Here is a 56,579-nt window from a genome sequence, read left to right as displayed (position 1 = left end):
TATGCCGTGGTGTGTGCGTAAGTGTCCGTATTGTGATTTTAATTCGCATGCTGTACCCGATGGAAAATTGTCTTTAGGTTTAGAACAGGAATATCTACAGGCATTGGTTGAAGACTTTAAAACGCAAATTGAATTTGCCCAAGGGCGAGAAATTCATAGTGTATTTATTGGTGGAGGGACGCCGTCACTGATTTCAGCCCAAGGGTATCAATGGTTATTCTCACAGTTAAAAGCATTACTGCCGTTTGAACTGGATTGTGAAATTACGTTAGAAGCGAATCCGGGAACAGTTGAGCATGATCCTTTTGCAGGCTATCTAGCGGCAGGTATTAACCGACTATCAATCGGTGTGCAGAGTTTTAATACTGAACATTTAAAAAAATTGGGTCGTATTCATTCCAATGATGATGCTGTTTTCGCGATTCGAAATGCAAGAGAAGCCGGATTTCAACGTGTGAATGTTGATTTGATGCATGGATTACCAGAACAGACCTTGGAACAGGCGTTATACGACTTAAAACTGGCTGTTGAAAACGGTGCGACACATATTTCATGGTATCAATTGACCATTGAACCCAATACGGTTTTTTTTCGCACTCAACCGGTCTTACCTGTGGATGATGTTCTTGAGGAAATTCAGGAACAGGGGGAACAATATTTAAAAGAACAGGGTTTTATCAATTATGAAGTATCAGCCTGGCGCAAAGAACAACCATCAACGCATAACTTAAATTACTGGCAGTTCGGAGATTATCTAGCCATTGGTGCAGGTGCACATGGTAAGGTGACCCAGACCGATGGTGTATATCGTTTTCAAAAGACCCGTTTGCCCAAAGACTATTTAGCAAAAGTGCCTGCTGAACATTTGCAGTTTAAACGTATTGAAGATGTGGAGATGCCTTTTGAATTTATGATGAATGCTTTGCGTTTGAATGAGGGGGTGAATGCTCAACTTTATTCAGAGCGTACAGGCTTGAATCTTGCGGATTTAAATGAGCGAATCCGCCCATTAAAACAACGTCATTTAATGGTCAATGATGCAGCACGCTTGTCCTGTACAGCACAAGGACATATATTTTTAAATTCTGTTTTAGAGGCATTTTTATAAATATGCGGGTTGATTAAAATAAACAGCATGAGATATCCAGTTTTGTTATGATGTGGCTGAAAATAAATATTTTAAATCTTCGGGTCATAACAATGAATAAATATCTCATCATTCTGTTTTCTGCCTTGACAATTATCCCAATTGCTCACGCGAAAAATGCGGTTCCCCAGTTTAGTGATTATCCTGTGAAATCAGTATATAAGGGCAAGACAGCTCAACTGGATATTTCTGATCCGAGTGCCAATATGTTTCGTACCCGACTTCGAGATGCATTAAAAGAAAAACCGGATTTTGCCGGGGAATATGTCACAACCATGTGGGGATGTGGTGCAAGTTGTAGAATGTATTCTTTCGTCAATAAGCGTACAGGGCAACTTTTAGCTGATGGTTTTGGGGGAGAGGCACGCACAGAAGATGTCGTAGCAACACGTGTGAATAGTCGTTTGTTGGTCACGCAAGAAGAACATATGGATCAAAACTACGAGGTTGATCAGGTCACTACTCGTTTTTATGTGCTCGAAAAAAACCGCTTGAAGCTGATAAAAACCATGGTTCGACCGGCAGTTAAAACTCAGCAGTAAAATCAACAGACTTTTATTCAATTAATTTCAATAACCATCGCTTGCTTGAAAAAATCTGGCTATTGCTATTATCAGGATTGTTTGAGTAGGTCTTTAATAATTGAAAATGCAGGGGAAACAAGTTTTCTGCTGGTATAAAATAAATAAAATGGCGGATGGGTAATTGCATATTCAGGCAGAATTTCATTGAGCTTGCCCTGATTGATATAAGGCATTGCAAGATTTTGAGGAATATAAGAAATTCCATAGCCGCATAAAGTTGCTTCTAAAATTTGATCGACATTGGTAAATATCAATTGACCTTCACCTTTGAAGCTTATGGATTGTCCGTTTTCCACAAAAGTCCATGATAAAAGTGAATGATCTGTCAATATTCGAACATGAAGGCAAATATGTTGTTTTAGATTGTGAATTGACACAGGTCTGCCATATTTTGAAATATAATCTGGTGAAGCGACTAGGCACATTTTGATACTGGAACTGATTGGAATTGCCACCATATCTTTTTCGATTAAATTGCCCAGCCGAACACCTGCATCATAACCTTCTTTAGCAATATCAATACGTCTATTCTCGGAGATTAACTCGATTTGAATGTCTGGATAATCTTTGAGTGCATTTTGAAGTTTTGGCCATAGATGATATTTGATGGCATAGTCATCAGCAGAGATTTTGACTTTTCCAATAGGTTTGTTGTGCATTGAACTGAGCAACTCTAAACCTAAATTGATTTCTTCTATATTTTTTCCCACCAAGTCAAATAAGCGTTGACCAGCATCAGTTACAGTCAAACTTCGAGTGGTACGATTAAACAGTTTTAATCCAATCTGTTCTTCTAAATGACAAATACTTTGACTGACCGCAGACTGTGTAACCCCCAGCTGAGCTGCTGTTTTAGTGAAATTTTTATTGTGAATGACCGCAGTAAATGTGCAGAGATCATTTAAGTTTATTTTCATTATTCATAAGAAATACTAATGGCTTCAATCTGATTATAGCATCTAATCAGGGTAACATACCTTTGTTAAGATGATTCTCATTGAAACCAAGGATAAATGAGGTCCTACAATGAAAAATGTAAAAATCAAAGCACCTTATTGGGAAATTGCTGCAAATATATATTTCCCAGAAAATTTTAATCCAGCACAAACATACCCTGCAATTATCAGTGGACACCCGATCGGAAGTTGCAAAGAACAAACGTCCGGTCAGGTGTATGGAGAGGCAATAGCAAAAGCCGGATTCATTGTGATCGCCTTCGATGCCAGTTTTCAAGGTGAAAGCGGAGGGGAACCGCGTTCAATTGAGAATCCTGCATTACGTGTTGAAGATTTTCGACTGGTTACAGATTATTTGGTGACCTTGGAGTATGTCGATGAAAATAGAATCGGTGTTTTAGGAATTTGCGGCGGAGGTGGCTATGCTTTGAATGTCGCAATGACTGAAAAACGTATTAAGGCCGTTGCGACTGTAGATGCGGTGAATTTCGGTCGTTTATCTCGAGAAGGCTTCAGTCAATGGAATCCACTCGAAAAGTTAGAAATGATTGCCAAGCAACGCACAGCAGAAGCACGTGGTGGAGCCAAACGGGTGGATAGTTTATTGCCTAATTCTGTCGCCGAAGCAGAATCTGCAGGTTTAACGGATATTGATGTGTTGGAAGCAACCGAATATTACAAGACACAACGCGGTCAACATCCTCATGGAGAGTCTAAAGCTTTATTTTCGCATTCAGCAGTTTCAATAGGTTGGGATGCCTTCCATTTGGCTGAGGTATTGTTGACACAACCGCTTTTATTGATTACAGGTGATAAAGTGGGAGGGTTTGGAGCATACCGTGACAGTTTAGAAATTTATGGTCGTGCAGCGTCTAAACAAAAAGAGTTGCTGATTGTTGAAGGGTGGTCTCATTATGATCTGTATGACAAACCAGAACCTGTGGCGCAGGCATTGGCAAAATTGATTCCTTTCTATCAGACACATCTTTAACTGAAATACTGAGAAAATACACTGAGAACAGTCAGCTTCATCAAACACAATGCTGAGGATGCGATCATTGCTGCAAATATTCATTATCCTGAAAAAGTTAATGAAAACGATCAATATCCAACAATCGTCATTGTTCATTCTTGAGGTGCTGTAAAAAAACTACAGTTGCATACGCTTCAGAGCTTGCACAGCAGGGATTTGTAAGCATTTTAAAGAGCAGAAGTATTTTTTACTCATTCTTTGCAGGCTATTGCAGGTAGTCAATGGATGCTAGAGGATTTGGTAAATCGTGCTGCGAGTGCAGTTGAAGCAACACATCAATTCTTTAACGCTCATTGAGCGTGATTCGCGATAAAAAAGAGCGCCTGGGCGCTCTTTTTTATCAGTCTATCTGTGATTGGTTGTTACAGCATCTCAGTAATCAAAACTAAAATGTTCCGCTTCAAGTGACATCATGGTCTTAGATGGATTGACCATCGACTCAGCATGACCTTGTGCGCGCGGTAACAATTGTTCGAAGTAGAAATCAGCAACTTTGATTTTTGCTTTATAGAACTCTGGAACTTCAGCACCATTTCCTGACGCCAGTTTTTCAGAAGCGACGGCTGCTTGTTGAGCCCAGTAATAAGCCATCATTGCATAGCCGGAGAACATCAAGAAATCTACAGAAGCAGAAGATACGATGTCACGGTCTTTACGCGCTGCAAGCATGATGCGTACAGTTAAAGCATTCCACTGCGCACAGATTTTGGTTAAATCCCATGCAAAGCGACGCATGTATTTGTTACGTGCATGTTGACCACAGAATTTTAAGATCTCGGCAGTGTATTCACGAACGACTTTACCTTTAGAAGAAAGTAGAACTTTACGACCGATCAGATCAAGTGCCTGTACGCCAGTTGTACCCTCATATAGAGTTGAAATGCGTGCATCACGTGCAATTTGTTCCATGCCATGTTCTTTGATATAGCCATGACCACCAAAAACCTGCATCCCGTGATTTGCAGCTTCCAAGCCCATTTCTGTTAAGAAACCTTTGAGAATCGGGGTATAGAAACCAAGTTTATCGTCATATTCATCAAATTTCGCTTGATCGCCTTGAGCCAAAGCATCAGTCATTTTATCAGCAAGTTGAGCGGCATGATAAATCATTGAACGACCACCCTCAGCAATTGCCTTTTGGGTCAACAGCATACGACGAACATCCGCATGGTGGATAATGGCATCTGCAACTTTCTCTGGATCTTTTTTACCTGATAGCGCACGCATAGACATACGATCTTTGGCATAAGGCAGCGCACCTTGGAACGCTAACTCAGCATGTGCAAGACCTTGAACCGCAGTACCGATACGTGCAGTGTTCATAAAGGTAAACATGGCATGTAAGCCTTTGTTGACTTCACCAATCAGATAGCCTGTTGCTGCATCAAAGTTCAACACAGCTGTTGCTGAAGCACGAATCCCCATTTTGTGTTCGATTGAACCACATGTCACAGGGTTGCGCTCACCCACACCGCCATCAGCAGTTGGGATAAATTTAGGGACGATAAATAATGAAATGCCTTTGGTACCTGCAGGCGCATCCGGTAGGCGAGCCAATACGATATGAATGATATTTTCAGTTAAATCATGTTCACCCGCAGAAATGAAAATTTTTGTACCGGTGATGGCATAGGTACCATCTTCTTTAGGCTCGGCTTTGGTTTTAACTTGTCCTAAGTCGGTACCACATTGAGGTTCAGTCAAACACATTGTACCTGACCAGGTTCCGGCAGTAAGATGTGGCATGTAGGTTGCTTTCTGCTCATCTGTACCAAACTGCATAATGGTGTTCATACAGCCCATGCTTAAACCCGGGTACATGGTGAATGACCAGTTTGCAGTTCCCATCATTTCTGATTTGATCAGATTTAAAGACATCGGTAGACCTTGACCACCAAATTCTTCTGGATAGGACAAACCCTGCCAACCACCTTGAACGAATTGATCATAAGCTTCTTTAAAGCCTTTTGGTGTTGTTACTTCACCATCTTTAAAATGACAGCCTTCTTCATCACCTGATTGGTTCAGTGGAGAAAGTACATTTTCACAAAAATCTGCTGCACCTTCCAAAATCATATCAATGGTGTCTGCATCGGCATTTTCGCCAATAGACAGCGTTTTATAGTGCGCTGAATAGTCAAAAACTTCGTTAATTAAAAAACGAATATCACGGAGCGGCGCTTTATATGCTGGCATGTATTTAATCCTAATTTAAAAATAGTTTTGGATCTTCAATCGATAGTTTCATTATTCATAATCATATGAGAAATACATTGATAAGACTCCCTAAAAGAATTGTCAGAAATGCGAATTTGGTAGAAAAAGTACATGCTAATCTGTTGCTTTTTTGGTAGCATTAAACAGTTTTTTTTTGTAGTTTCATTGCTATTTTTAGTGTCTTTATAATATTCAAGTGAGTAAATCTCTCATGCATTTAAAAAAATTAACATTGTGTCTTTTGGGTTTGAGTTTGTCGGCATGTTCCACACATGTGATTAAAAGTAATGCTTTAAATGCAGATCAAGACACTCCTCAACGTGCAATTCAAGGATTTAATGCGCTGTATGAATATCCTAATTTTGATTATCGTGGACAATTCCAAGTTCATTTAGATCGTTCACAGAAAGATCAAAATACAAAGAATACGGATTCCAAACAACTAGATCCTGCAATTGAAAAAAAGGTCAATCAGTATTTAAAAGATCAAAAGATCAAACTGACGGATACACAGAAAAAAGAACTTTATCAAGCGATTGCGAAACAGGATTCAAATTACATCAGTCGTTTTGTCGGCATGGGGGCTGATGTTGTCCAAAATATTGTCAATGATCTGCAAGTTCAATATGACGGAACCGTGAATTATCGTCAAAAAATGGCATCGTTCAATTTAGAAACCCGATACAAAAAGCCAAACTTATCTGTGGAAATGCGCATTCCTACAGTTTTGGATATGAATGATTATAAATTCTATACGCATATTTTTTCGATCATGCCTTATTTGGCCAATTCTCAGGATCAGGATAAATATGCATATTATGATTTTTCAAAATATAAAGACGATATTCGCAAGGTAAATGGCAAGGCGTTGGTTGAGTTGTTGAAACAATCGGGAGCAACTTCATATTTAATCGCTTCACCTCGTCAAATTGAAAATCTTGCAGTGAGTTCGGCGGAAAAACAGGCAGGCATCGTTGAAAAAATTCGTTTAAATACGACCATTGAAGAAATGTTTTTACAAGGACAACTGTATTCGACAGTGAACCGCCAATATCTGATGAATTCTGTACTGGGATTGAGTCAGTCCAATATGGAAAAAATCTTAGGATCTGATCGAGAAGTTCAGACAGGCGATGAGGCTTATCAGGCAGCACAAGAAGCAATGAAAGCTGCTGAGGAAGCAGCATCTGGAATTACATCAAGTGATGATAGCGCCAGTGATGCATCCAGTGCAATGTATCAACTTTACAATGCCGTCAATCGTAAGTCGCATGAAGACTTGGAGGAAGAGGTGGATGAAGGGGATGCAACACAAGCAGCCTATGATGCAGAACAAGCCGCGAGTGCGGCTGTTGAAGACAATGACGATTATGCTACAGCTGCTCAAGATCAAGAGCGTGATTCTGAATATGACGATGTTGAGGCTGCAGCAGACAGCAATACAACAAAAATCTTAACTGAGCAGCAATGTGAAGATTTGACCAAAGCCAAAGCAAATCCTCGGTTTGGTGATGTGGAATATTGTCAATATCATTATGAAATAGACGTCTTGAAAGGCGAGCAACAGAAAGAATCTTCATCAGAGAGTGCGTTAAGAGAAAAAAATAAGACAACATTGGTCAGCACATTCAATGGTTATGCTAAAGATCAGTTGGTAGATGCACAGCAATTCAAACAGTTGTGGAATCAACATCTCTCTGAGATTGAAAGCAGTTTACCGGCTCCAAGCAAGCGTAATCCACTGATCGTCGATTTGTCATTGGACAATAAAGGACGAGCAGTTAAAGCAGATTATGATATGGGCTTGGATTTAGACACCTTAAATCGTAAGTTAAACATTAAAATGGCGATGCAATTCCTCAATTATGGCAATGCAAGCAAAATTGACCAGAGTGTTCTCAAGCAGGCGAAACCTTTTAAAGAGATCTTTAAAGGCAGCATCATGGAACAAGCGGTGGGTGGCATATCGGGTTCAGAGCGCAGTGATGAGCAAAAATATCTAAGTTTAGATGAGCGTTTAGCGCTGTTGGCTGAACAAGTATTTGCGCAAACGGGATCTTATGAAAAAACCTATAAAGCAGTATTTATTGCAAAATTGACTGCGCAAAAACCTGAATTGATCAAACAGTATTCTGCCCAAGACTTACAAGAGATTGCTGCGATTTATGCATATGCTTATTCAGATGAAGAAATCTACAATCCGAAAGGTCAGGCTTTAAAACACATTCAAGCCCTACAGAAAAAGCATCACTTAGAAGACGATCATCAGTACGATGATGAACTTGGAAATGATGTCGATGAGATTGTTGCTAAGATCTGGAAAGCCAAACAGAGTACTTTAGAGGTGCAGGGCTTAGTTAAAAAATATAAAACGACTGAAGCTGTGTTTGCGCAATATTACATGCAGAAGTTTGAAGCCGAAAATGAGATTGAAAAGTCTCAGCGTGGAGAATTTGTAAAAACAGCAAAAGTTTTAGCAAAGTCGTATGTTGCATTTAAAAATAATAAGTTTAGTGATCAAGTCGTATCAACATTGAATGCTGATTCTACAGAATTTATTGATTATGACTTATTCAAGCAAGCTTATCAGGCATTGAGTGATGCTAAGTTAAAGTAATTGCCCGTTGTATGATGCTAAAAAAGAACCTCAATAGAGGTTCTTTTTTTGACGACCAGATAAATATTCTGCACATCTGTCGCCATCTAGAGAAAATCTTTTAGATTGGGGCGAACGCCATTCCAGATATAAAATGCTTCTATAGCTTGTCCAACCAGCATGCCGAAACCCTCTGAGGTTGGAACTTGACGTGCTTTGGCTTGTTCTATAAAGCTGGATGCTTTGCCATATGCCATTTCATATGCATGGTCAAATGTTAATGTTGCAGGGAGTATAAGGGGATCACCACTTAGACTTGCTGAGGTAGCATTGATGACAATATCAAACTTCCCCTGTAATGCTGTTAGGTTACAGGCCATCAGCTGTGCTTCAGGCACGCTGTCTGCCAAGTCGGCAACCAATTGCTCGGCACGAGCAAGTGTACGGTTGGCGATCACGATTTTTTTTACCCCTGCTTTCACCAAGGGATAGATGACACCTCGAGTTGCACCACCCGCACCAATAATCAGTAAATCTGTGTCTGTTAATTTCCAATCCAAAGCTTTAATGGCGTCAACCAGACCTTGACCATCGGTATTGTCTCCATGTAACTCGCCATTTTCCATCCATAAAGTATTTACAGCTTTGGCGATTTTGGCGCGCTCAGTGAGCTGCGTGCACAAGGCGAAGGCCTGTTCTTTAAAAGGAACGGTCACATTCATTCCTACACCATTTTGGGAAAAGAACTCATGCACACTGTTCTCAAAACCATCCAGTGGAGCAAGACGTTTGCTGTAATTCAGATCAATACCTGTTTGCTTTGCAAAAGCATGATGTAATTCAGGAGAACGAGAATGTTCAATCGGATTTCCAATGACTGCGAATTGTTTGCTCATGTCCAATGTCCAAGTATTGAGAATATTGATTTTTAAGGCGTGGCAACAATATACGGGAAAATGTTGAAGACAACAAAAAGTATCTTGGTGTACTTTTGGATTAAATATTTATCTTCTGATTTTTGATGTTTAAGAAAAAAGAAATTATTTTTTGAATTATGGGTTACATACTGATTCTAAAAAATCGAGGAAAATCATTGCAAAAACCACAACGAAACCAATCGATAAAACAACACTGGAGGTAATTGAAATGCTATCTGATAAATCATTGGTAGAGATGATGGTGGTTGAAACTGAGCACACCAGTAAAAACAGAATGCCTACTGAAAGTGTAAGTTTATGATTTTCTAATAAATTCCTCATATCAACCTCTCGCGTTAACTGCTATAATCTTCTGATATTCAATATAAATTTATCGGAAAAATTAAGGAAATTTTAAGTCTGCTATAGTAGCCGAGTTTAAGGTTAATTTAAATTAAAAAAGTTGCGTTATTGTGAATAATTCTCATCTCAATTGTGAGTAAATCTTTCAGCGCTTGTTTTGGGGCAATATAAAAAAAGCTACCTCATGTCACAGGGTAGCTTTTTAAAATGATTTTTGATTGTTTTAGATCATTTGAGTACAGATAACCAATCATGAGGTTTTAGATAATAATCGGTTAATTGTTTTTCTGGGCTCTGTTCATCCCATTCAGGGCGGTACGACCATGCTGCAAGCGGTGGCATACTGACCAAAATAGATTCAATCCGTCCGCCCGTTTGTAAACCAAATAGTGTACCTCGGTCATAGACGAGGTTGTACTCCACATAACGACCACGACGATACAATTGGAAATCCCGTTGGGCTTCAGTGTAGGGTTTATTCTGATTGCGTTGGAAAATAGGTAAGATGGCATTTAAATAACCGTTACCCACGGCTTGCATATATTCAAAGCATTTTTCAAAATCCCATTGATTCAAATCATCAAAAAACAGACCACCAATACCACGCTGTTCATCTCGATGTTTTAAATAGAAATAATCATCACACCATTTTTTATGCTCTGCATAGACCTCTTCTCCAAAGGGTTTGCATAAATCAAAAGCGGTTTGATGCCAACTGAACACGTCTTCTTGATTGGGATAGAACGGGGTAAGATCGAAACCGCCCCCAAACCACCAAATTGGCTCTTGACCTTCGGGTTCAGCAACAAATAAGCGAACATTGGCATGAGAGGTCGGAACATTTGGATTTTTCGGATGAATGACCAGCGACACCCCTAAAGCCTGAGCTTTAGCACCTGCAATAGCGGGATGGCGCTCAGTTGCAGAAGCGGGAAGTTTTGAAATATTGATATGTGAGAACATCACACCCCCTTTTTCAATCACTGTCCCGTTTTGTAAAACGCGGGAACGTCCACCGCCTCCCTCAGGTCGTTGCCAGTCATCCACTTCAAACTTTGCAGTCCCTTGACCTAATTGTTCTTGTTGTTCTAAAGCTGAACAAATTCGCGCTTGTAAATCGACAAGAAACGTACGAACACGTTGAATATCAGCAGAGGTTGGGTTTTGCATGACGATCCTCAAATGCGCACAAAAAGATTTTATACATCAAAGCATAAAACCATTAAAAAAGAAAACCATTGGAAAATGAAGGTGTTTTTTTGAATACTTTTGCTACGGATTCAGCACATAAGCGTGTTCGTGGCGATTTAAAGTCTTTTACAAAAAATCCCGAGCAATTCGCTAGGTTGAAATCCATGTTTAAGCTCAGCACAATGGATTGAAGATAAAGGCATGGGTGTGCATTTATTGGTTTGTGAATCTTAATCCGGTACTGAGCAGTGAATATGAGTTGTTCTTTAATTCAGAAATACAATGTGGCAGGTCCACGTTATACCAGTTATCCAACAGTTCCGTATTGGGATGAAAGCTCTTTTTCGATGCAGCAATGGAAGCAAACGTTAAAACGCTCCTTTGATGAGTCTAATCAAAGTGAGGGCATCAGTTTATACATCCATTTACCTTTCTGTGAAAGTCTATGTACGTTCTGTGGATGTCATAAGAAAGTGACCAAGCGGCATGAAGTGGAACAACCCTATATCCAAGCGGTTTTAAAAGAATGGGACGTGTATTGTCAATTACTACAAGACAGACCCAAGATTAAAGAAATTCACTTGGGGGGCGGTACACCGACGTTTTTTTCAGTTGAGCACTTACAACAACTTATTCAAGGCATCCTAGTCAAAGCAGATATTGCCGAAGGGCATGAGTTTAGCTTTGAGGGACATCCCAATAATACGACCCGTGCGCATTTGCAAGCATTGTATGATCTCGGATTCCGTCGAGTGAGTTATGGTGTGCAGGATTATAATGATACTGTTCAAAAAGCCATTCATCGTATTCAACCTTTTGAACATGTTGCCAATGTCACGAAATGGGCACGTGAGATTGGCTATAGTTCAATTTCACATGATCTGGTTTTTGGTTTGCCTTTTCAAAATCTAACAGATGTGTTGAAAACCATTGATTTAACCAACAGTCTCATGCCAGACCGTTTGGCTTTTTATAGTTATGCACATGTTCCTTGGATCAAGGGCAATGGACAACGTGGTTTCAAAGACCATAATGTACCGAAAGATGAGGTGAAGCGAACGTTGTATGAAGTGGGGAAAAAGCAACTTTTGGCGCATGGTTATCATGAAATTGGCATGGATCACTTCGCATTAGCGAAAGATGGGATGTATCAATCTTTTCAGGCCGGAACACTGCATCGTAACTTTATGGGCTATACTTCCTCAAAAACGAAGGTCATGATCGGTCTTGGAGTCTCTTCGATCAGCGACAGTTGGTATAGCTTTGCACAAAATGAAAAAGATATAGCGGCATATTATGCATGTTTAGAGCGTGATGAAATTCCTGTCGTGAAAGGTCATGTACTGAGTGCTGAAGATTTGAAGATCCGTCGGCATATTTTAAATTTAATGTGTACTTTTCAGACTTCATGGGCTGAGCCGTTTATGGATTTTGCAGAACGCACCCAGGTTGTTGAGCAGCTTATCGAAATGCAACAGGACGGTTTGTTGGCGATCGAAACAGATCGGATTGTAATTACTGAATCAGGCAAGCCCTTTGTTCGTAATATTTGTATGGCTTTTGATTTGCATTTAAAACGAAGAAAACCTGAAACACAGATTTTCTCGATGACGATTTGATAGAAGCTGAATAGTGTTTTTTAATCATGCCAAATCATTTGTATGAGCGCTATCTGGAGCTGAGATGGTGTGTTGATATTGGAAGAGGTACAGCACATACCTCCGACCAATAAAAAAAGTATTTTTTAACACTGCATTGAGAAATCAGCCAAAACATACTTGAAAAGAATCAGTGATTAAAAGTCATCTTTCTCATACATATGAGACATACGATCATGTTTGGTTTTTAAATAATCTTCATTGAATTTATTTAAACCCACGGTTAAAGGAACACGGTCGACAACATCTATGCCCAAATCCGTTAGGGCTTTTAATTTTAACGGATTATTGGTGATTAACTTGACTTGTTTAACCTGCAGATGATCCAGCATGATGCTGCACATGTCATATTGACGCGCATCAGCAGGGAGGTTCAACAATAAATTGGCGTCTACAGTATCATGACCTTGGTCCTGTAAAGCATATGCTCGAATTTTATTGGTTAAACCAATCCCGCGACCTTCTTGGCGTAGATATAAAATTACACCTTGACCTGCTTCATTCATCATTTTCATGGTGTTGTGTAACTGTGGACCGCAGTCGCATTTCAATGAGCCAAAGGCATCGCCAGTTAAACATTCTGAGTGAATGCGAACTAAAACAGGATTTGTGGGAGCGATTTCTAAACCCTTAGAAAGAGCAACATGCTCTTCACCTGTCAGCGGATCTTGAAATACAGAAATTTTAAAATCACCATATGCGGTGGGTAATTTTGAAGTGGCAACAAACTCTATTGACACAGAATCTTCCATCTATTTGTTTAGAAATTAGCTAAAGTATAGCGTAATGCTTGGACATTGGTAGAATTGAAAAGCATGTTTTTATAGATAACTTTGCGATAAAAAATTCTTTTTTGTATAAAGCACACGATAATAGTTGATATATAGATAGATTATTCATGATAATTGACACCAAGAGCACACTTGCTGACTTGGAAGTTTCCAATGACGCATCATTATAAATGTGGCTGATCGAATGTGATATGATTTGTTTTCACAATCATGCTAACCCGTGTACCTAGCTTAGATTTGCCAGGCTTTAGAAGGCTTTGCCACATATGTTGTATACCGAAATACCTAATCAACGTCCTGTTACGCCATTGTTGGATGAAGTAGACCATCCTCAACAATTACGTCAGCTTGAGCAAAGCCAATTGGTGCAGGTCGCGGACGAATTGCGTCAATTCATTTTGTATGCTGCTGGACAAAGTGGCGGGCATTTTGGGGCAAACCTTGGCGTTATTGAACTGACTGTCGCTTTACATTATTGCTTTGAGACACCCAGAGATCGTTTGGTGTGGGATGTGGGGCATCAAGCATATCCACACAAAGCACTGACAGGTCGTCGTGAACAGTTAACCACGATCCGTTCCAAAAATGGTTTGGCGGCTTTTCCTGCACGAGAAGAATCCGAATTTGATACCTTTGGTGTTGGTCATTCTTCAACAGCAATTTCAGCAGGTTTGGGAATGGCGTTAGCACGTCGTTACCAAAAAGACCCTTGTGAGGTTGTGGCTATTGTGGGTGATGGTGCGATGACGGCTGGTATGGCTTTTGAAGCCATGAACGATGCTGTTGCGCATAATGCTGATTTGATTGTGGTGCTGAATGACAATGATATGTCCATTTCGTGTAGCACAGGCGGTTTTGCAAAGCATTTAGCTGCAATTTGGGAACAAGGGCAATTCATCAATATTGATGAAGAGGGACAAGCTTTTGTCCAAGACTGTCCAGCGTGGGACTACAATTCTCGTTTACACCAGTCAGCAACAGATGCAGCTGATAATTTGTTTAAAGCGATTGGCTTTGATTATTTTGGTCCATTTGATGGTCACGATGTTGAGCAGCTGGTACAAGTATTCAATGCATTGAAAAAGCGTAAAGGTCCACGTTTGATCCATGTATATACGGTAAAAGGTAAAGGGTTTGCGCCTGCCGAAGCTGATCAAATCAAATATCATGCCATCGGTAAAATTCACGCTTTACCCGCTAAAAGCTCAGCACCGAAATATTCAGATGTATTTGGGCAGTGGTTATGTGATGAAGCCCTGCAAGATCAACGATTATTGGCCATTACACCTGCGATGTGTGAAGGTTCGGGGATGGTACAGTTTGCCAAACAATTTCCTGAACGTTACTTTGATGTCGCGATTGCAGAGCAACATGCAGTCACTTTAGCCGCAGGTATGGCTTGTGAAGGCTTAAAACCTGTGGTTGCAATTTATTCGACCTTTTTGCAACGTGGTTATGACCAATTGATTCATGATGTTGCTTTACAAAATCTGGATGTAACCTTCGGTATCGATCGTGCTGGATTGGTTGGAGAAGATGGACCTACGCATGCTGGCGCTTATGATTATGCTTATATGCGTACAGTACCGAATATGGTGATCATGGCACCAAAAGACGAAAATGAATGCCGTCAGATGTTGCATACCGCCTATTTATATCCAGGTCCAACGGCTGTCCGCTATCCACGTGGAAATGGCTTAGGGGTTGAGATTCAGCAGCAATTGACTGAACTTGAGATTGGTAAAGCCGAATTATTGTTAGAACTCAATGCTGAACATGAGGAATGTATCAGTATCCTGGCATTTGGTAGCCGTGTTCGACCTGCGTTAGAGGCAGCAAAACAACTGGCACAGCAATTGGATATTGCAATTCGTGTTGTGAACATGCGCTTTGTGAAGCCATTGGATGAGCAGATTATCCGCGACTTGGCAGACAAAACCAGTTTGTTTGTTACCGTGGAAGAACATGCCGTTATGGCGGGTGCAGGTAGTGCTGTAAACGAATTCCTAGCGCAGGCTCAAATCATTAAACCGATTTTAAACCTGGGTTTACCTGATGAGTTTCTGGCTCAAGCAACTCATACTGAAATGCTTCAAGACTGTGGGCTGGATACCAATGGTATTCAAAACTCAATCCAGCAGGCTTGGTTGAAACTTGTTCAGCATGTCTAAACTGCTGTAAAAACTCAACATGTAAAATTTTAGAAACAAAATTTCCCAAAAAGCGCAGATATTTGTTAAAATGCCTGCGCTTTTATGCATTATTCTTTATCAGTATCTTCAAATTTGTAGTGGGTGTTCAATGGAACCTATGGTGGTGATGGCTGCGCGTGCGGCTCAATTAGTTGGTCAAGAGCTTTTAAAAGCGCATCAAAATCGTCATAAACTCGATCTACAAGTCGAAGAAAAAGGGATTGATGGGCCAGTGACTCGTGTAGACCGTTACATTGAGCAACTTACCATTGATACACTTCGTAAAAGTTATAAAAATCACAGCTTCCTTGGTGAAGAGTTTGGTCTGCAAGAAGGTAAAGGTCACGATGCCGATTGGTGTTGGGTGATTGATCCACTTGATGGCACTTTAAACTTTATCAACGGTTTTCCACATTTCTGTGTATCTATTGCAGTTCAACATAAAGGTGTGACTCAACACGGGGTGATTTATGACCCTGTGAAAGATGAGTTATTCTCAGCAAGCCGTGGTCGCGGTGCCATGTTGAACCAACGCCGTATTCGCGTCAATGTGAAAGACAGCCTTGAAAATACTTTTGTTGGCGTAGGACATGCTTATCGTGCAAAACGTAACGGTGAAATTGTTTCTTATGCAAAAAACCATTTTGAATCTTTGTTAAATGTGACAAATGCTGGCGCACAATATCGTCGTGCAGGTTCTGCTGCACTCGATTTGGCTTATGTTGCTGCTGGCCGTTTAGATGCTTATTTTGAACTTGGTTTAAAGCCTTGGGATATTGCGGCAGGTGAATTGATTGTGAAAGAAGCGGGCGGTACAGTTGTTGATGCTCGCGGTGGTTCAGACTCAATGGAAAATGGTCAAGTGATTGCTTGTTCTATGAAAATGTTAAAGCCATTGATGCAACAAGTTGTTCCAGCATGGGGTGAAGCTGCGAAATAATTTTTAATTATTGGTGTAGATTGAGTTTTAAAAAGCCTTCATGTGAATGAAGGCTTTTTTATGTTATTTTTTTTAACTCAAGTTAAAGTCAAAAAAAGGACTGCTTTTCCTTTTTTATTTAGTTCTGCATAGGTATTGATAGGGTTATGATATGTTGTAATTGAAGAAGAAATATTGGGTTTACAGCTTTTATTGAGAGAACAAAGAAAAATATATTACTCCTAACAGGTGTTGAGACAATCTAAACCGTATGAAAACAATTTATCAAAATGAAAAATTCAGTATAGAAACACATCATCAAATTCCCAACAATGATATAACTCAGCAAAACATGGATTTTTGGATTAAAACAGAAGCTAAAAGTTATTGGGGGAGTGCAGCAACGATTGCAAATATCCAATATTTAATGCAAAGATATAGTCAAACAGGTGAGAATGCTTCTGGTGCATTTTATTGGCAAACAAATACAATTATTATTTATCAATTCACTGTTGATAGTTTGGTTGCTAGTGTTAAAAGTCTGATTGAGGATAGTCGCGACAATTTAAGTGATATTTTTTATTTAATTATATAAACAGCAGCAATAAGTGAATGATACAGGAAAAAACAATAAAACTTCGTGACATTATTATAAATTCTGCTATACTCCGCGCACGCACTAAATTTCGTTCATTACCTGAACATTCTCTTCTATATTGTGTATGCGCGTCCGGTCCAAAGAGAGGACAATATTTCGCGCCCCACCCAATCGCTTAAGCGATTCCTTCAGGTTGCGGCTGTTATCAAATGTGCGTTATACGCATCGTCGTTCTCGGATCGCCGCTGATTCTATATTTTCAGCGATTATTGCTGTGCCGCTTTTTGCCGATGTCCATCAGACCATATATTAATGGAGCACCCACATTAGGGTGAATATCTCTATGAGCAAAACTTTTGCTGAATTTTCATTAGACGAGTCGCTACAGAAAGCACTCGAGAGTCTTGGTTTTACTACACCGACTCCTGTTCAAGAATTATCTATCCCAGCGGCTTTAGAAGGCAAAGACCTTTTAGTATCAAGTCAAACTGGTTCTGGTAAAACTGCTGCATTCTTACTCCCAACGTTAAATGCTTTAGCTGGTCAAGATACATTTGTACCATTTAAAGAACGTATGAAAGCAGTCACTCAACCCAATATTTTGGTGATTTCGCCTACTCGTGAGCTTGCACAGCAAGTATGTCAAGATGCGATTGCATTTGTACGTCACATGAAAGGTGTACGTGTTGCTGCGATTATGGGGGGGATGCCTTTTGGTAAGCAAATCCAACAATTAAAAGGTGCACAAGTTGTTGTTGCAACTCCAGGTCGTTTACTTGACCTTGTGAACCGCCGTCAAATCAAACTTGATTCAGTTGATGCTTTGATTGTTGATGAAGCTGACCGTATGCTTGACTTAGGTTTCTCTGAAGACCTGGAAGCGATTAGCGATTTGGCTTTAAACCGTAAACAAACATTAATGTTCTCTGCAACATTTGCACCACGTATCATTAACCTTGCTGAACGCATGATGAATGATCCAGAACGTATTGCAATTGAAACAGGTCATTCTACCAATACCGACATTACCCAGACCCTCCATTGGACTGATGGTTTTGAGCATAAGAAAAAATTGCTTACACATTGGTTAAATGAAGAAGATGTCGATCAAGCAGTTGTGTTTGCATCAACTCAAGAAGATACAGATATGTTGGCTGAAGAGCTTGCAGAAGCGGGTCTTTCTGTTGTTGCACTTCATGGTGCTATGCCACAAACCGTACGTAACCGTCGTTTACGCAGTATCCGTGAAGGTCGCGCAAAAATCCTTGTTGCTACAGATGTAGCAGCACGTGGTCTTGACGTACCAACAATCTCACACGTGATTAACTTTGGTCTTCCAATGAAGAACGAGGATTATGTACACCGTATTGGTCGTACAGGTCGTGCAGGTCGTACGGGTAAGGCAATCACTTTAGCAACATATCGTGAACGCGGTAAAATCCGTGCTTTAGAAGATTACTTAGAAGCGCGTTTAAGTGTTTCTGAAATCGAAGGTTTGGAGCCATCTCCACCTCCTGCACGCGGTGGTCGTGATGGCGGTCGTGGTCGTAACGGCGGTGGTCGTCGTGATGGCGGTCGTGGTGGTTTCGGTGGCGGTCGTCGTTTTGAAGGTGAATCGAACTTCAAACGTCGTGAAGGCGGTGATGATCGTCCACGTCGTAGCTTCGATGACAAACCTCGCGGTGATCGTCCATCTTATGGCGAAGATCGTCCTAAGCGTTCTTTTGGTGGTGAAGACCGTCCACGTCGCGAATTTAATTCGGATCGTCCACGTCGTGAAGGTGGTTTTGAAGATCGTCCTAAACGTTCTTTTGGCGGTGAAGACCGTCCACGTCGCGAATTTAATTCAGATCGTCCACGCCGTGAAGGTGGTTTTGGAGATCGTCCGCGTCGTGAAGGCGGGTTTAATGATAAACCTCGTTTCAATGATGACAACCGTGGCAACAGTGTAGATTATAAACCACGTCGTGAAGGTAGCTTTGGTGACCGTCCTAAACGTTCTTTTGGTGAAGATCGTCCACGTCGTGAATTCAATTCAGACCGTCCACGCCGTGAAGGTGGTTTTGAAGACCGTCCTAAACGTTCTTTTGGCGGTGAAGATCGTCCAAAACGTGAGTTTAACTCAGACCGTCCTAAACGTTCTTTTGGCGGTGAAGATCGTCCAAAGCGTGAATTTAATTCAGACCGTCCACGTCGTAAATTCAATGACTAATTAAGTTTTTGCAATAAAAAACCAGCCGAATGGCTGGTTTTTTATTGCAAGTTGAAAAGTATTTGGTAAAATAAAGTGTGATGCAGTTCAATTTATTTTGTAAAACAGTTAGGTCGTTCTATTCTGTTGGGTATTGATTCTGAAATGAAGGCGATGATTTTTTTTGAGGCAATTATGTTATACATGTTTTCAGCTTTATTGATTTCTAATGTGGGCTATTTCTTTTATAGCTTCATTTTCAAATAAGCTGGCGCTATATAATTATAACACTGCAATTTTAAAGTAAAAAAACAATGCATTTTATTTATATTTAAATGATATTATTTAAACAATATATATGAGTTTAAAACCATAGTTTTATCTTTAAATTACAAAAAATACAGATATTTCAGAGTATAGTATGTGAGCTGGTAAATGCAGGAAAATGTTCAGCTATGAATAAGCAAAGCCATTCCGAAGCTGAAGCTTTAATTGAAGTCAAAAATTTAAGTTTTAACCGTGGTGAGCGTGTAATTTACGACAATGTGGATTTAAAAATTCGTCGTGGGCAAATTACTGCAATCATGGGTCCATCAGGAACGGGTAAGACCACCTTGCTGCGTTTGATTGGTGGTCAGCTAAGCCCTGATGAGGGGCAGGTACTACTTGATGGAAAAAACATTGCATCTATGTCACGTAGTGAGCTTTTTTCGGCTCGTGCACGGATGGGGATGCTTTTTCAAAGTGGTGCCTTATTTACAGACATGACGGTCTATGAAAATGTCGCATTTCCAATTCGCGCACATACACATTTACCTGAAAATTTAATTGCAGAATTAGTGGCACTTAAACTAGAGTCAGTTGGTTTGCGTGGTGCTGAAAAACTGATGCCTGCGGAGCTTTCTGGTGGGATGAATCGACGTGTTGCACTGGCACGCGCTATTGCGCTTGATCCAGATTTGATCATGTATGATGAACCTTTTGCAGGGCAAGACCCGATCGTAATGGGCGTTTTAACACGTTTGATTCGATCATTACGAGAAGCACTAGATCTGACCACGATTATTGTCTCACATGACGTGGATGAAACATTGTCTATTGCTGACTATATTTATGTGGTGGCAGAAGGCAAGGTACAGGGTGAAGGCACGCCTGAGCAGTTAAAACAGCATGCTTCTCCATTTGTGCAGCAATTTTTAACAGGATCGGTTGAAGGACCTGTGGATTATCAATTTAGCCATCAAGCTTATTTAAGCAATGAGGTGAGTTCATGAATGCTATTGCCTTATTAGGTAGACGCGTTCTAGAACGTGTTCAAGGCATTGGTGTGGCAATGCTGATGTTGTTGCGGATCTTATTTTCGCTTCCCACAATACTGGGCGTAAAACTGTTCATTTATCAAATGTACCGTGTGGGCGTGCTGTCTTTCTTGATCATTGCTGTATCTGGTCTGTTTATTGGTGCAGTTCTGGGTCTACAGATGTATAACATTTTGGTGACTTTTGGCAGCGAGGCAATGCTAGGAGCTGCTGTAGCATTAACCTTGTTGCGTGAGCTTGCACCCGTAGTTGCTGCATTACTTTTTGCAGGTCGTGCAGGTTCTGCTTTGACTGCTGAAATTGGTCTAATGAAAGCTACAGAACAATTATCCAGTATGGAAATGATCGGTGTTGATCCTTTGAAACGTGTGATTTCCCCACGTTTATGGGCAGGCATTGTGAGCTTGCCAATGCTTTCTGTCATTTTCGCCGCAATCGGTATCATGGGCGGGAAAATGGTCGGGGTAGATTTTCTAGGTGCGGACGAAGGTTCATATTGGAGTGGTATTTTAAGTAGCACTCAGTTTATGAAAGATGTCTTTAACGGTACCATCATCAAAAGTTTAGTCTTTGCTTTAATTTGTACTTGGATTGCGGTGTATCAGGGCTACGCCTGTGAACCGACATCTGAGGGAATCGCAACATCTACAACACGTACTGTTGTGTATTCATCACTCTGTGTTTTAGGTTTTGATTTCGTGTTGACTGCGGTCATGTTCGGAGGTGTTTAATGAAATCACGTACTAGTGAGCTGACCGTAGGTGTTTTTGTCATCATCTTTGGTATTGCTCTGTTCTTTTTAGCAATGAAAGTGAGTGGCTTGGTCGGCACAAACTTAAAAGACAGTTATGAAATGACTGCAACATTTGACAATGTGAATGGGTTAAAACCACGTGCAAAAGTCACAATGAGCGGGGTGAAAATTGGACAGGTTGAAGCAATTAGTCTTGATCCGGTCACACGCCACGCGACAGTAAAATTTGATTTAGATGGTTCATTGACAACCTTCAATGCTGAACAGCTGAAGAAAGTCAAAGAAAATGCTTTAGGTGATTTGCATTACAGTGCAGATTATCAGGCTGCAACGCCTGAGAAACAAAAAGAAATGGAAACGCAACTTTTAAGTAACATGAAATCCATCACAAATATTGATGAAGATGCTTACATAATGGTCGCAACTAATGGTCTTTTAGGCGAAAAATATTTGAAAATCGTTCCTGGCGGCGGCATTAACTATATTAAACGTGGTGAAAGTATTGCCAATACACAGGGTACGATGGATCTAGAAGATTTGATTACCAAATTTATTACGGGTGGTGCTGGAAAAACATCTACTGGCGCATCAGATGCTAAAGACACATCTGCATCCACTGAAACAACTGATGCTCAGACTTCATTCGTTGAATAAGCATTAGAGGAGTTATTGAAATGAATATGTTGTTCAAACAAACTTTGACTGCAAGTGTTTTGGCTACAATGGTCGCTACAGCGGCTCAAGCGGCACCGGCAGAAGCACCTCCAGCATTTGTTAAACGCGTTGCTGATGGCTTAATTTCACGATTAAAAGCAGAGCATGGGAAATTGCAAAATAACCCGGCTGCGGTGAAAGCAATTGTCCGTCAAAACCTTGACCCATATGTAGATGGTCAAGCATTTACACGTATTGTGATGGGAACATATGCCAACAGCAGTACGCCTGCTCAACGTGCTCAATTTGAACAAAACTTCCGTAATACCCTGATTGAAAACTATGGTAGCGCCTTTGCGAAGTATTCAAATCAGACCTATACCATGCGCCCTTATAAAGCGACCAACAGCAAATTCCCCGTTGTGACGATTGACTTCAATAACAATGGTGAAAAAATTCCAGTATCTTTCCAGTTATCTGATGCAGGTAGCCAATGGAAAGTTCGTAATCTAAATGTGTCTGGTATTGATTTAGGGCTGCAATTCCGTAATCAGTTTGCGGCAAATGTACAACGTAATGGCGGTAATATTGATAAAGCCATTGCGACATTTAAACCAGATGCCGATGCTGCCGTAAAAAAATAAGCGTATCTTATTGAGCTAAAATAGGTGTAAGCGAGTGATTGAATTCAAGAATCAAGAACTATACGTGAGTGGTAAAATTGCTTATGAAAATGCGGAAAGTTATTATTTAAATGGCTTGAAAGTGATTCAAAGTGAGAAAAACTTTCCATTGACGGTAAATCTGTCTCAACTTGAACATGGTAGTACGCTTGCACTGTCTGTCTTTGTACAATGGCTGCGTCAGACGCCTGATTTGCAAGGCTTGCAATTTAAAGCAGTGCCGGAAAAAATGATGAAAATCATTCAGGCTTGTCATTTGCAAGATGATTTGAAATTGATTTAAATCATTTCTCAATAAAAAAGCACCGTTCATAAGGTGCTTTTTTATTGAATTGAACTTTGTGTCCTAAAATACGGATTAAAATATCCATCGCTTAGGCTGAAAAAGCCGTGTACTCCACCCGTTTTAGATCCATTTTTTCCATCTAAAGTAAGCCAGTGGACCGACAAAAAATGCGATCAACAATGAAATAACAACGTAAAAACTCCAATGCCCATGAGCAAAAGGAAGAATTTCAGTATTCATTCCATAAATACTGGCGATGAGCATCGGCGGTGCGAGCATGCTGGGTAAAATTGAGAATCGACGAATCGTATCGTTCTGTTCGGTGTTAATGAATCCAGAGGTGGTGTCGAGCAAGAATCGGACTTTTTGAAACAGGAAAGCATCATGTTCAACAAGGGAACGCACGTCTTCGCTTAACTCTCGTATATCCGCATCGTAAATATGACTGCCCAATGCACGAGGACGGGATAAGAAGGTGAGGACACGGCGTAAATCAATCAAACACAGCTGTGCCTTTCCAAGCATATCTTCTTTTTGTGCAAGACGTGTAATCATGTCATCTAGATCAAGAATCATCTCGCGGTGGCGTACGTTCAGCACTTCAGTAGAGTACAACTCTAAATCTCTGTGGATATCTTCTAAGATATCCGCAAGCTCATCAAGTTTTGCTTCAAGTAGACCGAGAAGAATCCATGTCGGATCTTTATAGTCAATTTCATAATCATTGCGTCGCGCACGTGCACGGAAAGCGCGGAAGGCAACCAGTTTTTCACCACGTAAAGTAAACAAACGCTCTTTATGTAAGATAAAAGCAACTGTTTGCACATTTGCCAGCATATTCGAGGTATCTTCTGGATCACCTTCAACTTGGTAATTTTTATTTTTTGTTAAAAAATACGTACTGATGTGTAGAATACCATCATCATCACGGTAAAATCGTGCAGAAGATGAAATATCTTCTAAAGATTTGAGGGTGGGTAAGTTCTGCTCATAGGCATCTAAAACCCATTCTTGTTCTTCTTGTGAAGGTGCAATAAGATCAACCCAAACCAATTCAGGATGTAGGTCGAATCCACCATTAATGGTTGCATCTTCTAAGCTACCGCGCTCAGTGGCGTAAAAGGCTTCAAGCATTGTGTCTTTTCTCCCTTGCGCAGTGTGGTGTCAATTTGATGTGTGTATTTTAGACAAGGATTTTAGGAAAAACACTGCTTACAGCGCTCTTTTGTAAAAAAAATCTTTATGGTTCGTCTATATTTTTAGCATGACTAAATTAAAATTAGGTTAAATTTATGAATTCTATTGCTATTTTTTGTGGTTCATCTTTAGGTACAGATCAGATTTTTGCCGATGTTGCACAACTGACTGGTGAAACTATCGCCAAGCAAGGACAAACTCTGGTTTATGGCGGTGGTCGTTCAGGCTTGATGGGTATTGTTGCAGACAGTGCATTGGCAGCAGGTGGTCAGGTGATTGGTGTGATTCCTCAGGGTCTTGTAGATCGTGAGTTGGCACATCCTGGTTTGACCGAACTTCATATCGTGAAAAATATGCATGAACGTAAAACAAAAATGTCTGAATTGTCTGATGGTTTTATTGCATTACCGGGTGGAGCAGGCACGATTGAGGAAATTTTTGAGCAATGGACTTGGGCACAACTCGGTATTCATTTAAAACCATGTGCATTTTTAAATGTTCAAGGTTTTTATGATGACTTGCTGAAATTTATACAGCTTACAACTGATAAAGGGTTCTCTAAGGCAAGATTCACAGATCAGCTGATTCATTCTGCATCTATTGAAGATATTCTGGCTCAGTTTAAGGCTTATCAAGCGCCTGAACCAAAATGGGGGGTAAAAGATCGTGAAGAATTGGTGAAATTGGATTAAGGTCTAAAATGCTTTGTGCATCTTGATTAAGCCTGTTCAGTTTAATTTTTAAAACACAATATATTGTTTTTAATTTTTTTGATGTCACAATATATTGTGTTTTTTATTATACCCTAGAATGATGAATGTAATTACTGTAGCTGCTGCTGTGATTTTAAATAAGCAAAATCAATTATTACTGGTACGAAAAAAGAATACACAGTTTTTTATGCAAGTGGGTGGGAAGTTGGAATCGAATGAAGTACCTGAACAGACCATGCTACGTGAGATCGCAGAAGAAATAGGTGTTCAAGCCGAGATTAAACACTATATTGGACGATTTGAAACGTCAGCTGCAAACGAGTCAGGATACCGGTTGGTGAGTTATCTCTATCAGGTCAATTTTACTGATGCACCCCGAATTGATGCAGAAATTGCTGAAATGAAGTGGATTGATTTAGATGATCAATGCACGTTATTGGCACCATTAACCCGAGAAGTAGTCATTCCATGGTGTAAGGAAAATCTTTTAAGTTAAATTAACTGAATTTCACAAGCTAATTCTTTAAATTATTGCAATGATTATTTCAAAGACGGATGTGCTGCCGAAATACAAAGACTGGAAATCTGCTGGCAACCCAAGCTCTGTAAAGCTTGGGTTAGTGCATGAATTGAACTGCCCGTTGTGACCACATCATCGACAATCAATACTTTTTTAAATTTTCCTCTTTCTGATTGAATGATTCGAAATTGATGCTCAATATTTTCCAGTCGCTCAACTCGGCTTAAGCCTTTTTGTGAATGCTGTGCTTGCCGTATCACGGGTTGCCAAACGGGAATATTTAATTGTTTTGCCATAATTTTAGCCACAATCAACATTTGGTTATAACCACGTTCTTTAAGACGCTCGGTTGAAATGGGCATGGGGACAATGGCTTGGACTTTGGAAAATCTTAGGCTCAATAAACTGTAGGCAAGCACGTTTTGATATTGTAATTGTTGCTCATATTTATAGGTTTGAATGATGCGATCAATGGGAAAGTCGTAATGATGTGCGCAAAGTATCTGCTGTCCATGTCGTGCTATAGATTGTTTGGACCATGGTAGTTGATGCCAACAGTCTTGACACAAGGAATGTGCCTGCTGTCGGTCAATGCCGCAAAGTAAGCATGGAGAGATACATTGTACGCCTTTATGGATCAGTTGATTGATAAAGTGGAGCATTTTTTCTAGTCTTTATTTAATCAAGATTGAGTGATGCTCCATTCATACGCGTAATTTCGAATAAAAACTTTTCATTTGGCGACATGCCGGATTTCATTAAATCATCATGATGGTGAAAAATGCATTGATATAACCTAATGTAGTGTAAAGCTTAAGTCATTCTAATATAGTTAGGTTAAACGTAGGCATATCGCGGTGCTTCAGGGAGCCAGCGTTTAAGTAATGCTTCGGCATTTTCTGGAAAATCTTGAAGCACTTGGGCCGCCACATAATGTGCTTGATTGAGCAAATGATCATCTCGTTCAAGTTTGGCAACTCTAAATCCCATATCTCCAGTCTGTTTTGTTCCCAGTAATTCTCCGGGACCTCGAATCTCTAAATCTTTTTCAGCAATGATAAATCCATCATTGGTTTCCCGCATAATTCTTAAGCGTTCTTGTCCATTTTGAGACAATGGATTTTTATAAAGTAGGGCACAGAAACTTGCAGTTGCACCACGTCCTACACGTCCACGTAATTGATGGAGTTGTGAAAGTCCAAGACGTTCAGCATTTTCAATCACCATAATAGAGGCATTGGGTACATCGACACCCACTTCAATCACTGTGGTGGCAATTAAAAGCTGCAATTGATTGTCTTTGAATTGCTGCATCACGGTTTGTTTTTCATCAGCTTTCATTTTGCCGTGTACTAAACCGATATTGAGATTTGGGAAGCGCTGTTTAATTTCTTGATAAGTTGCTTCAGCTGCTTGTGCATCCAAGGTTTCAGATTGTTCAACCAATGTACAGACCCAGTAGGCTTGTTTACCCTCAGCACAATTGGTGGCAATTCTTGTTAATACTTCTTCCCGTCGATCAAGTGGAATGGTGACAGTCTGGATCGGTGTACGTCCGGGTGGAAGTTCATCAATGACGGAAGTATCTAAATCGCCATAGGCAGACATTGCCAGGGTACGGGGGATGGGGGTCGCTGTCATAACCAGTTGATGGGGGGTGGTGTTGTCCACTCCCTTATTACGCAAAGCTAAACGTTGATCAACACCAAAACGATGTTGTTCATCAATAATCACTAAACCAAGTTTAGAAAATTCAACGTTATCCTGAAATAAGGCATGGGTACCTACGACAACATTGGCTGTTCCATCCTTAATGGTCTGCTCAGCTGCTGCACGTGCTTTACCTTTCTGTTTTCCTGAGAGCCAGGAAACGTTTAAGCCTAAGGGTTCAAACCACTTTTTAAAGTTTAAATAATGCTGTTCCGCCAGGATTTCAGTGGGTGCCATCAGTGCAACCTGCCATCCTTCTTCCAGAACATGACATGCAGCTACACCGGCAACCAGTGTTTTACCTGCTCCAACATCACCCTGGACCAAACGTAGCATCGGTTTGCTCTGTTTAAGGTCTTTGGCAATTTCATTCGAAACACGTTTTTGTGCGTTGGTCATTTCAAATGGAAGACTGCCCAGTAGAGCTTTTGCAAATTTTTTACTGGATGAAAACGAGGGTGCCGCGATGTGTTGAATATATGCCCGTCGAGTCAGCAAGCTGATTTGGTGTGTCACGAGTTCTTCAAAAATCAAACGTTGTTGTGCAGGATGAGCGCCTTGCGCAAGCTGTAACATATTGGCATTAACGGGGGGGTGATGGATATATTCAAGTGCTTCTTTGAGGGCAAAACCATTGGTGAACTTTTCAGGCAATAATTCAGGTAGCTCATCTGCATGTTGCTTTAATGCCTGTTTAACATAGTCACGTAATTTGGGTTGAGTTAATCCTTCTGTTGCAGGGTAGATTGCAGTCAACTGTGTTTGAGGAAGAGGGGTATGTTCTGTAATCAGTTGTATTTCTGGATGATAAAGCTCTAGTCCGCGCGCACCAACACGCACCTCACCAAATATCCTTAAACGATTGCCTGCTTTAGCTCGATCTGTCAAAGCTTTATAAACATGATAAAAACGTAAAGTGACTTTGCCAAAGTCATCTTGTAATAAAATCGCCATGGATTTCCGTTTACCTGGTGGCATATCGATAGATTTAACGACACCTTCCAACAGGTAACTCCGACCCACCTGTAATTGGTTCATGGCAATGATCGTGCTACGATCTTCATAGTCCCGTGGCAAATGAAACAACAGATCATCCGTTGTGAAAATATTCAGTTTTTCAAGTAAGGCAGCTGCTGCATTGCCAACCCCTTGTAATTGATGAACTGCTGCCATGTCCCCTCAGCTTAAATTTGATTGATTTTGAAAAATAGGTCGTGTCATGCATATTCTATTTATAGGTTATGGTAAAACATCACAACGTGTTGCTAAACAAATATTTGAGCAAGATCACCAAATTACCACAGTTAGCCGTAGCCCGAAAGCCGAGGATTTTGCTCAGCACTTGATGCAGGACATTCATGAACTTGACTTATCACATATTCAAGCAGTGGATGCGGTCTATGTTGCACTGGCGCCTCCTCGAAATACCTCGCTGAATGCTTTAGAAACGTATCAGCACACCTATGTGGATTCCGTGCAGCCTATTGTTCAAGCACTCAGAAATCATCCAGTAAAACGGATTATCGTGGTGTCATCTACACGGGTGTATGGAGAAAATCAAGGTGAACTGATCACCGATGATTCTCTAGTCCAACCGAGTGACGGGCAAGGCTGTTTACTTGTAGAAATGGAGCAGTTGTGGCAACAGGCGTATCCTGCTGAAACTGTGATTGTACGTCCGACGGGAATTTATGGTGCATCTACAGAGAGAATGGTAAAGCTTGCACAAACCACTCGGCATTATCCAAATCTTCATTGGTCAAATCGAATTCATATTGATGATCTTGCCAATTTTTTAGCGTATTTGCTTCACGTGGAACATCCTGAAAAATCATATATTTGTACCAATAATAAGCCGCAACCGCTGCATGAGAAAATTTTAAATCTTCAGCGCGAATTGAATTTACCTGCGTTGGTTTTAGAAAGTGATAGAGAGACAGGAAAGAAAATTTTTGCAGAAAGGATGCCTGCAACGGGATTTAAGTTAATACACTAGGATTGTTACAGGGAATCAATAAAAATCTGACCATGCTGAAAGGCATGCTTTGATCGCCATATTCGTACGATGAACAGTTGCTTCTTTCTTGATCGGATGGAGAGGGTGAGCGAATCATGCCCCTTCTCCCAAAGAGAGAAGGGGGGGAACATTTATTTCTTCTTACGCTTTAAACGTTTTTTGGCTTGTTGTGCGGCCAAAGCATCTAGTGCTTCTTTTAACTCCTCATCGGTAAAGGAAGTAATGTGGTGAAGCATTTGTAAAGTCACATCATCCAACACTAAATTGGCATACTGCGCAACATTTCTAAACTGCTCATCAAAAACGATGGCATGGTCTTCGTTGGTTTTGATATAGGCTTGTTCAATCAAGACTTTCATAAAACTTTGGAATAAAGCCTTATCAAAGAATTCCGGCGAATTGAATTCATACAATACAGATAAACGTTGTCCAACCAGATGACTTAATTCTTCCACTTGGCGAATGGAGATATTTCCTGAACCACGTTGAGTAATCAGCGCCAGCGTCATGTAATAACGCTCAAGGCTTTGGCGAACAGGTGCGGCTAAAACAGCAAGTTGGTTATGATCTTCAGAGTTTGGCGCAGGGCTAAAAATAAAGCCTTCATCATCGACAAAAATCAAATTCGCCTGTGCCAATGCATCGACATATTCAGTCACTTGAGCTTTGATTTCATGATCTTTCCATTTTAAGAACAATTCAGCTTTTAAGAATGGGTATAGGGTGCGAATGACATTCAGCAAATCAGTCTGGCTGATTTTACCATTATGCTCTACCAATGCTGCGATCAATGATGGCAGTACAAAGGCGTGTAAAATATTATTACGGAAGTAAGTCAATAAAACGGCTTGATTGTCTTCAATGGCAATAATATCGCCCAATACATGCTGAACCCGTTTAATCAATTTCAGTTTCATGCCATAGGCAATAATTTCTTTACCTGAAAGTGGTGTCACTTGGGTACGTTTGTCATAAGGAATCGCTGTTAGCAGCTTGCGATAGGTATCCAGCTGTTTAATGCAGATCTCTTCATCCAAAGTATGTTTTGGCGTGGCCAATAAAATCAGTGATAACAACGAAACAGGATTGATCACTACAGCGCGGTTGATATTTTCTAAAATCGCATTGGCAGAACTGTTGACTGCATTTGAAACTTCTGGAGGAATAGGTGCGTCATTGTGTTCAATACGAATCTGATCTGCCCCATGCTGTTTCAGTAAGTCGTCTAAAAAGACGGGTTCACCAAAGTTGACATGTACCTTGCCAAAAATACGCTCGATTTTTTTCAGGGTTTGCAGAATGCCCCAAATTGATTCAGCCTCTTTAGGTTTACCATTCATTTCACCGACATAGGTTGCACCTTCCATCAAGCGCTCATAACCCACATAAGTAGGAATGAAAACGATCGGCTTGGCACGACCACGCAAGTGACCGTGAACGGTCATTGCCAACATCCCGGTTTTAGGAGGCAATAAGCGTCCCGTACGAGATCGTCCACCTTCAATAAAGTATTCCAGTGGAGTATTGCGAGACAGAATACTGAATAAATATTCTTTGAAGACGGCTGTGTAGAGTGCATTGCCACGGAAAGAGCGACGAATAAAGAATGCACCTCCTCCACGAAGCAGTTGACCCACAAAAGGCATATTCAGGTTATCACCTGCAGCAATATAGGGCACCATCAAACCGCGCTTGTAAATCACATATGATAGAAGTAAATAGTCGATATGACTGCGGTGGCAGGGAGTGTAAATCACTTCATAGTCTTTAACCAATTCACGTACTGTATTGAAGTTATGTACTTCAACACCATCGTAAAGTTGCGTCCATAAACGGGTTAATGCCATATCAGCAAAGCGTACAGCTGAAGCAGAATAATCCGATGCAATTTCATTCACAAAACCAATTGCACGATGTTCAGCATCAATCATGCTGATTTTAGAGCGAACACTTTCTTTTCGAATCGCATCTTGGACATCGGGCGCTTTGATCAAAGATTGCATTACATTGCGACGATCAGATAAATCTGGACCAAGAATGACTTCTCGCTGACGATCTAGGAAATCATTGAGTTGATTGACAATATAGGTTGCAGGAGAAATATTGGGATGATGGATTTTTGCGTGTTCGACTAAACCACGCAGGGATTGTGGTTCATGAAACTCCAGGAATGACTGGCGACCATGCAAGCCAATATTCATCAATTGCTTGACCTTGCTTGGTGTTGCCCAGGTATCGGTAAACAAAAGCTTGAACCAAGAGTCTTCTTTATCTGGTGAGCGTCCCCATAATACGGTCACAGGGATCAGCTCAATATCTAAATCTGGATTTTGATCCAGAGATTCAATCAGTCTGAGTAAACGTGGTGGAAATGCATGCTCAGGGGGGCTAAAATAATTATTTTCATCCTGATGCTGCAAAAATAGAATCGCCGCTTTTTCACGGTTTCCACCCACTATCAGTGGGTCAAGTGCAGGGGCAAGCTGTAAACGACGTGTCTCACCATCAACGACCAAGGCATTACTTCTTGAGTAATTCTGTAATACATAACACACTACTTTTTGAGGTGTTGATGTATTGATTTCATTACTCTCTGTTGACTGGTCTAGCGTTGGAGTTTCTTTAGGAACCTCTCCAAGAACATGCGGGGTTACCACAAGGTCAAGTATTTTACTCGAAAGTCGACGATACATTTGACCAAAGCCACTCTTGGACATACATACTCCTAGCCAATGGTGAATCACGCAATATAGCGTATAAAAATAATCATTTCTGTAATTGAAGCACAGAACAGGATGTCATTTTCTGACAAATTAACTATTTCTTGTCAGATTTTATCGTTAAAAATCGTATTTTAAACAATCCTGCTAGACAAGAGAAGTGACAGCATAGTCTAGAAAGTTTAGTGTATCACTCTGGATTTATGGCAAAATAGAGTTAAATCTCTAAAATATGAACACTTTATTCTCTTTGTTTGAATAAAGTCTGTATATGGATAGGTCACTTATGAATGCTTTAACCCAAGAGCTTGTAGAGCTTTTAACGCTAGAAAAACTTGAAGAACATATTTTCCGTGGTCAAAGCCGAAATTTAGTCGGCAAACGTGTATTTGGTGGACAGGTTTTAGGGCAAGCACTACGTGCAGCATCATATACTGCGGATCGTCCTGTGCATTCTTTACATGCCTATTTCTTATATGGTGGGGATATCAATGCGCCGATTATCTATGAAGTAGATCGTTTGCGTGATGGTAAAAGCTTTTTAAGTCGCCAAGTGCGTGCCATTCAACATGGGCGTACTATTTTTTCAGCAATGGTTTCTTTTGCAACTCCAGAAGAAGGGTTGAATTATCAAATTGCTGAACCAGAATATCCAGATCCAGAATCATTAAAATCTGAACAGGAATTAAAAGAGAATTTAATCAGTTTTATTCCTGAAAACATTCGTGCTGCATTTATGCGACCGCGTCAGGTGGAAATTCGTCCGATTAATGTGACCAATCCTTTCCAACCCCAACCAGAAGCACCATCCTATGCACACTATTTGCGTACACATGAGCCACTAGCAGCGGAGTTGGTGGATGATATTTCCTTAAATCAGGCAATTGTAGCGTTCTATTCAGATTACACCTTGATGATGACTGCATTGCGTCCGCATGGTTTAAATTATCTGTCGCCAAGTTTGCAGTGTGCGAGTATTGATCATGCAATCTACTTTCATAAACCGGTCAAAGCAGATGATTGGATGCTCTATGATATGGATGCAACCGTAAGTGCAAATTCGCGCGGTCTCAACTTCGGACGGATGTGGCAAAATGGTGAATTGGTGTGTAGTACCGTTCAGGAAGGTCTGATGCGGGTACGTGAAATCGAAAACCAATAAGTAGCAGTTTTGGACATTGTATAAGTGGCCTGCGTCATAGGTTAAAATCAAGCAGACATCAGGCGTATACTGTGCAAAGAACCATAGAGAATCGTGAGACTATTTTCAAGTTTCATAACATGGACTGGGCAAATTTTAGCCACAACCTAAGCAAGAACAAAGCATTGCTTTGTTTGCAGTGCAGGGCGCAGCGGAGACTGGCATGCTTTTTGTCGTTTCCTAGTTCCCTTGCAAAACAGTGTGCCTCATCATTTAGGATCAAAAAATTTCGTATTTCGCAGCAAGAATCGTCCCATAAACATACTCAGTCGTACACATAGACAAATTGTTCACAGCCCCCCCGCTACATCATCCAGAATAAAGCCATCACGATTGATGGCTTTTCTATTTTTTAGCAGAGCTTGTGACAAAAAAATGCTCGATTCCAAGTAACTTCAATGGCATAGTTTAAAATGTGAAAATATATAACAGTCAATGAAGATGAGCTTAAATACCCAAATTTTAATTGCCGCCATTCTTGGTGTCGCATTTGGATTCCTGTTAAATCAATTCCCCGGTACTCAGTTTTTAGACGGCAGTATTTATGCTTTAAGTATCGCCAGCAGTATTTTTATCGGTTTGTTGAAAATGCTTTTGGTGCCGCTAATTTTCAGCTCAATTTTAGTTGGTGTTTCCAATTTAGAGGCAGGCAGTCAGTTGAGCCGCGTTTGGAAAATCACCTTGGCTTGCTGCGTAACGACAACCACCTTGGCGCTGATTCTTGGTCTGGCATCTACTCACTTTTTCCATGTTGGGCAGGGGGTAGATATTGACCTGTTTAAAGATGCAATGAGTCAGCATAAAAGCCCTGATTCATTAACGCCAAGCTCATTTCTGACCAACTTTATTCAAAATACCCTGATTAATCCTTTTAAGGCATTCAGTGATGGCAATGTTTTGGCGGTTGTGCTGTTTGCATTGTTATTGGGTTTAGCCTTGGTACAGGGTGGAGAGCGTTTTAATTCCATTAAACAACTGGCACGTCAATTTTTTGACATAATGATGATGTTGGTGGGTTGGGTGATGAAAGTTGCACCCATTGGTATTTTTGCGTTAATGGCAAAGCTGATTGCAACTGAAGATATTTCTATTTTGAGCCGTCTTGCCGAGTTTGCCATTGTGGTGACAGGTACAACCATTTTTCATGGTGTGGTGGTTCTACCACTGCTGTTATGGATTTTTGGGAAAATGGATCCCATTACTTTTTTTAAAGGAACGCGTGCAGCCTTAATCACCGCTTTTGCGACCAGTTCAAGTTCGGCAACAATGCCTTTAAGTTTGAAATGTACTCAAGAAAACCTGGGTGTGCGTCCGCAAATTGCAGGTTTTGTGGTGCCATTCGGTTCACAGTTAAACATGGATGGAACAGCACTTTATGAGGCAGCAGCAGCACTATTTATTGCGAATCTGATGGGGTTGGAGCTATCAATTACCCAACAAATTATTGTATGTTTGACGGCTATGATTGCATCACTAGGCGCTCCAGGAATCCCGAGTGCCGGTATGGTGACCATGATTATGGTACTCCAATCTGTGGGCTTGCCTGCCGAGGCGATTGCGATCTTATTACCAATTGATCGAATTCTCGATACGGTACGTACTGTGGTGAATGTACAAGGGGATATGATGATCAGTGTTGTGGTTGATCGTCATACTCGAGAGATGGAAAGTTCATCCTAGTAAGCGATTTATAAAAGACAGCGATACATTTATTGAAAGCGTTTGCTTTAAATCTGAAACAGAAAAAGCAGGATTTAAAATCCTGCTTTTTCTGTTCTATGCTTATTCAGGCTTGAATAATCCCTATGCTGCAACTCTGGGCAAAGCACGTTTGGCAGCAGGTGATTGATCTAGATATGCAATTGCATCTTCGGTTTTTGCTTCGTGTACAGGATCATACCATGGCATTAAATAGCCCAACTGCTGTGAAACCAACCAAAGTGGATGTGGCATTAAGCGATTGTCAGATTGTGCAATACTTGCCCATTCACGCCAAATCCAAGGTTTATAGAGTGCTGGTTTTTTGTCTGCAAAACGCGGGTCCTGTCCCATGATATGTGCAGCACCATCCACCCATAAACCTAATACCGCAGCAATCACAATCACACTTTGATAATAACGTGAAATATAACCACCGCCTAAATGGCGATATAAATCAAACGCAACTGTACGGTGTTCGATCTCTTCCGCGCCATGCCATTTGACCAAATCCAGCATGTTCGGATCTGCACCTAATTCAGCCCACTTTTTGTTGTAAAGTGCATATTTTCCCAACACACAAGTCATGTGTTCGACAGTTGCTACAATGCCTAATCGGAACAGATCCCATTGATGATCAAGAACTTTGGGGACTTTGAAACCGAGGGGTTGATCTGCAAGTAGCTTCCCAAATAAGAAATCCATAATTTCAAGATTTCTTTGAATATCAATATGGCGAACGGTTAAGTATTCTTTATTTGCTGACACATGTGCCTGCGCATGCATGGCTTCTTGACGGATAAAAGCACGAACGTCTTCAGCGAGCTTTTCATCTGTGACTTTGGGTAAAACGCGGTTGTATAAACGGCAGAACCAAAATTCACCCGCAGGAAGAATATTGTTGATCTCGTTGATAAAGTAGCTGACAAAAGGCTGATTTGGAATCCAGTCGACTGGGGTATCTTGCCATTCAAACTTCACTTTACGTGGTTTGATGTGGTACTGAATAGACGATCCAATCCGACTGTTTTTTAATTTAGCGAGTAACTTCATCACAGTGTCCTAATTTTTCTTTGGTGATTTCACACTTTATTATTCAAGTATAAAAAAATGTCCTAAATAGTTATTAGCAATTTAGGACATTGAAGTATCAATATGTGATGAATTTTGTCAGACAAGACTGCTTTTAATTATCACTCTGGTTTTTCATTTTTATTGACATCAATATTTTCTACATTGAGATTTGATTCAGTATCTTGATCAATGAACTCATCTTCGATGTCGTCAGCACTGAGTTCTGGAATGGCATCAAGATCAAAGCCCAAAGTTTTATCCAAGGTGTAATTTAGACGACCTGCCATCACAGAAGCAAGTTCTTCTAAACCCTGCTTATTCAGTGATGAAAACAGTTGAATCGAAAAATTAAGCTTCATCTTTTTGAGTTGCTGCTGCACTTCCAATAATGCCTTATTGGCAGGACCACGATTGAGCTTATCCGCTTTGGTGAGTAGAACATGAACAAACAGGTGGCGAGAATATGCCCATTCCAACATCATGACATCAAAATGTTGTAAAGGGTGGCGAATATCCATCAACAAAACTAGACCTTGTAAGCTTTTTCGATGAATCAAATAATTTTCAAGTTCTTTTTGCCAAACGATTTTCATTGCTTCTGGAACCGCGGCATAGCCATAACCGGGTAAGTCGACTAAACGTTGGTCTGGATTTCCCAAGCTAAAGAAGTTAATCATTTGGGTGCGACCAGGCTTCTTGGATGCACGTGCCAGTTGTTTTTGATTGGTCAGTGCGTTGATGGCGCTGGATTTCCCCGCATTAGAGCGACCTGCGAAGGCTATTTCATAGCCTGTATCTTCTACACAAAGATTCAGTTTTGGCGCACTCATCAAGAATTCAGCTTTGCGTAACCAGTTTAAAGATGAGGTTGAGTATTCTGAAATCGCAGGGTCAGCCTTTTTTTCATAACTGATTTTCTGTTTAGGGGCATGTGATGCCTTACTATTTTTAGACTTTCCACTGCTGCGATGCATACTTCAACTTCAATAAATGGATAAACAAGGGACATTATAAAGGAAATCGGAGATTCAAGCGAATTTTGACAGAGATAATTCAAACAGGATTGAGGCGCTTGTTTAAATGCAGACTTTAAAAAACAGCTTAATACCGATTCAAGTGCTTAAACATTCACATTTGGAATTATAGAGTTAACTAGGGTTGTTTGCGGTGGAGCATTTAAAACATCGGCAACTGTATATTGGTCTAAACTTTGATAAAACTGTTCAACGGCCTGATCTAAAATACCTTTTAAACCACAGCGAGGACGAAGGACGCATGGCGGGGTATTGCACTCCACAATTTGTGCGTCTCCTTGCAGAATGCGCACGATATGCCCCAAGCGAAATTCAAGGATTGCAGGGTTTAAGCGTAAACCTCCACCTTTGCCACGTGTGGTAATTAACCAGTCTTGTTTTCCCATAAAATGCACAATTTTAACCAAATGATTCTGTGAAACATTCAAGTCCTGTGCAATTTCGGCAATCGTATAAGGTGTATCCTTGGGAGGAGAGATATACATCAAAATACGTAAGGCATAGTCGGTAAATTTGTTAAGTTGCATAAATTTAAATTAATTAGACATGAACAGATTGCATGTTTATCTTAACGTGAATAGACAATGAAAGATATGTCGTCTACAAACTGGCATATTCGAGAATCTCTTGTCCCATGAGTATACAGTCGCTTTGGCTAAAATACTCAAAGCGCATGCGATATTGACCTTTATAAATATAACCCCAGACTTCCAATACATCGAATCTCTGCTTTTTATTGCGTGGATTGATGATTGAGGGGAGTGCTTTGACCTCTGGTTGAATTTCAATACGATCATCTGGACCGAAATGGAATTCTAAAAGCTTGGCGGCTTGTTGAATTGCTTGATTTTTGCATTGCGTAGAAGACTTTACTTCAGCTGCATGACTGGTCACTGAAAAACACAACAAACTAATGCTTAGACTGAAAATCAATAAGATACGTTGCATGATCTGAACTCTGGTTCATCAATATAAGTGTCAGTGTATAAATATTGATTTAAAAGTTAAAGTGCAAAAAGATGAACCAGAGAGGAGAAGTTTTGAGTATTCAAAGTATCGTAATGTATGGATAAATCAGGCGCCATACATTACAGAGGGGAATATCATATGGGGTATTATTTTGCTTGCGGTGCAGTCAACTTAACATGATCACCCACCTGATAGTGATTCAGTAATATATTGGATACCGAATATTCAGTGTGATTTTCTTCGGGTTTTACCATGAATTGATAAGTATTTTCAGATGCATGAAGTACAGTGTACTGATGTGGTTGCTCAATATCTTTCTGTGGTACTTTGACTTTCACTGAAATGAATTCACCGCCACTGATTTGCGCAACAGCCTGTTGATCTATTGCCTGTACGGTAAATGTTTTTGTGTTTTCAGATGTATCAATCGCGATAATTTTAAAAGCTCTCCAACCTGCCCAGCCGCCATTTTGAGCAACGAGGTTTTCATATTTTTGCTTCTCCACACCAATTAAAATGTCTGCCAATTGTAGATAAGCAACTTTCCATGCAGCAATCAATTCAGAGTCCATAGGGACATCTAAAACTTCACTTATAGAATGCAGTAGATTTTCTCCTACGATTGAATACTGATTAGGTTGAATATCTAGGCTCACATGCTTGGTCGCAATATGCTGAACTGCTTTTGCTAACACAGCAGGATTTTCAATATGTTCAGCATAAGCCAAAACTGCTGCTGCGAGTGCGCGTGGCTGGCGTCCGGAATTTTGGCTATCTAAGTTGAAAATATTGTTCAACTCAGGATTATTTCCCAACATTCTTTTATAAAAATAGCTGGTGAGTGCTACACCATTTTCACGAAGTACTGGGACTGTAGATTTTACAAGTTCAATATGTTGTGGAGTCATTGGCTAGACCTTTTATCTGGCTTTATAAGATGTATTTAAAATATATTTTTTAAAAATAATTTGCAAGAGTGATCAATTAAAAAAGACCTATAAAAATTAAGGTTTATAGTGTGATTTAAAGTTAAGATTTTGAAAATATTATATTTATTTTTGTTTGATGTTTTATTGTTGGTCTGATTTAAAATAAAAAGGGAGCACTCGTGCTCCCTTTTTAACTTTTGTTCAATCTTAGCGCCCACCAAATAATGAACCTAATAAACCACGTACCAATTTTTGTCCTGTGGGACCACCAAGCGTTCTGGCTGCACTCTTGGCAAAAGTACCAATGACATCCTGAGTGAGCTTGGCACGGGCAGCGGCAGCTTTGGCTTCCTCTTTTTGTAAACGTTCTTGCTCTTTGGCTTGTTGCTTATCTAACACCTGCTGTTGTTTCGCGAGCTCTTCCAGTTGTTTGGCTTGTTGTGCCGCTGCTTCAAAGGCAACTTGTTGTTGTGTGCTGTCCGTTACTTTGCGCTGCAGCATTTCATAGGCACTGTCACGATCTACCTCATTGTCATAAACACCCGCCACAATACTTTGTGTCATCAGTGCTTTGCGTTCCTCAGGCGTAATTGGGCTAAAAGAAGAGTAGGGAGGCATGACCATGCCACGCTCCACAATTTGAGGGGTACCTTGCTCATCTAAGCAACTAATTAATGCTTCCCCGACGGCCAATTCTGTAATGGCTTGATCAACTTTGAATTCAGGGTTGGCACGGAACGTATCTGCGGCTGTTTTTACAGCTTTTTGATCTTTAGGCGTAAAGGCACGTAATGCATGTTGTACACGATTTCCCAATTGACCTAGCACATTTTCAGGGATATCCAGTGGACTTTGGGTAATGAAATAAATACCTACACCTTTAGAACGAATGAGACGGACCACTTGTTGGATTTTTTCCTGCAATGTTGGGCTGGCATTATTAAACAGCAAATGGGCTTCATCGAAAAAGAACACCAATTTAGGTTTGTCTAAATCGCCAACTTCAGGCAACTTTTCAAATAACTCTGAAAGCATCCACAGCAAAAAGGTTGCATAAAGCTTTGGCGTATTCATCAGTTTATCCGCAGCCAATATATTGATGTAGCCATGCCCGTTTGAATCAGTTTGAATAAAATCCATAATATCCAGGCTTGGCTCACCAAAAAAACGCTGTCCGCCTTGGTCTCCTAAAGCCAACAAATTACGTTGGATTGCGCCTAAACTGGCAGGAGAGAGATTGCCATATTCTGCTTTTAAATCTGCCGCATTTTCGCTGACATAAGTCAGCATGGCTTTTAAATCCTTAAAATCAATCAATAGCAAACCTTGATCGTCTGCAACACGGAATACCGCTGAAAGCACACCTTCTTGGGTATCGTTTAAATTCAGCATTTGTGCCAACAGTAAGGGACCAATTTCTGAAATGGTGGTGCGGATGGGGTGCCCTTGTTCACCGAATAAATCCCAAAAAATAGTGGGTGATGCGGCAAAAAGAATGCTGTCTATACCTAAGCTCTTAATGCGTTCATCGAATTTAGGATTGCTTGAGCCTGCTTTGGCGATACTTGATACATCACCTTTGGCATCAGCAAGAAATACTGGAACTCCAATTCTGGAAAAACTTTCAGCAAGCACTTTTAATGTTACGGTTTTACCAGTCCCTGTTGCGCCTGCAATGAGCCCATGGCGATTGGCAAATTGTGAATGTAGAACAATGTCTTGAGTGGAATCTGAGGTCTTTTTTGCAATGACGATTGGTGTGCCCATTGTTATTCCTATAGCTTTGATCTAAGTTCGAATCTTATTCATTTGACTCGGTATTTATATGCTTATCGTTATACAAAATTGCATAAATTGATGATGTTGTAAATCTGTGTTCAATGATAAAAAGTTTTCACGTATCAAAAGCGATACGTGAAGTTAAGTAGGATGAATAACAAAGAGATAAAAGATTCAGATTTGACTCAAATTGTTTCAAGCGCGGTTTGAATATCAAGAATCAAATCTTCTGCGTCTTCTAGACCAATACAGAAACGCACCAAGATACCCGCTTGTAAATGTGAATGTTCGAGCTGACGCATCTGATCAAGTTGGTACAACATTACAAGGCTTACCGGTCCTCCCCAACTAAATCCAAGCTTAAACAACTGAAGATGATCGCAGAACTTGCGTATAGCTGTCAGATCAAACTCAGGCTTAAAGATAACACTGACCAACCCTGCACTTTGCTGAGTTTCACAGCTTTCTTCCCAATAGGTGTGGCTGATATTGTCTGGGTCAGCTGGATGTAAAACCTGGGCAAAAGCATTTTGATCTTTTAACCAGTTTAATATCTTTAAGGTGGTTCTTGATTGATGCTCATAGCGTACACGCATAGAGGCGAGACTGCGTTGTACTTGTGCGGCGTCGTCAGCTGATATTGATATTCCCTGTATCGCATGCATACGGAACAACTGATGATGCAAAGCCCGGTCTTGTGTGACCACGGAACCCATTAAAATATCACCCCCACCACTTGGGTACTTGGTCAGAGCATGTATGCTGATATCAACGGCTAAATGTTCTTGGCTAAAATCAAAAGCATTAAAGGCAAGTCCTGCGCCCCAAGTGTTGTCTAGAGCTGTCAAAATATTGTTGGCTTTGGCTTTTTTTACTAAATTGATCAAATCAGGGAATTCAAGTGTGACTGAACCAGCCGCTTCAAGCCAAATTAATTTCGCTTGTTGCGTTGGTTGGAATGAGTCAGCACAGATGGGGTCATAGACTTTGACGATAATCCCATAACATTGTTCAAGATTACGTAAATGCTCCATGTTTGGACCATAGATATTGTCGGCAACCCAAACTTCGTCGCCATGACTCAACAAACATGAATTAACAAGGTTAATTGCGGATAATCCGCTGGGTGTCAGTAAGCAGTATTGTCCACCTTCTATTTTTGCAATGTTATCGCCCAGCGTAAATGTTGTGGGGGTGCCATGTGTTCCATAGCTGTAGTCGTAATCATCTGTCCAATGGCGATTAAATAGTGCATCGGTATTTTCGAATATAATTGTGGATGCACGAAATAGGGGAGGCTGAACAGTATGAATATATTGTGGGGCTTGTCGCGGGGAATGAATTAAAGCGGTTTGTGGTTTTAGCTTCACAAGAATACTCAAGATTTATCAATAATAGGACTAAAATAAGGAAAACATAATCACTCGGTGACGAAAAGCAATAATTTGTGAAAAATAATAAATAAAATTGATATTGGCTTCATTTTTGCATTTGTTGAACTGTGTTTTTTGATTTGTAGCGTAGTCGATACAACAAGAATAGGTGATAATATGAAAAAACTTAAAGTGCATTATTTTCAACATATTGCAGGTGAAGGCTTTGGCAGTTGCTATGAATATTTAAAGGCAATGGGTGCAGAAATTACTGCAACAGAGTTTTTTGCTTTACCCACAGATTCGGCATTGGATATAGATGCATTGCCTCATGTCAATGAGGTGGATTTGCTGATTATTATGGGCGGGGAGATGAGTGTAAATGATGAAGCAAATTTTCCTTGGTTAAAAGTGGAAAAACGATGGATCAGACGTTATCTGGCGTCTGAAAAACCAGCAATAGGATTGTGTCTGGGAGGGCAATTGATTGCGAATGCGCTGGGTGCAAATGTACGCCGAAATGCGGTGCAAGAACTAGGCTGGACTTATGTCAATAAAAGTGACCATGTTCCTGAAGAATACTTTCAGCTCCCTGAGAAGATCAGTGTGTTGCAATGGCATAGTGAAACATTTGACATTCCAAAAGGTGCAATTCGTTTGGCGGAAAATCAAGCATGCCCGAATCAGCTCTATCAAATTGGTAAAAATGTCTTGGGCTTTCAGTTTCACCCGGAAATTACACCGCATAGCTTAAACATATTTATCGAGCATGAAGAAGAAGGAATGGTATTTAGCGATATACATAATCAATCGCTTTCCAATTTGAAAAAAACTCCAAGTTCAGATTATGTCATCGGAAACCAGTTACTCAATCATGCAATTGACTATGTTTTAAGAGTTTAAAGCTTTGTTTAAATCTTAAACATTTCATTTCTTTGTCAATATCGGAATAATGCGAAAAAAATCCAAATTTGTTTGCTTAAGCGTTAAACAATCGTTATAATGAGCGACCCTTCGATATGAAGGGGTGAATGGCGAAGAAAGTCATTCAGATCGTTACAGTCGTGGCATCGATCACGACCTTAGTGATTTTCACTGCCTTTGACACTTGCCTTATTTAGTGGGGTGAGATGCGTCAAGGGTGATTCTTTATATATTTGGCTTGGAGTTAACTGGTATGTCTAACCAGAGAATTCGTATCCGTCTTAAGTCTTTTGATCATCGTTTAATTGATCAATCTTCTCAAGAGATCGTAGAAACAGCAAAACGTACTGGCGCACAGGTTTGTGGTCCAATTCCGATGCCTACTCGCATCGAACGTTTTAACGTTTTGACATCACCACACGTAAACAAAGATGCGCGTGACCAATATGAAATCCGCACATATAAACGTTTGATCGACATCGTTCAACCTACAGACAAAACTGTAGATGCATTGATGAAGTTGGATCTTGCAGCTGGTGTTGATGTTCAGATCGCATTGGGTTAAGGCTTTCGGTTAATTAACGCTCTAAGTTAATTAGGCCGCTTTTTTAGAGGTTTATGCACATGGCTATTGGTTTAGTCGGTCGCAAGTGCGGTATGACACGTATCTTTACAGATGCTGGTGTTTCTGTGCCTGTAACAGTGATTGAGGTTGATCCTAACCGTATCACTCAAATCAAAACGCTTGAAACTGATGGTTATCAAGCGATTCAAATCACTACTGGTGAACGTCGCGAATCTCGCGTAACGAATGCTCAGAAAGGTCACTTTGCGAAAGCGGGTGTTGCTGCTGGTCGTTTGGTTAAAGAATTCCGCGTTGCAGAAGCTGATCTTGAAGGTCGTGAAGTTGGTGGAACTATCGGTGTTGATTTGTTCACAGTAGGTCAAGTTGTTGACGTTACTGGTCAATCAAAAGGTAAAGGTTTCCAAGGTGGTGTTAAGCGTTGGAACTTCCGTACGCAAGATGCTACACATGGTAACTCTGTATCTCACCGTGTAATTGGTTCTACAGGTCAAAACCAGACTCCTGGTCGCGTGTTCAAAGGTAAAAAAATGCCTGGTCACTTAGGTGATGATCGCGTAACTGTACAAGGTCTTGAGATTGTATCTATTGACGCAGAACGTTCAGTTCTTGTTGTTAAAGGTGCGATTCCTGGTGCTACTGGTGGCGACGTTATCGTTCGTCCTACGATCAAGGCCTGAGGGGAAATAACGTGAATTTAAAAACTGTTTCCGGCTCTGCTGTTGAATTGTCTGAAGTTGCTTTCGGACGTGAATTTAATGAAGCTCTTGTACACCAAGTTGTTACAGCTTATTTAGCTGGTGGTCGTCAAGGTTCTAAAGCTCAGAAGTCACGTGCAGACGTTTCTGGCGGTGGTAAAAAACCATTCCGTCAAAAAGGTACTGGCCGCGCTCGTGCTGGTTCTATTCGTAGCCCAATCTGGGTTGGTGGTGGTAAAACTTTTGCTGCTCGTCCACAAGATTGGTCTCAAAAAGTTAACCGTAAAATGTACCGCGGTGCAATGCAATGTATCTTAGCTGAACTTGTTCGCCAAGATCGTCTTGTATTGGTTGAAGAGTTTGCAGTTGAAGCTCCAAAAACTAAAGAATTGCTTGCAAAACTAAACGGCTTGAACGCTACTCGCGCATTAATCGTTACTGAAGCTGTAGATGAAAATCTATACTTAGCTGCACGTAACCTTCCACACGTTGATGTGGTAGATGCTGCTGGGATCGATCCTGTTGGTTTGATTGCGTTCGATAAAGTTGTTATGTCTGTTGCTGCTGCTAAGAAAATTGAGGTAGAACTCGGATGAACAACGAACGTATCTATCAAGTCCTAAAAGGACCTGTATTCTCAGAAAAAGCACAAGTTTTAGGTGAAACTGCTGGTGTTCAAGTATTTAAAGTTGCACTTGATGCAAACAAACTTGAAATCAAAAAAGCAGTAGAACAATTATTTGGTGTGGAAGTTGTTAAAGTTAACACGACTATCACTAAAGGTAAGACTAAGCGCTTTGGTCGTACATTAGGACGTCGTTCTGATGTTAAAAAAGCATACGTCACCCTGAAAGCTGGCCAAGATGTTGAAATGGCTGACTTGGGCGATACCGCTGAAAGCGCAGCGGAATAAGGACGAAAATTATGCCGATTCAAAAATGTAAGCCAACGTCTCCAGGACGTCGCTTTGTAGAGAAAGTGGTTCATAATCACCTTCACAAAGGCGCGCCTTATGCACCGTTGGTTGAAGCTAAAAAACGTACTGGTGGTCGTAATAACAACGGTCACATTACTACTCGTCACGTTGGTGGTGGACATAAACAACACTACCGTATCGTTGACTTCAAACGTAACAAAGATGGCATTCCTGCTGTAGTTGAGCGTATTGAATACGATCCTAACCGTACATCTCATATTGCTTTATTGAAATATGCTGACGGTGAGCGTCGTTATATTATCGCTGCTAAAGGTTTACGTGCTGGTGATAAAGTTCAGTCTGGTAACGATGCTCCAATTCGTCCAGGTAACTGCTTACCACTTCGTAACATGCCTATCGGTTCTACACTACATAACATCGAGCTTAAAATCGGTAAAGGTGCACAATTAGTGCGTTCTGCTGGTACTTCTGCTCAGTTGTTGGGTCGTGACGGTTCTTACGCAATCATTCGTCTTCGTTCAGGCGAAATGCGTAAAGTACACGTTGAATGTCGTGCTGTGTTAGGTGAAGTATCTAACTCAGAAAGCAACCTTCGTTCACTTGGTAAAGCAGGTGCTGCACGCTGGCGTGGCGTTCGTCCTACCGTTCGTGGTATGGCGATGAACCCAGTAGACCATCCACATGGTGGTGGTGAAGGGCGTAACAAAGGTATTCAACCTGTAAGCCCATGGGGTCAAAAAGCTAAAGGGTACAAGACTCGTACCAATAAGCGTACGACTAAGATGATCATTCGCGACCGTCGCGTTAAGTAACAAGTAAAGGAATCTGACAATGCCTCGTTCTCTGAAAAAAGGCCCATTCGTCGATGCGCACTTGTTCGCTAAGGTTGAAGCGGCAATCGCGGCTAATAACCGTAAGCCGATCAAAACTTGGTCGCGTCGTTCGATGATCCTCCCGGATTTTGTTGGTTTAACAATTTCTGTACACAATGGCCGTAACCATGTTCCAGTGATCGTATCTGAACATATGGTTGGTCATAAATTAGGTGAATTCGCGCCAACTCGTACCTATCGTGGTCACGGTGTTGACAAGAAGTCTAAACGTTAATAGGTGCTATGATGGAAGTAACTGCTAAATTACGCGGTGCCGCTATCTCGGCACAAAAAGCACGTTTGGTTGCAGACCTAATTCGCGGCAAATCTGTTGCGCATGCTTTAAATATCTTGAACTTCAGCAACAAAAAAGCTGCAGTTTTAGTTAAAAAAGCTTTGGAATCTGCGATTGCAAACGCTGAACACAATAACAGTTTAGATGTTGACGATCTTAAAGTATCTACGATTTACGTTGATGAAGGCATGAGCCTTAAACGTATTATGCCACGTGCTAAAGGCCGTGCAGATCGTATTACTAAGCGTACTTGTCACATTACCGTTAAGGTAGGGGTTTGATATGGGTCAGAAGGTTCATCCAATCGGTATCCGCCTTGGTGTTGTAAAACGTCATAACGCCAACTGGTATGCGAGTCCGAAACAATACGCTGAATATTTGCTTAAAGATCTTCAAGTTCGTGAGTTTTTAACTAAAAAACTTAAAAGCGCGATGATCAGCAATATTCTTATCGAACGTCCTACAGGTGCTGCTAAAGTTACTATTAGCACTGCTCGTCCAGGTATCGTGATCGGTAAAAAAGGCGAAGACATTGAAAAATTACAGCGTGAACTCACCACTATTATGGGTGTTCCAGCGCAAGTAAGCATCAACGAAATCGATCGCCCAGATTTAGACGCTCGTTTAGTTGCTGAAGCAATCGCTTCTCAATTAGAGAAACGTGTAATGTTCCGTCGTGCTATGAAGCGTGCGGTTCAAAACACGATGCGTGCTGGTGCTAAAGGTATCAAAGTTGAAGTTTCTGGTCGTTTAGGCGGTGCAGAGATTGCACGTACTGAATGGTATCGTGAAGGTCGTGTACCTTTGCATACACTTCGTGCCGATATCGACTATGCAACTATGCGTGCTGAAACTACTTACGGTACGATTGGTGTTAAAGTTTGGATTTTCCGTGGTGAGATCTTAGGTGGCATGAAACAAGTCATGAACCCTGCTCCTGCTGAAGAACGTCCAGCTAAACGCGGTCGCGGTCGTGGTGAAGGTCAAGAGCGTCGTGGTCGTCGCAATGATCGTTCTGCTGAAAAAGGAGAATAATCCATGTTGCAACCTAAACGTACTAAATTCCGTAAGGTGCAAAAAGGCCGTAACACTGGTCTAGCGCATCGTGGTAGCACAGTATCTTTCGGTACAATCGCACTTAAATCTATTGAACGTGGTCAAATGACTGCGCGTCAAATTGAAGCTGCGCGTCGTACAATTAGCCGTCGTGTTAAACGTGGTGGTAAGATCTTTATCCGTGTTTTCCCAGACAAACCAATTACTGAAAAACCATTAGAAGTTCGTATGGGTAAAGGTAAAGGTTCTGTGGAATACTGGGTTTGCCAAATCAAACCAGGTAAGATCTTGTACGAAATGGATGGTGTTAGTGAAGAATTGGCACGCGAAGCGTTCACGCTTGCAGCTGCTAAGCTTCCATTTAAAACCACTATCGTTACTAAGACGGTGATGTAATGAAAACTAAAGATCTACGTGAAAAGTCGGTAGAAGAGTTGACAGCTTTGCTTGATGAGCAACAGTTGAACCAATTCCGTCTTCGTATGGCGAAAGCAACAGGTCAATTGGGTAAATCGCATGAAGTTGCGTTAACTCGTAAGACTATTGCTCGTATCAAGACCCTCCTTACCGAAAAACAGGGGAACGCACAATGAGTGAGCAAACAGTTCGCACGTTAACAGGCAAAGTCGTAAGTGACAAAATGGACAAGTCTATTGTTGTACTTATCGAACGCCGCGTTCAACACCCGTTGTACGGCAAATCAATCCGCCGTTCAACAAAATTACACGCTCATGATGAGAACAACACAGCTAAAACTGGTGATGTTGTGACCATTAAAGAAAGCCGCCCAATTTCAAAAACTAAAGCTTGGACTTTAGTGGAAGTTATTGAAGCAGCTGCTGAGTAATTAGACGTTCTTGTTGCATCATCGGTCAATTTCGAGTACTCTTTGAGCCTTTCGAAATTGCGACCGGTGATGCTCGGTTTTGGAGTAGGGCAATGATTCAGACCGAAAGTATGCTAGACGTAGCAGACAACAGTGGTGCTCGCCGCGTACAATGTATTAAAGTACTTGGTGGTTCACATCGTCGTTATGCTTCTGTTGGCGACATTATTAAAGTTACTGTAAAAGAAGCAATTCCACGTGGCCGTGTTAAAAAAGGTGACGTGATGAATGCAGTTGTGGTTCGTACTAAATTCGGTATTCGTCGTCCAGACGGTTCTGTGATCCGTTTCGATGATAATGCTGCAGTTATCTTGAACAACAACAAGGCTCCGATTGCCACTCGTATTTTCGGACCAGTGACTCGTGAACTTCGTACTGAACAGTTCATGAAAATCATTTCATTGGCTCCTGAAGTTCTATAATAGAGGCAATCATGGCTAAGATTAGAAAAGGCGATCAAGTAATCGTGATCGCAGGTAAAGAAAAAGGCAAACAAGGTACTGTTTTGTCTGTTTCAAATGACCAAGTTAAGGTTGAAGGCCTTAATTTAGTTAAGAAGCATCAAAAGCCGAACCGTGCAACAGGTGCTGAAGGCGCTATCGTTACACAAGAAGCTTCGCTTCATATTTCAAACGTGGCAATTTTTAATGCTGCAACCCAAAAGGCTGACCGTGTTGGTTACCAAGTGATTGAAGGCGTGAAAACTCGCGTTTACAAATCAAATGGTGAATCAGTGGCGGTAGCGAAGTAATAGGTTGAAATAGGCTATGGCCAGACTTAAAACACGTTATAACGACGAAATCCGAGCTAAGTTGAAAGAAGAACTTGGTTTGGGTAATGTGATGGAGATTCCTCGCATCACTAAAATCACCATCAACATGGGTGTTGGTGCGGCTTCAGCTGACAAGAAATTGTTAGATGGCGCTTTGGCGGATATGCAAGCTATTGCTGGTCAAAAACCAGTGCTTACATTAGCGCGCAAATCAATCGCTGGTTTTAAAATCCGTGATGGTTGGCCGATTGGTTGTAAAGTAACTTTACGCGGCGAACAAATGTACGAATTCTTAGACCGTTTGATCTCTATCGCGATCCCTCGTATTCGTGACTTCCGCGGTTTTTCTGCGAAATCATTCGATGGTCGTGGTAATTATTCAATGGGTCTCAAGGAACAAATTATGTTCCCTGAAATCGATTTTGATAAGATCGATCGTATTCGTGGTATGGATATTACTATCACTACGACTGCTCGTACTGATGACGAAGGCCGTGCGCTAATCCGTGCATTCGGCTTCCCGTTCAAATAAGAGGTCGATATGGCTAAGAAAAGTATGATTAATCGCGAATTGAAACGCGAAACTACAGTTGCTAAATACGCTGCTAAACGTGCTGAATTAAAAGCTACGATTGCAAACGTAAATGCTTCTGATGAAGAGCGTTTCGAAGCGATGATGAAGTTACAAGCATTACCACGTAATGCGTCTCCAGTACGTCTGCGTAACCGTTGTGGTTTAACTGGTCGTCCTCATGGTTACTTCCGTAAGTTCGGCTTAAGCCGTAACAAATTACGTGACACAGTAATGCAAGGTGATGTACCGGGCGTTGTTAAGGCAAGCTGGTAAGGAGCGACTATAAATGAGTATGCAAGATACCGTTGCCGACATGCTAACACGTGTTCGTAACGCACAAATGGCAAAGAAACAAACTGTTTCTATGCCTAATTCTAAGTTGAAAGTTGCAATTGCAAACGTACTTCAACAAGAAGGTTACATTTCAAATGTAGAAGTTGCTGATCTTGAAGGCAAAGCTACTTTGACAATTACTTTAAAATATTTTGAAGGCAAACCAGTTATCGAAACTGTGAAACGTGTAAGCCGTCCAGGTCTACGTCAGTATCGCGGTAAAGATGCACTTCCGAGCGTTAAGCAAGGTTTAGGTATTGCAATTGTTTCTACAAGCAAAGGCATCATGACTGATCGCGCTGCACGTGCTGCAGGCGTTGGTGGTGAAGTTATTGCTTTTGTTTCTTAATAGGTGATTCCTCATGTCTCGTGTGGCTAAAGCCCCAGTAACTGTACCTAACGGTGTAGCAGTTACTCAGAACGGCCGGCAGGTCGAAGTGAAAGGCAGCAAAGGTACGTTGTCTTTCAACCTGCATGCGCTGGTCGAGCTTAAACAGGAAGAAGGTCAACTTCATATTGCTCCAGTTAAAGAATCTCGTGATTCTTGGATGCAAGCTGGTACTGCTCGCGCTGTTCTTAATAACCTTGTAAAAGGTGTTAACGAAGGCTTCGAACGTAAGTTACAACTGATCGGTGTTGGTTATAAAGCTGCGGTTAAAGGTACTGTTGTTAACCTTAACCTTGGTTATTCTCATCCAATCGATTACGCTCTTCCAGAAGGTGTAACTGCTGAAACTCCTACTGCTACTGAAATCATTTTGAAATCAGCTAACAAACAATTGTTAGGTCAAGTTGCTGCAGAAATCCGTGGTTACCGTCCACCAGAGCCTTATAAAGGTAAAGGTGTTCGTTATTCTGACGAAGTTGTTCTTCGTAAAGAAGCTAAGAAGAAATAAGGCGCGAGGTTCTTATGAACGAAAAGAAACAATCCCGTTTGCGTCGTGCGAAAAGCACACGCTTGCACATTCGTGCATTGGGTGCGACTCGCTTGTGTGTAAACCGCACGCCGCGTCACATCTATGCTCAAGTTATTTCTGCAGATGGTGGCAAAGTATTAGCGCAAGCTTCTACTTTGGATGCATCTTTACGTAGCGGAACTACTGGTAATGTAGATTCAGCTACTAAAGTAGGTGCTTTAATCGCAGAACGTGCAAAAGCTGCTGGTGTAACTAAAGTTGCATTTGACCGTTCTGGTTTTAAATATCATGGTCGTATCAAAGCCTTGGCTGATGCTGCTCGTGAAAACGGCTTGGAGTTCTAATCATGGCTAAAGTTGAACAAAACGAAGGTCTTGTTGAAAAGCTGGTTGCCGTTGATCGTGTAGCCAAAGTTGTTAAGGGCGGTCGTATCTTCTCTTTCACAGCATTAACTGTTGTGGGTGATGGTAATGGTCGTGTAGGTTTTGGTCGCGGTAAAGCGCGTGAAGTTCCAGCTGCTATTTCTAAAGCACTTGAAGCTGCACGCCGCAACATGATCACTGTTGATCTTGTTGATGGTACTGTACAACATCCTATTAATGCTCGTCATGGCGCTAGCCGTGTTTACATGCAACCTGCATCAGAAGGTACTGGCGTAATCGCTGGTGGTTCTATGCGTGCGGTTTTAGAAGCTGCTGGTGTACGTAACGTATTGACGAAGTGCTATGGTTCTACTAACGCAGCTAACGTTGTAAACGCGACTTTTAACGGTTTGCGTGATATGACTTCTCCTGAGAAAGTTGCTGCGAAACGTGGTCTTTCAGTAGAACAAATTTTAGGGTAATCAATCATGAAAACGATTAAAGTTACCCAGACTAAGTCTTCTTCGCATCGTTTGAAAAATCACAAACTTTGCCTACAAGGTTTAGGTCTGCGTCGTATTGGTCATACAGTAGAAGTGGTAGATACTCCTTCTAACCGTGGTATGATCAACAAAGTCTACTATATGGTTAGTGTAGAGGAATAAGCCATGACTCTGCGTTTAAATGAGCTTGCACCTGCTGAAGGTGCAAAACGTGAAAACCGTCGTTTAGGCCGTGGTATCGGTTCTGGCGTTGGTAAGACTGGTGGCCGTGGTGTCAAAGGTCAAAAATCACGTAAAAGTGGTGGCGTTCGTCCAGGCTTTGAAGGTGGTCAAACTGCGTTATATCGTCGTTTACCTAAATTCGGTTTCACAAGCCAATTGGCTTTGAAAACTGCTGAAGTACGTTTGTCTGAACTTGCTAAAGTTGAAGGTGATATCGTTTCACTTGAAACTTTGAAAGCTGCGAATGTAGTACGTAAAGATATGTTGCGTGCTCGTGTCGTTCTTTCTGGTGAAATCACTCGTGCATTCACTGTTCAAGGTGTTGCATTGACTAAAGGCGCTAAAGCTGCTGTTGAAGCTGCTGGCGGTAAAGTCGAGGAGTAATCGCGAGTGACTATGTCTCCTAGTTCTACAGGTCATGTTAACATGATGAAAGGTCAACCATTTCATGTGAAATACCGTGAAATTATTCGCCGATTAATGTTCTTGATTGGCGCATTGGTGGTCTTTCGACTAGGAGCGCATATTCCGCTGCCAGGTATTGATAATGTTGCTCTAGAACGTTTTTTCAAAGCTAATGAAGGTACTTTCTTAGGTTTGTTTAATATGTTCTCGGGTGGAGCATTAGAACGAATGTCCATTCTTGCGTTGGGGATCATGCCATACATTTCTGCATCTATTATTGTGCAGTTAATGTCAACAGTGGTTCCTTCGTTAGAAGCATTGAAGAAAGAAGGCGAGCAAGGTAAGCGTAAGATTAATCAATATACGCGTTACGGCACTTTAATACTTGCATTGGTTCAAGGTATCGGGATGTGTGCTGGTCTGATCAGTCAGGGAATTACTTTGACGTCAGGGCTGGCTTTTTACGTTCCGGCGCTAACATCGTTAGTTGCAGGTACTATGTTCCTAATGTGGTTAGGTGAGCAGATTACTGAGCGTGGTGTCGGTAACGGTATCTCAATGATTATCTTTGCAGGTATTGTTGCTGGTTTACCCAACTTAGTGATTCAAGCATTTACTTCGGTAGATAATGGTCAATCCAGTCTTATTGGTCTGGCTGTATTTGGATTGCTATCAGTTGCTGTGTTAGCCGCAATCGTGTTTATTGAGAAAGCACAACGTCGCATACCTGTAAACTATGCACAAAAACAGCAAGGTCGTCGTGTATTTACTGCACAGCAAACGCATTTGCCATTGAAAATCAACATGGCAGGGGTAATTCCAGCAATTTTCGCAAGTTCGTTATTGTTGTTCCCTGCAAGTTTAGGACAATGGTTAGGCAGTGCTGATCCAAATGCAGGAATTGTAAAACGTAGCCTACAAGATTTGGCATTGGTATTATCGCCTGGACAACCGTTGTATTTAGTGCTCTTCGGTGCGTTAATTATCTTTTTCTGTTATTTCTACACGGCGCTTGTATTTAGCCCGAAAGAAGTATCAGAGAACTTGAAACGCAGTGGAGCTTACGTACCTGGTATTCGCCCAGGTGAGCAAACTGCTCGTTACTTAGATCATATTCTTAATCGTTTGACGTTTATTGGTGCAATTTATATCACGGTCATCTGTTTAATGCCGATGATTTTACAAAGCTCTTTCGGTATTCCATTCCATTTGGGTGGTACCTCATTGCTTATCGTGGTTGTTGTTGTGATGGACTTTATGGCTCAGCTTCAAGCCCATCTGACTTCGCATCAGTATGACAATCAATCGTTAATGAGAAAAACGACTGCTCATCCTAAGGGATAAGCGCACTTAGAAGGTTTCATCATGAAAGTACAAGCTTCTGTAAAGAAAATTTGTGGTAGCTGTAAAGTTATCCGTCGTAATGGGGTTATTCGCGTAATTTGCAGCGCAGAACCTCGTCATAAGCAGCGTCAAGGTTAATTTAATTAAGACCTGTTGATTTCAGTAGGCTAATTAGGTTATTATCCGCCCCTCAAGATTTTTGTGGGGCGGTTGATTATCTCTACTGCCTTTTTGGAGAAATTTGAATGGCTCGTATTGCCGGTGTAAACATTCCGGATAACAAGCATGCTGTTATCTCTCTCACGTATATTTTTGGTATTGGTCGCCACACTGCTAAGAGCATCTTAGCTGCTGCTGGTATTGCAACTACGACTAAAATCCGTGAATTAGATGACGCTCAGCTTGATGCGATTCGTGCTGAAGTTGCTAAGGTTCCTACCGAAGGTGACTTACGTCGCGAAATTTCCATGAACATTAAACGTTTAATGGATTTAGGCTGCTATCGCGGTCTTCGTCATCGTCGCGGCTTGCCTGTTCGTGGACAACGCACCAAAACTAACGCACGTACCCGTAAAGGTCCGCGCAAACCTATTAAGAAATAAGATTTCTGGAAGCTAAAAGATGGCTAAAGATACTCGCACACGCAAGAAGGTCACTCGTACCGTCTCTGAAGGTGTTGCACACATTCACGCTTCTTTTAATAACACCATTGTTACGATTACTGATCGTCAAGGTAATGCATTGGCTTGGGCTACTTCAGGTGGACAAGGCTTCCGTGGATCACGTAAATCAACTCCGTTTGCTGCTCAGGTAGCTGCTGAAGTTGCTGGTAAAGCTGCTTTAGATTACGGTTTGAAAAACTTGGACGTCCTTGTTAAAGGTCCTGGTCCAGGTCGTGAATCTGCGGTTCGTGCATTAGGTGCAGTGGGTTATAAAATTAACAGCATTACCGATGTGACTCCGATTCCGCACAACGGTTGCCGTCCACCTAAAAAACGTCGCGTGTAAGGAGAAACATTCATGGCTCGTTATATTGGTCCAAAATGCAAACTCTCTCGCCGCGAAGGGACAGACCTGCAATTAAAATCTGGCGTTAAACCTTTTGACGTCAAAACAAAAAAATCTGCTAAAGCTCCTGGTCAACATGGCCAAAGCCGTGCTAAACAATCTGAGTATTCACTACAATTACGTGAAAAACAAAAAGTACGTCGTATGTACGGTGTTTTAGAGCGTCAATTTAGTAATTACTACAAAGAAGCTGCTCGTGTTAAAGGCGCAACTGGTGAAAACTTGTTGAAATTGCTTGAAAGCCGCCTCGATAACGTTGTTTATCGCATGGGTTTTGGTTCTACACGTGCAGAAGCTCGTCAGCTGGTATCTCACCGTTCAATCACTTTAAATGGTCGTCGCGTTAACATCGCGTCTATTCAAGTTAAAGCGGGTGACGTGATTGCAGTTCACGAAAGCGCTAAACAACAATTACGTATTAAAAACGCAATTGAATTGGCTGCTCAACGTGGCACAGCTGCTTGGATTGACGTAGATCATTCAAAACTTGAAGGTACATTTAAAGCTGCACCTGATCGTTCTGATTTACCTGCTGAAATCAACGAAAGCTTGATTGTAGAATTGTATTCTAAATAATCCTTGAGGTAGCAATAATGACGCGTACTGCAAACGAGTTTCTAACTCCGCAAGCGATCAAGGTCGAAGCGGCAAGCGGGACCTCGGCAAAAGTGATTCTTGAACCATTAGAGCGTGGCTTCGGTCATACTCTTGGTAATGCTTTACGTCGCATCCTATTGTCTTCTTTACCTGGCGCTGCTGTGGTAGAAGTTGAAATAGAGGGTGTCGAGCACGAGTACAGTACTTTAGAAGGCTTGCAGCAGGACATCGTCGAGCTCTTGCTGAACCTAAAAGGATTGTCTATTAAGCTGTTCGATCAAAACGAAGCATATTTAACATTGGAAAAGCAAGGTCCTGGCGATGTAACTGCTGCAGATCTTCGCTTACCGCATAATGTTGAAGTGGTTAACCCTGAACATTTGATCGGTACTTTAAGTGCTTCAGGCTCATTAAAAATGCGCTTGAAAGTTTCTCAAGGTCGTGGTTATGAAACTTCTGACTCACGTTTCCCTGAAGGTGAAACGCGTCCTGTAGGTCGTCTACAGTTAGATGCTTCTTATAGCCCAATCAAACGTGTGTCTTACACAGTAGAAAATGCTCGTGTAGAACAACGTACTGACCTTGATAAGCTCATCATTGATCTTGAAACAAATGGAACAGTCGATCCTGAAGAAGCGATCCGCAAAGCGGCAACAATCTTGCAACAACAAATTGCAATTTTTGTTGATCTTCAGAAAGATCAGGCTCCAGTTGCTCAAGAGCCACGTGAAGAAGTTGACCCAATCTTGCTTCGTCCAGTTGATGATCTAGAGCTTACTGTTCGTTCTGCTAACTGTTTGAAAGCAGAAAATATTTACTACATTGGTGATCTAGTACAGCGTACTGAGGTTGAGTTGCTTAAAACTCCTAACCTGGGTAAAAAATCGCTTACTGAGATCAAAGATGTTCTGGCTTCTAAGGGCTTACAGCTCGGCATGCGTTTAGAGAACTGGCCACCAGCTAGTCTCCGTATGGACGATCGTTTCGCCTATCGTAGCCGTTAATTAAGTAGGACTATCACCATGCGTCATCGTAATAGTGGTGTGAAATTAGGCCGTACCAGCAGCCATCGTAAAGCGATGTTCCAAAACATGGCGAATTCATTGTTTGAGCACGAGTTAATTAAAACGACTGTGCCTAAAGCAAAAGAGTTACGTCGTGTAGCTGAGCCTTTAATCACTTTAGCTAAAAACGATACTGTAGCAAACCGTCGTTTAGCGTTTGCTCGTACTCGTTCAGCAGCAACAG

The 56,579-nt window shown here is 41.1% G+C and carries 64 protein-coding genes and 1 pseudogene (2 of these 65 cut by a window edge); 48 read left to right on the top strand and 17 right to left on the bottom strand.

The window, feature by feature from the left end; all coding sequences use genetic code 11:
- Window positions 1–1,108, top strand: the 3' portion of a protein-coding gene (gene hemW, locus IMO47_RS02575; RefSeq protein WP_196074458.1) for a radical SAM family heme chaperone HemW. 47 nt of this gene lie to the left of the window's left edge; 1,108 of the gene's 1,155 nt are visible here — the last part of the coding sequence; its start codon lies beyond the left edge, outside the window; its stop codon occupies window positions 1,106–1,108.
- A 92-nt stretch (window positions 1,109–1,200) separates the two neighbouring features.
- A complete protein-coding gene (locus IMO47_RS02570) occupies window positions 1,201–1,689 on the top strand; it encodes a hypothetical protein (protein ID WP_196074433.1) in 489 nt (162 codons plus the stop codon).
- Between the two features lie 71 nt (window positions 1,690–1,760).
- On the opposite strand, the gene IMO47_RS02565 is transcribed toward IMO47_RS02570, so the two are convergent.
- Window positions 1,761–2,648 (bottom strand): LysR family transcriptional regulator, encoded by an 888-nt coding sequence (locus tag IMO47_RS02565; RefSeq protein ID WP_196074432.1) that lies wholly within the window; start codon window positions 2,646–2,648, stop codon window positions 1,761–1,763.
- Between the two features lie 109 nt (window positions 2,649–2,757).
- Between IMO47_RS02565 and IMO47_RS02560 the strand changes: the two genes are divergently transcribed.
- Window positions 2,758–3,678 carry an alpha/beta hydrolase gene (locus IMO47_RS02560; RefSeq protein WP_196074431.1) on the top strand — a complete coding sequence of 307 codons (921 nt, stop codon included), beginning with the start codon at window positions 2,758–2,760 and terminating at the stop codon, window positions 3,676–3,678.
- A 414-nt stretch (window positions 3,679–4,092) separates the two neighbouring features.
- On the opposite strand, the gene IMO47_RS02555 is transcribed toward IMO47_RS02560, so the two are convergent.
- Window positions 4,093–5,916, bottom strand: a complete 1,824-nt coding sequence (locus IMO47_RS02555; RefSeq protein WP_196074430.1) for an acyl-CoA dehydrogenase C-terminal domain-containing protein — start codon at window positions 5,914–5,916, stop codon at window positions 4,093–4,095.
- Window positions 5,917–6,148: 232 nt separating this feature from the next.
- Between IMO47_RS02555 and IMO47_RS02550 the strand changes: the two genes are divergently transcribed.
- Window positions 6,149–8,554 carry a hypothetical protein gene (locus IMO47_RS02550; RefSeq protein WP_196074429.1) on the top strand — a complete coding sequence of 802 codons (2,406 nt, stop codon included), beginning with the start codon at window positions 6,149–6,151 and terminating at the stop codon, window positions 8,552–8,554.
- An 86-nt stretch (window positions 8,555–8,640) separates the two neighbouring features.
- On the opposite strand, the gene aroE is transcribed toward IMO47_RS02550, so the two are convergent.
- The 3 genes from aroE to hemF form a co-directional block, all read right to left on the bottom strand.
- Window positions 8,641–9,429, bottom strand: a complete 789-nt coding sequence (gene aroE / locus IMO47_RS02545; protein WP_196074428.1) for a shikimate dehydrogenase — start codon at window positions 9,427–9,429, stop codon at window positions 8,641–8,643.
- A gap of 156 nt (window positions 9,430–9,585) precedes the next feature.
- Window positions 9,586–9,792: a hypothetical protein gene (locus IMO47_RS02540; protein ID WP_004825243.1), complete on the bottom strand. Its 207-nt coding sequence runs from the start codon at window positions 9,790–9,792 to the stop codon at window positions 9,586–9,588.
- Between the two features lie 249 nt (window positions 9,793–10,041).
- Entirely contained in the window at window positions 10,042–10,983 is a 942-nt protein-coding gene (gene hemF, locus IMO47_RS02535; protein ID WP_196074427.1) for an oxygen-dependent coproporphyrinogen oxidase, read from the bottom strand.
- 275 nt (window positions 10,984–11,258) lie between these two features.
- On the opposite strand from hemF, the gene hemN reads away from it, so the two are divergent.
- On the top strand, window positions 11,259–12,623 hold the full coding sequence (gene hemN / locus IMO47_RS02530) for an oxygen-independent coproporphyrinogen III oxidase (protein WP_196074426.1): 1,365 nt from the start codon (window positions 11,259–11,261) through the stop codon (window positions 12,621–12,623).
- Between the two features lie 176 nt (window positions 12,624–12,799).
- Here the strand turns inward: hemN and ribA are convergent, their stop codons facing one another.
- Complete coding sequence (ribA, locus tag IMO47_RS02525; RefSeq protein ID WP_196074425.1) at window positions 12,800–13,402, bottom strand: GTP cyclohydrolase II; 603 nt, start codon at window positions 13,400–13,402, stop codon at window positions 12,800–12,802.
- Between the two features lie 317 nt (window positions 13,403–13,719).
- On the opposite strand from ribA, the gene dxs reads away from it, so the two are divergent.
- The 9 genes from dxs to IMO47_RS02480 all read left to right on the top strand — a co-directional run bounded on the left by dxs (window position 13,720) and on the right by IMO47_RS02480 (window position 23,046).
- Complete coding sequence (gene dxs / locus IMO47_RS02520) at window positions 13,720–15,624, top strand: 1-deoxy-D-xylulose-5-phosphate synthase (RefSeq protein WP_196074424.1); 1,905 nt, start codon at window positions 13,720–13,722, stop codon at window positions 15,622–15,624.
- A gap of 130 nt (window positions 15,625–15,754) precedes the next feature.
- A complete protein-coding gene (locus tag IMO47_RS02515; protein ID WP_196074423.1) occupies window positions 15,755–16,585 on the top strand; it encodes an inositol monophosphatase family protein in 831 nt (276 codons plus the stop codon).
- 250 nt (window positions 16,586–16,835) lie between these two features.
- A complete protein-coding gene (locus IMO47_RS02510) occupies window positions 16,836–17,159 on the top strand; it encodes a hypothetical protein (RefSeq protein ID WP_196074422.1) in 324 nt (107 codons plus the stop codon).
- A 346-nt stretch (window positions 17,160–17,505) separates the two neighbouring features.
- Window positions 17,506–19,374 (top strand): DEAD/DEAH box helicase, encoded by a 1,869-nt coding sequence (locus tag IMO47_RS02505; protein WP_009586057.1) that lies wholly within the window; start codon window positions 17,506–17,508, stop codon window positions 19,372–19,374.
- 434 nt (window positions 19,375–19,808) lie between these two features.
- On the top strand, window positions 19,809–20,627 hold the full coding sequence (locus IMO47_RS02500) for an ABC transporter ATP-binding protein (protein WP_004825229.1): 819 nt from the start codon (window positions 19,809–19,811) through the stop codon (window positions 20,625–20,627).
- Window positions 20,624–21,403 carry a lipid asymmetry maintenance ABC transporter permease subunit MlaE gene (gene mlaE / locus IMO47_RS02495; RefSeq protein ID WP_196074421.1) on the top strand — a complete coding sequence of 260 codons (780 nt, stop codon included), beginning with the start codon at window positions 20,624–20,626 and terminating at the stop codon, window positions 21,401–21,403. Before IMO47_RS02500 ends, mlaE begins: the two co-directional genes overlap by 4 nt.
- The gene (locus IMO47_RS02490; RefSeq protein WP_196074420.1) at window positions 21,403–22,080 is read left to right on the top strand and encodes an outer membrane lipid asymmetry maintenance protein MlaD; all 678 of its coding nucleotides are present in this window, start codon (window positions 21,403–21,405) and stop codon (window positions 22,078–22,080) included. The genes mlaE and IMO47_RS02490 overlap by 1 nt, the downstream gene beginning before the upstream one ends.
- Before the next feature lie 20 nt (window positions 22,081–22,100).
- Complete coding sequence (locus IMO47_RS02485) at window positions 22,101–22,724, top strand: ABC transporter substrate-binding protein (protein WP_196074419.1); 624 nt, start codon at window positions 22,101–22,103, stop codon at window positions 22,722–22,724.
- Between the two features lie 34 nt (window positions 22,725–22,758).
- On the top strand, window positions 22,759–23,046 hold the full coding sequence (locus tag IMO47_RS02480) for a hypothetical protein (protein WP_004825222.1): 288 nt from the start codon (window positions 22,759–22,761) through the stop codon (window positions 23,044–23,046).
- Window positions 23,047–23,169: 123 nt separating this feature from the next.
- On the opposite strand, the gene IMO47_RS02475 is transcribed toward IMO47_RS02480, so the two are convergent.
- Entirely contained in the window at window positions 23,170–24,183 is a 1,014-nt protein-coding gene (locus IMO47_RS02475; protein ID WP_004825220.1) for a magnesium and cobalt transport protein CorA, read from the bottom strand.
- Between the two features lie 158 nt (window positions 24,184–24,341).
- Here IMO47_RS02475 and IMO47_RS02470 point away from each other — a divergent pair, with 158 nt between their 5' ends.
- Together IMO47_RS02470 and IMO47_RS02465 are read left to right on the top strand one after the other, a co-directional pair.
- Window positions 24,342–24,938: a TIGR00730 family Rossman fold protein gene (locus tag IMO47_RS02470; protein ID WP_196074418.1), complete on the top strand. Its 597-nt coding sequence runs from the start codon at window positions 24,342–24,344 to the stop codon at window positions 24,936–24,938.
- Between the two features lie 121 nt (window positions 24,939–25,059).
- The gene (locus IMO47_RS02465; protein WP_196074457.1) at window positions 25,060–25,455 is read left to right on the top strand and encodes an NUDIX domain-containing protein; all 396 of its coding nucleotides are present in this window, start codon (window positions 25,060–25,062) and stop codon (window positions 25,453–25,455) included.
- Window positions 25,456–25,499: 44 nt separating this feature from the next.
- On the opposite strand, the gene IMO47_RS02460 is transcribed toward IMO47_RS02465, so the two are convergent.
- Both IMO47_RS02460 and recG read right to left on the bottom strand, forming a co-directional pair.
- Window positions 25,500–26,141, bottom strand: coding sequence for a phosphoribosyltransferase family protein (locus IMO47_RS02460; RefSeq protein WP_196074417.1), 642 nt, complete (start codon window positions 26,139–26,141; stop codon window positions 25,500–25,502).
- 175 nt (window positions 26,142–26,316) lie between these two features.
- Complete coding sequence (gene recG / locus IMO47_RS02455; protein ID WP_196074416.1) at window positions 26,317–28,362, bottom strand: ATP-dependent DNA helicase RecG; 2,046 nt, start codon at window positions 28,360–28,362, stop codon at window positions 26,317–26,319.
- Window positions 28,363–28,408: 46 nt separating this feature from the next.
- Here recG and IMO47_RS02450 point away from each other — a divergent pair, with 46 nt between their 5' ends.
- Window positions 28,409–29,185, top strand: coding sequence for an NAD(P)H-binding protein (locus IMO47_RS02450; protein ID WP_196074415.1), 777 nt, complete (start codon window positions 28,409–28,411; stop codon window positions 29,183–29,185).
- Window positions 29,186–29,337: 152 nt separating this feature from the next.
- On the opposite strand, the gene plsB is transcribed toward IMO47_RS02450, so the two are convergent.
- Window positions 29,338–31,923 (bottom strand): glycerol-3-phosphate 1-O-acyltransferase PlsB, encoded by a 2,586-nt coding sequence (plsB, locus tag IMO47_RS02445; protein ID WP_196074414.1) that lies wholly within the window; start codon window positions 31,921–31,923, stop codon window positions 29,338–29,340.
- 289 nt (window positions 31,924–32,212) lie between these two features.
- Between plsB and IMO47_RS02440 the strand changes: the two genes are divergently transcribed.
- A complete protein-coding gene (locus tag IMO47_RS02440; RefSeq protein WP_196074413.1) occupies window positions 32,213–33,088 on the top strand; it encodes an acyl-CoA thioesterase II in 876 nt (291 codons plus the stop codon).
- A gap of 480 nt (window positions 33,089–33,568) precedes the next feature.
- The gene (locus IMO47_RS02435; protein ID WP_196074412.1) at window positions 33,569–34,807 is read left to right on the top strand and encodes a dicarboxylate/amino acid:cation symporter; all 1,239 of its coding nucleotides are present in this window, start codon (window positions 33,569–33,571) and stop codon (window positions 34,805–34,807) included.
- 123 nt (window positions 34,808–34,930) lie between these two features.
- Here IMO47_RS02435 and IMO47_RS02430 read toward each other — a convergent pair whose 3' ends face one another.
- The 7 genes from IMO47_RS02430 to IMO47_RS02400 form a co-directional block, all read right to left on the bottom strand.
- Window positions 34,931–35,878: a metal-dependent hydrolase gene (locus IMO47_RS02430; protein ID WP_196074411.1), complete on the bottom strand. Its 948-nt coding sequence runs from the start codon at window positions 35,876–35,878 to the stop codon at window positions 34,931–34,933.
- Between the two features lie 140 nt (window positions 35,879–36,018).
- Window positions 36,019–36,873, bottom strand: coding sequence for a ribosome biogenesis GTP-binding protein YihA/YsxC (yihA, locus tag IMO47_RS02425; protein WP_196074410.1), 855 nt, complete (start codon window positions 36,871–36,873; stop codon window positions 36,019–36,021).
- 146 nt (window positions 36,874–37,019) lie between these two features.
- A complete protein-coding gene (locus tag IMO47_RS02420) occupies window positions 37,020–37,460 on the bottom strand; it encodes an Rrf2 family transcriptional regulator (protein WP_196074409.1) in 441 nt (146 codons plus the stop codon).
- A gap of 73 nt (window positions 37,461–37,533) precedes the next feature.
- Entirely contained in the window at window positions 37,534–37,881 is a 348-nt protein-coding gene (locus tag IMO47_RS02415; protein ID WP_196074408.1) for a hypothetical protein, read from the bottom strand.
- 167 nt (window positions 37,882–38,048) lie between these two features.
- Window positions 38,049–38,810 carry a globin domain-containing protein gene (locus tag IMO47_RS02410; protein ID WP_196074407.1) on the bottom strand — a complete coding sequence of 254 codons (762 nt, stop codon included), beginning with the start codon at window positions 38,808–38,810 and terminating at the stop codon, window positions 38,049–38,051.
- A gap of 228 nt (window positions 38,811–39,038) precedes the next feature.
- Window positions 39,039–40,598, bottom strand: a complete 1,560-nt coding sequence (locus tag IMO47_RS02405) for a helicase HerA-like domain-containing protein (protein WP_196075066.1) — start codon at window positions 40,596–40,598, stop codon at window positions 39,039–39,041.
- A gap of 197 nt (window positions 40,599–40,795) precedes the next feature.
- On the bottom strand, window positions 40,796–41,980 hold the full coding sequence (locus IMO47_RS02400) for a PLP-dependent transferase (protein ID WP_196075065.1): 1,185 nt from the start codon (window positions 41,978–41,980) through the stop codon (window positions 40,796–40,798).
- A gap of 180 nt (window positions 41,981–42,160) precedes the next feature.
- Here IMO47_RS02400 and IMO47_RS02395 point away from each other — a divergent pair, with 180 nt between their 5' ends.
- The 29 genes and pseudogenes from IMO47_RS02395 to rplQ all read left to right on the top strand — a co-directional run.
- Window positions 42,161–42,886, top strand: coding sequence for a type 1 glutamine amidotransferase (locus IMO47_RS02395; RefSeq protein ID WP_196075064.1), 726 nt, complete (start codon window positions 42,161–42,163; stop codon window positions 42,884–42,886).
- A gap of 274 nt (window positions 42,887–43,160) precedes the next feature.
- Complete coding sequence (rpsJ, locus tag IMO47_RS02390; protein WP_004725677.1) at window positions 43,161–43,472, top strand: 30S ribosomal protein S10; 312 nt, start codon at window positions 43,161–43,163, stop codon at window positions 43,470–43,472.
- 59 nt (window positions 43,473–43,531) lie between these two features.
- Window positions 43,532–44,170 carry a 50S ribosomal protein L3 gene (gene rplC / locus IMO47_RS02385; RefSeq protein WP_004825193.1) on the top strand — a complete coding sequence of 213 codons (639 nt, stop codon included), beginning with the start codon at window positions 43,532–43,534 and terminating at the stop codon, window positions 44,168–44,170.
- 11 nt (window positions 44,171–44,181) lie between these two features.
- Window positions 44,182–44,784 carry a 50S ribosomal protein L4 gene (gene rplD, locus IMO47_RS02380; RefSeq protein WP_004816870.1) on the top strand — a complete coding sequence of 201 codons (603 nt, stop codon included), beginning with the start codon at window positions 44,182–44,184 and terminating at the stop codon, window positions 44,782–44,784.
- Entirely contained in the window at window positions 44,781–45,101 is a 321-nt protein-coding gene (gene rplW / locus IMO47_RS02375) for a 50S ribosomal protein L23 (protein WP_004825192.1), read from the top strand. The genes rplD and rplW overlap by 4 nt, the downstream gene beginning before the upstream one ends.
- An 11-nt stretch (window positions 45,102–45,112) precedes the next feature.
- Window positions 45,113–45,937, top strand: a complete 825-nt coding sequence (rplB, locus tag IMO47_RS02370) for a 50S ribosomal protein L2 (protein WP_196075063.1) — start codon at window positions 45,113–45,115, stop codon at window positions 45,935–45,937.
- A gap of 19 nt (window positions 45,938–45,956) precedes the next feature.
- Window positions 45,957–46,232, top strand: a complete 276-nt coding sequence (gene rpsS, locus IMO47_RS02365; protein WP_004281508.1) for a 30S ribosomal protein S19 — start codon at window positions 45,957–45,959, stop codon at window positions 46,230–46,232.
- An 11-nt stretch (window positions 46,233–46,243) separates the two neighbouring features.
- Window positions 46,244–46,573, top strand: a complete 330-nt coding sequence (gene rplV / locus IMO47_RS02360) for a 50S ribosomal protein L22 (protein WP_001982638.1) — start codon at window positions 46,244–46,246, stop codon at window positions 46,571–46,573.
- Between the two features lies 1 nt (window position 46,574).
- Window positions 46,575–47,391, top strand: a pseudogene (gene rpsC / locus IMO47_RS02355) (30S ribosomal protein S3).
- Window positions 47,331–47,744, top strand: a complete 414-nt coding sequence (rplP, locus tag IMO47_RS02350; protein WP_004825189.1) for a 50S ribosomal protein L16 — start codon at window positions 47,331–47,333, stop codon at window positions 47,742–47,744. The pseudogene rpsC and the gene rplP overlap by 61 nt, the downstream one beginning before the upstream one ends.
- A complete protein-coding gene (gene rpmC / locus IMO47_RS02345; protein ID WP_004825188.1) occupies window positions 47,744–47,941 on the top strand; it encodes a 50S ribosomal protein L29 in 198 nt (65 codons plus the stop codon). Before rplP ends, rpmC begins: the two co-directional genes overlap by 1 nt.
- Window positions 47,938–48,195 (top strand): 30S ribosomal protein S17, encoded by a 258-nt coding sequence (gene rpsQ, locus IMO47_RS02340; RefSeq protein WP_004725698.1) that lies wholly within the window; start codon window positions 47,938–47,940, stop codon window positions 48,193–48,195. Before rpmC ends, rpsQ begins: the two co-directional genes overlap by 4 nt.
- A 92-nt stretch (window positions 48,196–48,287) precedes the next feature.
- On the top strand, window positions 48,288–48,656 hold the full coding sequence (rplN, locus tag IMO47_RS02335) for a 50S ribosomal protein L14 (RefSeq protein WP_004725701.1): 369 nt from the start codon (window positions 48,288–48,290) through the stop codon (window positions 48,654–48,656).
- Between the two features lie 11 nt (window positions 48,657–48,667).
- A complete protein-coding gene (gene rplX, locus IMO47_RS02330) occupies window positions 48,668–48,985 on the top strand; it encodes a 50S ribosomal protein L24 (protein ID WP_196075062.1) in 318 nt (105 codons plus the stop codon).
- A 16-nt stretch (window positions 48,986–49,001) separates the two neighbouring features.
- Entirely contained in the window at window positions 49,002–49,538 is a 537-nt protein-coding gene (rplE, locus tag IMO47_RS02325; protein WP_004725705.1) for a 50S ribosomal protein L5, read from the top strand.
- 9 nt (window positions 49,539–49,547) lie between these two features.
- Window positions 49,548–49,853, top strand: coding sequence for a 30S ribosomal protein S14 (gene rpsN, locus IMO47_RS02320; RefSeq protein ID WP_004725707.1), 306 nt, complete (start codon window positions 49,548–49,550; stop codon window positions 49,851–49,853).
- Window positions 49,854–49,866: 13 nt separating this feature from the next.
- Window positions 49,867–50,262, top strand: a complete 396-nt coding sequence (gene rpsH / locus IMO47_RS02315) for a 30S ribosomal protein S8 (RefSeq protein WP_004725709.1) — start codon at window positions 49,867–49,869, stop codon at window positions 50,260–50,262.
- Window positions 50,263–50,275: 13 nt separating this feature from the next.
- Window positions 50,276–50,809 carry a 50S ribosomal protein L6 gene (gene rplF / locus IMO47_RS02310; protein WP_004725711.1) on the top strand — a complete coding sequence of 178 codons (534 nt, stop codon included), beginning with the start codon at window positions 50,276–50,278 and terminating at the stop codon, window positions 50,807–50,809.
- Between the two features lie 14 nt (window positions 50,810–50,823).
- On the top strand, window positions 50,824–51,174 hold the full coding sequence (gene rplR, locus IMO47_RS02305) for a 50S ribosomal protein L18 (protein ID WP_004725713.1): 351 nt from the start codon (window positions 50,824–50,826) through the stop codon (window positions 51,172–51,174).
- A gap of 2 nt (window positions 51,175–51,176) precedes the next feature.
- Window positions 51,177–51,674, top strand: a complete 498-nt coding sequence (gene rpsE, locus IMO47_RS02300) for a 30S ribosomal protein S5 (RefSeq protein WP_004825184.1) — start codon at window positions 51,177–51,179, stop codon at window positions 51,672–51,674.
- 6 nt (window positions 51,675–51,680) lie between these two features.
- Complete coding sequence (rpmD, locus tag IMO47_RS02295) at window positions 51,681–51,857, top strand: 50S ribosomal protein L30 (RefSeq protein ID WP_004825182.1); 177 nt, start codon at window positions 51,681–51,683, stop codon at window positions 51,855–51,857.
- 3 nt (window positions 51,858–51,860) lie between these two features.
- Window positions 51,861–52,301, top strand: coding sequence for a 50S ribosomal protein L15 (gene rplO, locus IMO47_RS02290; protein ID WP_196075061.1), 441 nt, complete (start codon window positions 51,861–51,863; stop codon window positions 52,299–52,301).
- A 45-nt stretch (window positions 52,302–52,346) separates the two neighbouring features.
- Window positions 52,347–53,666, top strand: a complete 1,320-nt coding sequence (secY, locus tag IMO47_RS02285) for a preprotein translocase subunit SecY (protein ID WP_196075073.1) — start codon at window positions 52,347–52,349, stop codon at window positions 53,664–53,666.
- A gap of 21 nt (window positions 53,667–53,687) precedes the next feature.
- Complete coding sequence (gene rpmJ, locus IMO47_RS02280) at window positions 53,688–53,804, top strand: 50S ribosomal protein L36 (protein ID WP_000867907.1); 117 nt, start codon at window positions 53,688–53,690, stop codon at window positions 53,802–53,804.
- Window positions 53,805–53,911: 107 nt separating this feature from the next.
- Entirely contained in the window at window positions 53,912–54,268 is a 357-nt protein-coding gene (gene rpsM, locus IMO47_RS02275; protein ID WP_196075060.1) for a 30S ribosomal protein S13, read from the top strand.
- A gap of 19 nt (window positions 54,269–54,287) precedes the next feature.
- Window positions 54,288–54,674 (top strand): 30S ribosomal protein S11, encoded by a 387-nt coding sequence (rpsK, locus tag IMO47_RS02270; RefSeq protein WP_001040166.1) that lies wholly within the window; start codon window positions 54,288–54,290, stop codon window positions 54,672–54,674.
- A gap of 12 nt (window positions 54,675–54,686) precedes the next feature.
- On the top strand, window positions 54,687–55,310 hold the full coding sequence (rpsD, locus tag IMO47_RS02265; protein WP_004825175.1) for a 30S ribosomal protein S4: 624 nt from the start codon (window positions 54,687–54,689) through the stop codon (window positions 55,308–55,310).
- Between the two features lie 17 nt (window positions 55,311–55,327).
- On the top strand, window positions 55,328–56,335 hold the full coding sequence (rpoA, locus tag IMO47_RS02260) for a DNA-directed RNA polymerase subunit alpha (RefSeq protein ID WP_004650465.1): 1,008 nt from the start codon (window positions 55,328–55,330) through the stop codon (window positions 56,333–56,335).
- An 18-nt stretch (window positions 56,336–56,353) separates the two neighbouring features.
- On the top strand, window positions 56,354–56,579 hold the 5' portion of the coding sequence (rplQ, locus tag IMO47_RS02255) for a 50S ribosomal protein L17 (RefSeq protein ID WP_004281488.1). It continues 140 nt past the right edge of the window; only the first 226 of its 366 coding nucleotides appear in the window; it begins with the start codon at window positions 56,354–56,356; its stop codon lies off the right edge, out of view.

It is taken from the genome of Acinetobacter sp. Res13-Abat-PEC15-P4-01 (assembly GCF_015676285.1).
GTDB classification, from domain to species: domain Bacteria; phylum Pseudomonadota; class Gammaproteobacteria; order Pseudomonadales; family Moraxellaceae; genus Acinetobacter; species Acinetobacter nematophilus.
The sequence above is the reverse complement of the archived record's forward strand: the minus strand, read 5'-3'. Positions and strand labels throughout refer to the sequence as shown.

Excerpts from the sequence above, each read along its gene's own strand:
- rpsQ (WP_004725698.1), top strand. The coding sequence starts at position 47,938 with ATGAGTGAGCAAACAGTTCGCACGTTAACAGGCAAAGTCGTAAGTGAC.
- secY (WP_196075073.1), top strand. The coding sequence starts at position 52,347 with ATGAAAGGTCAACCATTTCATGTGAAATACCGTGAAATTATTCGCCGA.
- IMO47_RS02515 (WP_196074423.1), top strand. The coding sequence starts at position 15,755 with ATGGAACCTATGGTGGTGATGGCTGCGCGTGCGGCTCAATTAGTTGGT.
- rplC (WP_004825193.1), top strand. The coding sequence starts at position 43,532 with ATGGCTATTGGTTTAGTCGGTCGCAAGTGCGGTATGACACGTATCTTT.
- rpsN (WP_004725707.1), top strand. The coding sequence starts at position 49,548 with ATGGCTAAGAAAAGTATGATTAATCGCGAATTGAAACGCGAAACTACA.
- rpoA (WP_004650465.1), top strand. The coding sequence starts at position 55,328 with ATGACGCGTACTGCAAACGAGTTTCTAACTCCGCAAGCGATCAAGGTC.
- yihA (WP_196074410.1), bottom strand. The coding sequence starts at position 36,873 with ATGCATCGCAGCAGTGGAAAGTCTAAAAATAGTAAGGCATCACATGCC.
- IMO47_RS02435 (WP_196074412.1), top strand. The coding sequence starts at position 33,569 with ATGAGCTTAAATACCCAAATTTTAATTGCCGCCATTCTTGGTGTCGCA.
- rpmC (WP_004825188.1), top strand. The coding sequence starts at position 47,744 with ATGAAAACTAAAGATCTACGTGAAAAGTCGGTAGAAGAGTTGACAGCT.
- rpmJ (WP_000867907.1), top strand. The coding sequence starts at position 53,688 with ATGAAAGTACAAGCTTCTGTAAAGAAAATTTGTGGTAGCTGTAAAGTT.
- rpsH (WP_004725709.1), top strand. The coding sequence starts at position 49,867 with ATGAGTATGCAAGATACCGTTGCCGACATGCTAACACGTGTTCGTAAC.
- IMO47_RS02460 (WP_196074417.1), bottom strand. The coding sequence starts at position 26,141 with ATGCTCCACTTTATCAATCAACTGATCCATAAAGGCGTACAATGTATC.
- IMO47_RS02510 (WP_196074422.1), top strand. The coding sequence starts at position 16,836 with ATGAAAACAATTTATCAAAATGAAAAATTCAGTATAGAAACACATCAT.
- IMO47_RS02440 (WP_196074413.1), top strand. The coding sequence starts at position 32,213 with ATGAATGCTTTAACCCAAGAGCTTGTAGAGCTTTTAACGCTAGAAAAA.
- rplO (WP_196075061.1), top strand. The coding sequence starts at position 51,861 with ATGACTCTGCGTTTAAATGAGCTTGCACCTGCTGAAGGTGCAAAACGT.
- rplX (WP_196075062.1), top strand. The coding sequence starts at position 48,668 with ATGGCTAAGATTAGAAAAGGCGATCAAGTAATCGTGATCGCAGGTAAA.
- IMO47_RS02470 (WP_196074418.1), top strand. The coding sequence starts at position 24,342 with ATGAATTCTATTGCTATTTTTTGTGGTTCATCTTTAGGTACAGATCAG.
- IMO47_RS02565 (WP_196074432.1), bottom strand. The coding sequence starts at position 2,648 with ATGAAAATAAACTTAAATGATCTCTGCACATTTACTGCGGTCATTCAC.
- IMO47_RS02475 (WP_004825220.1), bottom strand. The coding sequence starts at position 24,183 with ATGCTTGAAGCCTTTTACGCCACTGAGCGCGGTAGCTTAGAAGATGCA.
- hemN (WP_196074426.1), top strand. The coding sequence starts at position 11,259 with ATGAGTTGTTCTTTAATTCAGAAATACAATGTGGCAGGTCCACGTTAT.
- IMO47_RS02555 (WP_196074430.1), bottom strand. The coding sequence starts at position 5,916 with ATGCCAGCATATAAAGCGCCGCTCCGTGATATTCGTTTTTTAATTAAC.
- rpsM (WP_196075060.1), top strand. The coding sequence starts at position 53,912 with ATGGCTCGTATTGCCGGTGTAAACATTCCGGATAACAAGCATGCTGTT.
- IMO47_RS02550 (WP_196074429.1), top strand. The coding sequence starts at position 6,149 with ATGCATTTAAAAAAATTAACATTGTGTCTTTTGGGTTTGAGTTTGTCG.
- IMO47_RS02560 (WP_196074431.1), top strand. The coding sequence starts at position 2,758 with ATGAAAAATGTAAAAATCAAAGCACCTTATTGGGAAATTGCTGCAAAT.
- IMO47_RS02540 (WP_004825243.1), bottom strand. The coding sequence starts at position 9,792 with ATGAGGAATTTATTAGAAAATCATAAACTTACACTTTCAGTAGGCATT.
- rplE (WP_004725705.1), top strand. The coding sequence starts at position 49,002 with ATGGCCAGACTTAAAACACGTTATAACGACGAAATCCGAGCTAAGTTG.
- IMO47_RS02395 (WP_196075064.1), top strand. The coding sequence starts at position 42,161 with ATGAAAAAACTTAAAGTGCATTATTTTCAACATATTGCAGGTGAAGGC.
- dxs (WP_196074424.1), top strand. The coding sequence starts at position 13,720 with ATGTTGTATACCGAAATACCTAATCAACGTCCTGTTACGCCATTGTTG.
- IMO47_RS02415 (WP_196074408.1), bottom strand. The coding sequence starts at position 37,881 with ATGCAACGTATCTTATTGATTTTCAGTCTAAGCATTAGTTTGTTGTGT.
- mlaE (WP_196074421.1), top strand. The coding sequence starts at position 20,624 with ATGAATGCTATTGCCTTATTAGGTAGACGCGTTCTAGAACGTGTTCAA.
- aroE (WP_196074428.1), bottom strand. The coding sequence starts at position 9,429 with ATGAGCAAACAATTCGCAGTCATTGGAAATCCGATTGAACATTCTCGT.
- rpsE (WP_004825184.1), top strand. The coding sequence starts at position 51,177 with ATGGCTAAAGTTGAACAAAACGAAGGTCTTGTTGAAAAGCTGGTTGCC.
- IMO47_RS02505 (WP_009586057.1), top strand. The coding sequence starts at position 17,506 with ATGAGCAAAACTTTTGCTGAATTTTCATTAGACGAGTCGCTACAGAAA.
- rplB (WP_196075063.1), top strand. The coding sequence starts at position 45,113 with ATGCCGATTCAAAAATGTAAGCCAACGTCTCCAGGACGTCGCTTTGTA.
- IMO47_RS02420 (WP_196074409.1), bottom strand. The coding sequence starts at position 37,460 with ATGCAACTTAACAAATTTACCGACTATGCCTTACGTATTTTGATGTAT.
- rplN (WP_004725701.1), top strand. The coding sequence starts at position 48,288 with ATGATTCAGACCGAAAGTATGCTAGACGTAGCAGACAACAGTGGTGCT.
- rpsK (WP_001040166.1), top strand. The coding sequence starts at position 54,288 with ATGGCTAAAGATACTCGCACACGCAAGAAGGTCACTCGTACCGTCTCT.
- IMO47_RS02450 (WP_196074415.1), top strand. The coding sequence starts at position 28,409 with ATGCATATTCTATTTATAGGTTATGGTAAAACATCACAACGTGTTGCT.
- plsB (WP_196074414.1), bottom strand. The coding sequence starts at position 31,923 with ATGTCCAAGAGTGGCTTTGGTCAAATGTATCGTCGACTTTCGAGTAAA.
- rpsD (WP_004825175.1), top strand. The coding sequence starts at position 54,687 with ATGGCTCGTTATATTGGTCCAAAATGCAAACTCTCTCGCCGCGAAGGG.
- rplR (WP_004725713.1), top strand. The coding sequence starts at position 50,824 with ATGAACGAAAAGAAACAATCCCGTTTGCGTCGTGCGAAAAGCACACGC.
- rplF (WP_004725711.1), top strand. The coding sequence starts at position 50,276 with ATGTCTCGTGTGGCTAAAGCCCCAGTAACTGTACCTAACGGTGTAGCA.
- IMO47_RS02410 (WP_196074407.1), bottom strand. The coding sequence starts at position 38,810 with ATGACTCCACAACATATTGAACTTGTAAAATCTACAGTCCCAGTACTT.
- IMO47_RS02500 (WP_004825229.1), top strand. The coding sequence starts at position 19,809 with ATGAATAAGCAAAGCCATTCCGAAGCTGAAGCTTTAATTGAAGTCAAA.
- recG (WP_196074416.1), bottom strand. The coding sequence starts at position 28,362 with ATGGCAGCAGTTCATCAATTACAAGGGGTTGGCAATGCAGCAGCTGCC.
- IMO47_RS02485 (WP_196074419.1), top strand. The coding sequence starts at position 22,101 with ATGAATATGTTGTTCAAACAAACTTTGACTGCAAGTGTTTTGGCTACA.
- rplW (WP_004825192.1), top strand. The coding sequence starts at position 44,781 with ATGAACAACGAACGTATCTATCAAGTCCTAAAAGGACCTGTATTCTCA.
- hemF (WP_196074427.1), bottom strand. The coding sequence starts at position 10,983 with ATGCAAAACCCAACCTCTGCTGATATTCAACGTGTTCGTACGTTTCTT.
- rplP (WP_004825189.1), top strand. The coding sequence starts at position 47,331 with ATGTTGCAACCTAAACGTACTAAATTCCGTAAGGTGCAAAAAGGCCGT.
- IMO47_RS02570 (WP_196074433.1), top strand. The coding sequence starts at position 1,201 with ATGAATAAATATCTCATCATTCTGTTTTCTGCCTTGACAATTATCCCA.
- rpsJ (WP_004725677.1), top strand. The coding sequence starts at position 43,161 with ATGTCTAACCAGAGAATTCGTATCCGTCTTAAGTCTTTTGATCATCGT.
- rpmD (WP_004825182.1), top strand. The coding sequence starts at position 51,681 with ATGAAAACGATTAAAGTTACCCAGACTAAGTCTTCTTCGCATCGTTTG.
- IMO47_RS02405 (WP_196075066.1), bottom strand. The coding sequence starts at position 40,598 with ATGGGCACACCAATCGTCATTGCAAAAAAGACCTCAGATTCCACTCAA.
- rpsS (WP_004281508.1), top strand. The coding sequence starts at position 45,957 with ATGCCTCGTTCTCTGAAAAAAGGCCCATTCGTCGATGCGCACTTGTTC.
- IMO47_RS02465 (WP_196074457.1), top strand. The coding sequence starts at position 25,060 with ATGAATGTAATTACTGTAGCTGCTGCTGTGATTTTAAATAAGCAAAAT.
- rplV (WP_001982638.1), top strand. The coding sequence starts at position 46,244 with ATGGAAGTAACTGCTAAATTACGCGGTGCCGCTATCTCGGCACAAAAA.
- IMO47_RS02430 (WP_196074411.1), bottom strand. The coding sequence starts at position 35,878 with ATGAAGTTACTCGCTAAATTAAAAAACAGTCGGATTGGATCGTCTATT.
- IMO47_RS02490 (WP_196074420.1), top strand. The coding sequence starts at position 21,403 with ATGAAATCACGTACTAGTGAGCTGACCGTAGGTGTTTTTGTCATCATC.